Source organism: Micromonospora sp. NPDC047527 (assembly GCF_040643015.1).
Taxonomy (GTDB): Bacteria; Actinomycetota; Actinomycetes; order Mycobacteriales; family Micromonosporaceae; genus Micromonospora.
Window position 1 is genome coordinate 373,859 of sequence record NZ_JBEYTK010000001.1, and the last position, 57,671, is coordinate 431,529.

Here is a 57,671-nt window from a genome sequence, read left to right on the forward strand (position 1 = left end):
GGCGGGTGCCTGTTCGACGGTCAGCGACACGGTGTTCCGACCGGCTGGCCGCACATTTACCAATTTATGCACATCGATGCGTGGTCCGGGTGCGGAAACTGCCGCGGCCGTTGCGAGAGGCCAGTAAAGCTGAGCTCAATGTGTCGGTAACTCCTGTGGCGCATGATCTACGTCGAATAGACTTTCCGAGTGTGCCCCAGTCGGCGACAGTATTCCTTCTCTGTTCGTGCCGTCACTCGACCAGCCCTCGACCGGCGATTACGGTCGGTGTGTCGACGCCACCAATACGGGCCGTGATTTACAGTGATCAGGAGATCGCGCAGAGCAACCAGGAAGTAGGCGATCGCCCCCCGCTGCCCCTAGCCTCGGCTCATCCGGGTCCACCGGACAAGGACACGGACGCCCCCGGCGTCCGTCTTCCGTGGGGAGAGCCGATGGCAGGCATGTGGCGCACCCTCCGTGCAAGCCTCATGACGCCGGACACCGTCGAGACGACGATGAGCCGGCGGGGATTCCACGTCAAGGACGAGGCCACCCGGCGCCGGCTGGAGTCCGTCGGCGCCAGCTTCCTCACCGGCTTCCGGGCCGCGGTGGAGGCCCGGGAGGACGCCGACATCGACCGCCTGGAGCTGATCGAGCGGCAGTTCCGTGGATTCGCCTACGAGGGCGCCGCCATGGGATACGCCATCCTGGACGGTGTCGCCCCCGGTGGCGACCGCACCGGCCGCTTCCTGACCGGCTTCGGAGAGCCGCACGTCTACATGGCCTACGTCGGGATCGGCTGGGCGTACGCCAAACTGCCCCGGTGGCGCTGGCGCGCCGTCCAGGCGCCGGACCCGCTGCTGCGGTGGCTGGTGCTCGACGGCCTCGGCTTCCACCGCGCCTACTTCGAGACGGACCGCTTCGTGCGCCGCCAGGAGATCAAGCCGGTGGCCTGGCCCCCGGACGTGCCCGGCGACTACCCCGCGCACGCCATCGACCAGGGCATCGGGCGGGCCAGCTGGTTCGTCGCCGGCGCCGACCCCGACGTCGCGGCCGAGCTGATCAGCCGCTTCGACGAGTCCCGCCACGGTGACCTGTGGAGCGGCATGGGCCTGGCCGCGACCTACGCCGGCGGTGCCGACCCCGACGAGCTCAAGAAGCTGTACGTCCATGCCGGCCGCTACCGGCCGCAGTTGGCCCAGGGCGCGACCTTCGCCGCGCAGGCGCGACTGCACGCCGGCCTGGCCACCGAACACACGCACCTCGCCACGGGCGTCTTCTGCGGCTGCACCCCGCAGGAGGCGGCGACGATCACCGAGCGGGAGCGCGACGCCCTCCCCGCGGACGGAGTCGTGCCGGCGTACGAGATCTGGCGTCAGCGGATCCAGGCGCACTTCGCCTGACAGGTAGACCAGCGGGAAGGTGGCACGGTGGAGCGGATCACGACGGGGCCTCGTACGGCGCCCGGTGGGGCGGCGCCGGCCGCGCGCTTCACCACCTCGGTGCTCGTCCACGAGCCGGGTCGGCTGCTGGTGACCTCGGCGACCCTCGGGCCGGGGGAGGACCCGTACCTCGACGACCTGGGCGGCGGCGCGTCGCTGGTGCTCCCGGCCGCGTGCGCGCTGGAGGCGCTCGCGCAGGGGTGGACCGCGCTGACCGGTCACGTCGGGCCCCCGGTGATCGAGGCGGTCGAGTTCGGCGAGCCGCTCGTGGTGCCCCGCGACCGCGCCGTCGAGCTGCGGCTGACCGCGGTGGCCGGCCCGCAGGTCAGCACGGCCACGGTGACGCTGCACAGCGCGTACCGGGGAGGCCAGGTGGAGCACGTCCGCGCCCGGCTGCGGCACCGGGGCGCCGCCCGGGTGACCGACCCGGTGCCGGTCATGCGGCACCCGGTGGCCACCGTGCCCGTCCCGGCCGCCCTGCCGGTGCCCCCCGCGCGGCGCGTCGAGTCGACGCCGCAGTGGGCCGAACCCGTGGGTGAGCTGTACGACGCTCCACTCCGCTCCGACGGTCGGCTGCGTCGCCTGCTGCGTTACCGCGAGGTCACCGCCTCGGGCTGCGTGGCCGAACTCGCCGGAGCCGGCGCGACATGGTGGTTCGGGGCGGCCCCGCCCGAGCCACTGCTCCTCGGTGACCCCGGCCTGCGCGACGCGATCCTGCACGCCCTGCACGGGCTGGCCCCCGACGCGATCCTGCGACCGCTCGGTGTGGACCGGATCTGGCTGGCCGGCGCCGGCCCGTACGAGCAGGTGACGCTGTACGCGGTCCGCCGGGATCGGGACCGCGACGTGCACCGGTTCGACCTGGAGGTGCTGGCCGCCGGTCGGGTCGTCGAACGCTGGACCGGGCTGCGGCTGCGGCTGGCGTCGGGTGCCCGCCCGCCCGGCCCGTGGCCCGCGCACGTGCTCGGGCCGTACCTGGATCGCAGGCTCACCGAGTTGGTCGGCGTCGACGCCGCCACGGTGCTCGAACCGGGCCTGCACCGCGAGCGGCGCCGGCAGCACACCGCGCTGGCCGTGTCCCGGCTGCTCGGCGCGCGGGCCACCGTGCGGTACCGCCCCGACGGGCGGCCCGAGGTCGGCGGCGGACGCTGGGTGTCGGCGGCGCACGGCGCGGCGCACACCCTGGCGGTGGCCGCGCACACGCCGGTCGGCTGTGACCTCGAACCCGTCGCGCCGCGCTCGCGCGACGAGTGGCGCCAACTGCTCGGCGGACACCTCGCCCTGGCCGAGCTGATCGCCGCCGAGACCGGGGAGTCGCTGTCCACGGCGGCGACCCGTGTCTGGTCGGCGGTGGAGTCGCTGCACAAGGTCGGGATCACGGCGGTCACCCCGCTCACGTACGACAGGCACACCCCGGACCGGTGGGTGCTGCTCACCGCCGGCACCTGGCGGGTGGCCACCTGCGTGATGGGGCTGCGCGGCACGCCGGCGGAGCTGTCCGTCGCGGTGGCCGCGGCCGGCTGATCGACCGCCCGGATGGACGTCGCGCATCCAGTTGTGCGGTGGCCATCCCATGCGCCGCGAATGTCGTCGCACGTCCTCCCGGTTGCGTTCTTTGTGGATGTGCACAGCAAAACGCGAGATGCGGCCGCAGCGGCACGCCGACACCATTGGATTGCGTCATGACGGGGGAATGTCGCAGCGTTTCTCGCGGGCGACCGGACATTGCGCGGACGCATGCCTGCAACGCGTTTCCTGTCAATTCAATCGATCGTCGGAGGTGATGCCCGTGCCCAGGGAAACCGATACAGCGCAGGCACGGACGATGTCGCTGGAAGCGTATGCCGACACGATTCTGCCCGGTGAACGGCGATGGCCCGGGGACCGGGCCGTGGCCGGGGTCTCGCAGGGCGGCGGCGCAGTGGCCTCTGGTGCGCTGGAGGTGCTCCGCTCCGCCGAGGGGGGCATGGCGCCGGCGTTGGACATGCTGGCCGACGGTCTCAACGAGCACGCCCGGGAGTACGCCGCTGGGGCCGGGATCGCGCTGGATCCAGAGGTCCCGCCGTTCGTCTCGCTCGACTATCCGGACCGGGTGCTGCTCGTGCAGCGACTGACCGACCACGCGCACCCGGAGCGGGAGGCGTGGATCAGCCTCGCCATGTTCAGCACCATCGCCTTCGACGCCGGGGCGCACACCAACACCGTGGAGGCGCTCGACGCCGGACACGCGGGCTTGACGACGATGGGCTTCCGCCCGCCGGACTCCGACGGGCTGTGGCGGTTCCCCACGTACAGCTACGGCCGGCAGTTGGCCCAGCCCCACCCCGACACGACCCCCTCCGGGAGCCCCGCATGACGAGTTCCGAGAGCACCGACGTCCTGGTGATCGGTAGCGGCTTCGGCGGCGCCATCACGGCGTACCACCTCGCTGCCGGCGGCGCGCGGGTGGTCGTGTTGGAACGCGGCCCGTGGCTGTCCGGCGAGGACTTCCAGCACGACTTCAAGTTCGGCTCGTCGTCGACCCGGATCTTCGACTTCGTCATCGGCGACGGGATGAGCGTGCTCAGCGGCAACTGCGTGGGCGGCGGCAGCGTCGTCTACTTCGCCGCGATGCCCCGCGCCCCCCGGTTCGTCTTCGACCGCAAGGGGCGCTTCAACCACCGGATGTGGCCGGCCGCGATCTCCCGGGAGTCGCTTGAGCCGTGGTACGACCGGGTGGCCGAGGCGCTGCCCGTCACCCAGACGACCTGGGACACCGTGCCGTTCTCCGGCGGGCTGTTCGGTGCCGCCTGCCACCACGCCGGACGGACCGCGAACGCGGTGCCGGTGGCGCTCGACGCGGCCACGTGCACGAACTGCAACTGGATGATGTCCGGCTGCCGGTTCGACGCGAAGCGGTCGCTGCTGCTCAACTACCTGCCGGCCGCGGTGGCGCACGGCGCGCAGATCCGGCCGCTGCACGAGGTGCAGCACCTGTCCCGCACCGACGACGGCGGCTACCGGGTGCACTACAGCGTCCTCGACGACGTCGACTACCGGGTCGAGGTGGGCGCCGGCACGATCGACGCCAAGATCGTCGTGCTGGCCGCCGGCGCCGGGGCCACTCCGGTCATCCTCCAGCGGTCCGAGTCGACCCTCGGTGCGATGCCACACGCCGTCGGCCGGTACTTCTCCGGCAACGGCGAGCGGCTCAACACGGCGATCCTCAACGAGGACCGCGTCCGTGACGTGCTCGGCCTGACCCGGCCCGACGGCGTGCCCTACGAGGCGTACCAGATCGGCAAGGGCCCGGCCGTTGCCACCTGGGACCGGCTCGACGGGTCCCTTCCCGAATACGAGCGGTACTCCCTGGAACAGCTCTACTTCCCGCCGGGCTTCGGCACGATCCTCGCCCAGGTGCCCGACGCTGTCGGGCCCTCCTGGTTCGGCGCGGAGAAGAAGGAGCTGCTGCGCCGCTGGCAGTCCTGGTTGACCGTCTTCACGATGAGCGAGGACGACAACGAGGGGGTGTTCGGCCCACCGCCGTCCAGCGGCAACTCGATGCGGCTGTCCCAGCAGATGCTCGGACGCGGTTCGCTGCGCTACGACCCGACCGAGAACACCCTGCGTGGGTGGGCCCTCTCCGACGCCGAGGTGCGCGACATCCTCGAACGCGACGGGCTGGCCCGGGTGATGCCGTGGACCAACGACGTGGTGGGCGCGTACACGGTGCACCCGCTGGCGTCCTGCCGGATCGGCGACGACCCGGCGACCTCGGCGCTCGACGACCGGCACGAGCTGCGCGACCACCCCGGCATCTTCGTCACCGACGGCTCCGCGGTGCCGGCCGGACTGACCGTGAACCCGGCGATGACCATCGCCGCGCTGGCCGAGCGGGCAGTGCCGGGCATCGTCGAGGCGGCCCGCGCGCGTGGCGTGGACGTCCGCTACGGTGCCCCCGCGCCGGACGGGGCCACCAGCAGCCGCGACGCCATGCTGCCCCTGGTGAGCGGAGCGCGGCGGCGGTGAGCGGCCTGTACGCCCGAGTGGCCCGCCGCCCCTCCCGGGCGCACGTGCGTCGGGTCGCCCCGGTGCCGGTCGAACGGGCCGACGGCCTGGTGGCCGCGGTCTACCAGCAGGTGGAGCGCGACTTCGGCATGCTCGCCCCGCCGGTCAGCCTGCACTCGCCCGCGCCGCAGGTGCTGGCCGCGTGCTGGGTGACGCTGCGCGAGACGCTTGTCGCCGCCGGCCGGGTGGACCGGGCCACCCGCGAGACGGTGGCGGCTGCCGTGTCGGCGGCCAACTCCTGCCCGTACTGCGTGGAGGTGCACTCGGCGACGCTCGACGGCCTGCTCCGGCCGGCGAGCGACGCGCCGGACGACGCCCGCCTGGCCCGGGTGGCCGACTGGGCACGGGCCGGCACGGCACGGACGTCGGCCCGGCAGGCCGCGCCCCCGGTCGCCCACGACGAGGCCGTCGAACTCCTCGGCGTGGCACTGGCCTTCCAGTACCTCAACCGGATGGTGAACGTCTTCCTCGAACCCTCGCCGATCCCGGCCGGTGTGCCGGAGGCGTTCCGTGGCGGCGTCCGCAAGGTGTTCGGCCGGTTGATGGCCCGGGGCGCCCGGGGCGACCGACCGGCCGGCGCCGCGCTGGAGCTGCTGCCGTCCGCGCCGTCGGCGCCGGACCTCGGCTGGACCGCCGGCCACCCGATCCTGGCCGACGCGCTCGCCCGGGGTGGCGCGGCTGTCGACGCCGCCGGCCGCCGGTCGGTGCCGGAGTCGGTACGGGAGCTGGTCGTCGCCCGGCTCGACATCTGGGACGGCCTGCCGACCGGGCTCAGCCGGGCCTGGGTCGGCGACGCGGTCCGTGACCTGCCCGCCGCCGACCGGCCCGCGGGCCAGCTCGCGCTGCTCACCGCGTTCGCGGCCTACCAGGTCGACGACGAGGTGGTGGCAGGCGTGCGTGCCGGCGGGGCAGACGATCGTGCCCTGGTCGAGTTGACCGCCTGGGCCAGCATGACCGCAGCCCGCCGGGTGGTGGCCTGGGTCCCGCTCGACCCGGCCCTGCCGCCGCACCCGTCGTGACCCCCCGCCCGCCGCCGGCACCCCGCCGGCGGCGGGCGTCCGTCCTGTCCGACTCCGTCCGGGAGGAAAAATGTCCACCGTTCTGGGCTCGTTGCGCAGGCTCGCGCTGGCACCCGCGCTGAGCGAGGTCAGCTTCGCCCGCCGAGGCTTCCCCGGGCCGCCGACGCCCGCCACCGCGCGGCTGGAGGCCATTCCCCGGGCCGTCGTGTGTGGCTTCGAGTGGGGCATCGACGCTCGGGACCTCACCGAGGTGCGGCACCGCGTCGAGCTGGTCGACGAGGGCATGCGCGGCTTCGCGTACGAGGGCGTCACGATGGCCTTCACCGTGCTGGACGCGATGGGCGGTGGCCGCCGCCGACGTACCCGTGAGCTGTTGCTCGGCCCGGGGGCGCCGCACCTCTTCCTGGCCTACATCGGCATCGGCTTCGCGATGGCGCGGCTGCCCCGGCCGCTGTGGCGCAAGGTGGTGCCCGACCTGGAGCCGGGCCCGTTCCACCCGACGATGACCTGGTTGGCCGTGGACGGCTACGGCTTCGACCTGGCCTACTTCGACGCCGGCAAGTGGGTCGACGAACAGCGCGTGCCCGCGCCGTACGCCTGGCAGGGTCGGCCGGACTACTTCGGCCGGGCGGTGGACCAGGGGATCGGTCGGGCCCTGTGGTTCATCCACGGCGCCCGGGTGGACGACGTGGACGCCGCCGTGTGTCGCTTCGCCCCCGAGCGCCGGGCCGACCTCTACAGCGGCGTCGGGCTGGCCGCCACCTTCGCCGGCGGTTGCGGTGCGGCGGACCTCGCGACCCTGCGCCGCCGGGCCGGCCGGTACGCGCCGGAGTTGGCGCTGGGCAGCGTGTTCGCCATGCGGGCGCGGGTGCACGCGGGCTTCGTGCCACCGCACTCGGCGGTGGCCGCCGCGGCCCTGACCGACCTGTCCGTGCAGGCGGCCGTCGCCCTGGCCGACGACACCGCGCCGGGGGCCGACGACGGGGGGCCGAACCCACCGTACGAGATATGGCGGACCAACATCCGTCGGCATTTCGACGACAAGACTGTCCACGCTTCTGTGGAGTAATTCCAAACAGTTATTGACGGCGCCTGTGTAGGTCTTTATACAAAACCCTGTCCCGCCCTCTGGGACGCATTATCTAAATGTGTCATCAATTCGAGACGCGGCACGGCACAGCAATTTTCGAGTAGCCCGGGTTCTGGCGTCCTGTGAGGATCTGCTCACACGCCCCCCGCAGGGCGGACGACAGCACCGAGCCCGTCCGGGTCCCCCCGGTCGCCGGCCCGGTCGCACGTCGACCGCCTCCGGTCGGGCGGGTCGCCCGGCGAGACAGATCGAGCCGGGCGACCCGTGAACCGACCGGCCCGGGCCGGTACGCCACCGCGACGCGCGGTGGCGTCACTCCGACGAGTTCCGTCACCAAACGGGAGGTCTTGAGTTCATGTCAGCGACGTTTGGCCTGCTGCGCCGGCAGCTCGCCGGGATCATCGGCCTCACACTCGTGGTCGGAATGTTCTTCGCCGTCCGGTTGCCCAGCTCGTCCGCAGCGGAGCGGACGGACCTGTCGTCCCGGTACGCGTTCGAGCCCATGGGCATCGCGCTGCCCTCCGGAGCCGTACAACAGTCGATCCGCAAGGTGAACAAGTCCTACACCCACATCGACGCCTGGATCTCCTCCGTGGGTGCCGGCGTCGCCATGAACGACCTGGACGGCGACGGCCTGGCCAACGACCTCTGCCTGACCGATCCCCGCACCGACCAGACCGTCGTCACCCCGACGCCGGGCAAGGGCGAGGGCCGGTACCAGCCGTTCGCGCTGGACGCCGCGCCGCTGCCGATCAGTCGGATCACCGCGCCGATGGGCTGCGCGCCGGGTGACTTCAACGAGGACGGCCGGATGGACCTGCTGGTCTACTACTGGGGCCGTACGCCGATCCTCTTCCTGGCACAGGGCGGGGCGCTCGCCCTCGGCAACGCCGCCTACCGCCCCGTCGAGCTGGTGCCAGGTGTCGGCGCCGGTGAGTACAACGGCCCACTGTGGAACACCAACGCCGTGGCGATCGACGACTTCGACGGTGACGGTCACGTCGACATCTACATCGGCAACTACTTCCCGCACAGCCCCGTCCTCGACGACACCGTCGAAGGCGGAGTGGAGATGAACGACTCGATGTCCAACGGCCTCAACGGCGGCGAGGACTACGTCTTCCGGTGGACCGGTGGGTCGGCGGGTGCCGAGCCGAACGCCACCTTCCAGCTGGTGAGCAACGTGGTCCCCCGAGCCGTCTCGAAGGGCTGGGCCCTCGGGGCCTCCGCCGCCGACATCGACGGCGACCTGCTGCCGGAGCTGTACCTGGCCCACGACTTCGGCCCCGACCGGTTGCTCTACAACCGTTCCACGCCGGGCAACATCGAGTTCGCGCTGGTCGACGGGGTCCGCACCGCGAACGTTCCGAAGTCGAAGGTGCTGGGCAAGGACTCGTTCAAGGGGATGGGCGCCGACTTCGGTGACATCGACGGAGACGGCCTGTACGACCTGTTCGTCAGCAACATCACCACGCCGTTCGGCATCCACGAGAGCAACTACGCGTTCATGAACACCGCCAAGGACCACAGCGAGGTCAAGACCAGCTTCAGCAGTGGCAACGCCCCGTTCTACGACCGCAGCGCCGACCTCGGCCTGGCCTGGTCGGGCTGGGGCTGGGACGTCAAGATGGCCGACTTCGACAACGGCGGGCGGCTCGCCATCGCCCAGGCCACGGGCTTCGTCCGGGGTGAGGTCAACCGCTGGCCCCAGCTCCAGGAGCTGGCCACCACCAACGACACGCTGGTCCGCCACCCGGCCTGGTGGCCGAACGTGCGCGCCGGTGACGACGTCGGCGGCAACCAGCGGCTGCACTTCTTCGTCCGGGGCGAGGACGGTCGGTACGTCAACATCGCACCCGAGCTGGGTCTGGACATCCCCGTACCCACCCGAGGGCTGGCCACCGGCGACTCCGACGGGGACGGCCGGCTCGACCTGGCGGTCGCCCGACAGTGGGCGGAGCCCATCTTCTACCGCAACACCAGCCCGAACGCGGGTGCCTTCCTCGGCCTGCGGCTGACCCACGAGTCCGCCGACCCGGCCGGCCGCGGCTCGCCGGCTGTCGGCGCCCAGGTCGCCGTCACCATGCCCGACGGCCGCACGCTCGTCTCCAAGGTCGACGGCGGCGGTGGGCACTCCGGCAAGCGCAGCAACGAGGTGCACATCGGGCTCGGCGCCGACGTCACCGGGCCGGTGAAGGTCACCCTCTGCTGGCGCGACCGTACCGGACAGATCCGTAAGCAGGACCTTCAGCTGACCCCGGGTTGGCACGACGTGCAGCTCGGCTCGCAGGCCAACGAGAGGTAATGGACATGGCCGAGACCCAGACCATCCCCGTCCGCCACGACGCCAAGATCACGACTGCGCTGCGCCGCTTCGCCATGTCGATCACGATCTTCAACATCGTCGGCTACGTCTACCTGGGCTTCGAGCAGCCCTGGCTGTGGCCCTTCATCGCGCTCGCCACCGGGTACACCGTCGAGATCGTGCTCGAGGCCGTCGGCGCCCGGGCCGAGGGTCGCGCGCCGCGCTTCCTCGGCGGCGGCAAGCGCGGGTTCATGGAGTTCCTGCTGCCGGCGCACATCACCTCGCTGGCCGTCAACATGCTGACCTACGTCAACGACCGGGTCTGGGTGATGATGTTCGGGGTCACCGTCGCGATCGCCGCGAAGTGGATCCTGCGGGCTCCCGTCCGAGGCCGGCTGCGGCACTACATGAACCCGTCCAACTTCGGTATCGCGGTCATCCTGATCCTGTTCCCGTGGGCCAGCATCGCCCCGCCCTACCACTTCACCGAGCACACCCCCGCGCTCGGCGACTGGCTGATTCCAGCCATCATCATCACCGCCGGGACGATGCTCAACGCCAAGCTCACCAACCGGATGTGGCTGATCCTCGGCTGGCTGTCCGTGTTCGCGCTCCAGGCGGTGGTGCGCGGGCTCATCCTCGACACCGCCATCCTGGGTGCCCTCGGCATGATGACCAGCGTGGCGTTCGTGCTGTTCACGAACTACATGATCACCGACCCGGGCACCAGCCCATCCAGCCCCGCGTCGCAGTTCGCCTTCGGTGCCGGCGTGGCCACCGTCTACGGCGTGATCACCGGCGCGGGGATCGCCTACGGGCTGTTCTTCGCCACCGCGACGGTCTGCCTCATCCGCGGCATGTACCTGTGGGCGCTGCACATCTCCAACAAGGTCCGCGAGCAGCGGGAAGCCGCCGCCGGCGGGACGGAAACCCCCGGTGGCCAGCCCGCCCCGATCGCCGCCGCCACCGGCACCGAGGCAGGCGCCGACGCCGGCACTCTCGCCACGGAGCCCAACTCGCATAAAGAGGCGGTACCGGCATGAGTCGCATCGCCGTCGTCGGCCTGGCGTGCCGATATCCCGACGCCGCGTCGCCCGGGGAACTGTGGGAGAACGCGGTCGCCGGCCGGCGGGCCTTCCGCCGCCTGCCGGACGAGCGGATGCGGCTGGCCGACTACTGGGACGCCGACCGCAGCGCCCCGGACCGGTTCTACGCGCGCAACGCGGCCGTCATCGAGGGGTACGAGTTCGACCGGGTGAAGTTCCGCATCGCCGGCAGCACGTACCGCTCCACCGACCTGACCCACTGGCTGGCCCTGGACGTGGCCGCCTCGGCACTCGGCGACGCCGGCTTCCCGATGGGCGAGGACCTGCCCCGCGAGCGGACCGGCGTGGTGGTGGGCAACACCCTCACCGGGGAGTTCGCCCGCGCCAACGTGCTGCGGCTGCGCTGGCCGTACGTCCGTCGGACCGTCGGCGCGGCCCTGCGCGAGCAGGGCTGGGACGACGACCAGCTCGGTGACTTCCTCGGCACCCTCGAACAGCGCTACAAGGCGCCGTTCCCGGAGATCGACGAGGACACCCTGGCCGGCGGACTGTCCAACACCATCGCCGGGCGGATCTGCAACTACTTCGACCTCAAGGGCGGCGGCTACACCGTCGACGGCGCCTGCTCCTCGTCACTGCTGTCGGTGCTGACCGCCTGCCGCGGCCTGGTCGACGGCGAGCTGGACGTCGCCGTGGCCGGCGGCGTCGACCTGTCGATCGACCCGTTCGAGATCATCGGCTTCGCCAAGACCGGCGCGCTGGCCCGTGGCGACATGAAGGTCTACGACCAGGGCTCCAACGGGTTCTGGCCCGGTGAGGGCTGCGGCATGGTCGTCCTGATGCGACACGAGGACGCGGTGGCGCAGGGCCGGCGCATCTACGCGTCGATCGCCGGCTGGGGGGTGTCCTCCGACGGCAAGGGCGGCATCACCCGGCCGGAGGAGGACGGCTACCGGCTGGCGCTGCGCCGGGCGTACGAGCGCGCCGGCTTCGGCATCGAGACCGTCGCCATGTTCGAGGGGCACGGCACCGGCACCGAGGTGGGTGACGGCACGGAGCTGCGGGCGCTCACCGAGGCTCGGCGCCTCGCCGGCGCCTCCGGCACGCCGGCCGCGATCAGCTCCATCAAGGCGATGATCGGGCACACCAAGGCGGCTGCCGGTGTCGCCGGCCTGCTGAAGGCGGTCCTCGCGGTGCACCACCAGATGCTGCCGCCGACCGTCGGCTGCGAGGATCCGCACGACGTGCTCACCTCGACCGAGGCGAAGCTGCGGGTGCTGCCCGCCGCCGAGCCGTGGCCGGCCGACGCGCAGTTGCGCGCCGGGATCACCGCCATGGGGTTCGGTGGGATCAACACCCACCTGGTCGTGCAGGGCGAGGACGGCGCACGCCGCCGGCCGGACGCCCGGACCCGCACGATGGCGTCCCGGACGCAGAACGTCGAGCTGCTCGCCGTGGACGCCGACACGCCGGCCGAGCTGGCCGAGCGGATCGGCGCCCTCGCCACACAGGTGATCAAGCTGTCGTACGCGCAGCTCGGTGACCTGGCCGCCGGCCTCTACCGGGAGCTGGGCGACCGGCCGTACCGGGCCGCCGTGGTGGCCCGCTCGCCGGAGGACGCCGAGCGCCAGCTGCTGCGGGTGCACGCGGCCCTACAGGCCGGGGAGACCCGGTTGTACGCCGTGGACGGCCGGGCCTTCCTCGGGCACGCCCGAGGCTCCGCCCGGATCGGTTTCCTCTTTCCCGGGCAGGGCACGGGTCGTGGCCGGCCGGCGCAGGCGCTGCGTCGCCGGTTCACCCAGGCCGAGCGGATCGTCACCGAGGCGGCGCTGCCCACCGGCGACGTGGTGGCCACCGAGGTCGCCCAGCCCCGCATCGTCACCGGGTCGGTCGCCGGGCTGAGCGTGCTCTCCGCGCTCGGCATCGAGGCCGACGTCGCCGTGGGGCACAGCCTCGGCGAGCTGACCGCACTGCACTGGGCCGGGGCGATGGACCTGTCGTCGGTGCTGCGGATGGCCGCCACGCGGGGCCGGACCATGGCCGAGCACGGTCGCCCCGACGGGACGATGGCCGGTATACCGGCCGACCCGGAGACCGTACGTCGGCTCCTCGGCGAGGACCCCGTGGTCATCGGTGGCTACAACAGCCAGCGGCAGACCGTGGTCTCCGGCGCGGTCGAGGCGGTCGACCGGGTGCTGGCGCGAGCCGAGGCGGCCGGCGTGGCCGGCAAACGGCTGCGGGTCTCGCACGCCTTCCACTCGCCCCTGGTCGCCGAGGCGGCCGAGGCGTTCGGCGGGTACCTCGCCGGTGAGCGGTTCGACCCGCTGCACCGGCAGGTGATCTCCACCGTGACCGGCGCCGAGCTGCCGTCGGACACCGACCTCGCCGCCCTGCTGCGCAACCAGATCACCGATCCGGTGCTGTTCACGCAAGCCGTCGCGTTGGCCGCCAAGGAGGTGGACCTGTTCGTCGAGGTCGGCCCGGGACGCATCCTGTCCGACCTGGCCCGCACCGACGTGTCGGTGCCGGCGGTGGCACTCGACACCGATGACGAGACGATGGCCAGCGTGCTGCGGGTGGCCGCGGCGGCGTACGTCGTCGGTGCCGCCCGGGTGCACCCGCAGCTCTTCGACGGCCGGCTGGTCCGGCCGCTGAAGGACGTCGAGCAGTTCACCTTCTTCACCAGCCCCTGCGAGACGGTGCCCGAGGTGGCGCTGCCGGAGTCGCAGCAGCGGGCCGTCGAGGTCGCCGCGCCGCTGCCCGGTGGCGCGCCCACCGGCGAGTCGGCGTCCCTGACGCTGCGCCAACTCGTCGCCGAGCGGGCGGAGCTGCCACTGGACATGGTCGGCGAGGACAGCCGACTCCTCGACGACCTGCACCTCAGCTCGATCACGGTCAGCCAGGTGGTCAACCAGGCCGCCGAACGGCTGGGCGTACCCCCGTCACGGCTGCCCACCAACGTCGCCACGGCGACCGTACGGGAGGTCGCCGAGGCGCTGGAGACACTGATCGGCACCGGCCTGATCGAGGATGCGTCGCAGCCGACGTCGGTGGCCGGTGTGGCCACCTTCATCCGGGCGTTCGCGGTCGACCTGGCCGAGACACCCACGCCGGTGCCCGGCCCGGCCGAACCGGCCGGCAGGTGGCAGCTCTTCGGCGCGCTCACCGATCCACGCGCCGAGCAGGCCCGCCAGGCGTTGGCCAACGGCGGCGTGGGCGGCGGCGTGCTGGTCTGGCTGCCGGCGGACTGCCCGCCGGAACAGCTCGAACCGGCCCTGCAGGGGGCCCGGGCGGTGCTGGCCGGCGGCACGACCGACCGCTTCGTGGTGGTGCAGCACGGCCTCGGGGCCAGCGGGCTGGCCCGCACCCTGCGGCTGGAGGCGCCCCAGATCAGGACCACGGTGGTGCACCTGCCGCCCGGGTTCGACGCCGCCGAGCGGGTGCTGGCCGAGGTCGCCGCGACCGAGAGCTACCGCGAGGTCCACTACGACGCCTCGGGCACCCGCCGGGAGCAGGTCCTGCGGGCCCTGCCGATCGCGCCGGGCCGCACCGAGGCCCCGCTCACGACCGGGGACGTGCTGCTGGTCACCGGTGGGGGCAAGGGCATCACCGCCGAGTGCGCCCTCGCCCTGGCCGTCGACGCCGGGGCCCGACTGGTGGTGCTCGGCCGGTCCGACCTGGCCGGCGACGCGGAGCTGTCGGCCAACCTGGAGCGCTTCGCCGCCTCCGGGGTCGAGGCCCGGTACTTCCAGGCCGACGTCACCGATCCGGTGGCGGTCCGGGCCGCGGTCGACGAGGCCCAGCGCCTGCTCGGCCCGGTCACCGCCGTGCTGCACGGCGCCGGGCGCAACGAGCCGGCCGCGCTGACCTCCCTGAGCATGGACGACTTCCATGGCGCCCTCGCACCCAAGGTCGGTGGGCTCACCAATGTGCTGGACGCGGTCGACGCCGACCGGCTCAAGCTGCTGGTGACCTTCGGCAGCATCATCGGTCGGGCCGGGCTGCGGGGCGAGGCGCACTACGCCACCGCCAACGACCGGCTCGCCGAGCAGACCCGCCGATTCGGCGCCGCCCACCCGGACTGCCGTTCCATCTGTCTGGAGTGGTCGGTCTGGTCGGGCGTCGGCATGGGGGAGCGGCTGTCCGTCGTCGAGTCGTTGACCCGCGACGGCATCACCCCGATCACCCCCGACGAGGGCGTGGCGCTGCTGCGCCGGCTGGTCACCGACCCGGACACTCCGCCGGTGGTGGTGGCCAGCGGCCGGGCCGACAGCCTCGACACGCTCCGGTTCGAGGAGCCGGAGCTGCCGCTGCTGCGCTTCGTGGACCGGCCCCAGGTCCGCTACCACGGGGTCGAGCTGGTCACCGACGTCGAGCTCACCGCCGGCAGTGACCTGTACCTGCCCGACCACCTCCTCGACGGCAACCTGCTCTTCCCGGCGGTCTTCGGCATGGAGGCGATGGCGCAGGCGGCCATGGCCGTCACCGGCCGCGACGAGACACCTGTCATCGAGCAGGCCCGGTTCAGTCGACCGATCGTGGTGCCGCCGCACGGCAGCACCACCATCCGCATCGCGGTGCTCGTCACCGCCGACGACACCGTGCGCGCGGTGATCCGCGCCTCGGACACCGGGTTCGCCGCCGACCACTTCGAGGCGACGCTGCGCTTCGCCGAGACCCCGGTGCCGACCGGACCGCCGGAGCAGGTCACCGACGACCTGCCGCCGGTGCCGCTCGACCCGGCCCGCGACCTGTACGGCGGCACCCTCTTCCAGGGGGCACGCTTCCAGCGGCTGCGCGGGTTCCACCGGGCCGCCGCCCGGGACGTCGACGCCGACCTGGCGGCCGAGCCCGGTACGGACTGGTTCAGCGCGTACCTGCCGGGCACCCTGCTGCTCGGCGACCCAGGGGTCCGCGACGCGCTGATGCACGGCAACCAGGTCTGCGTCCCGGATGCCACCCTGCTGCCGGTGGCGATCGAGCGTCTGTACCCGGCCGGTCCGCGGCTGGGCACCGAAGGCTCGCTGCGCTACTGCGCCACCGAGCGGGAGCGCGACGGCGACACCTACGTCTACGACATCGCGCTGCGAACCGGCTCGGGCGAGGTCGTCGAGCGGTGGGAGGGCCTGCACCTGCGGGCCGTACGGAAGAAGGACGGCCGGGGTCCCTGGGTGGCGCCGCTGCTCGGCTCCTACCTGGAACGGACCCTGGGTGACCTGATCGGCGCCACGGTGGCCGTCGCCGTCGAACCGGACGCGGAGGCCGGCGACGGCGACCGGGACGCCCTGGCGGTCGGTCGCGCCCTCGGGCACGCCGTGTCGCTGCGCTACGACGGCAACGGACGTCCGGAGAAGGTCGGCGACCGCTCGGTGGCGGTCTGCCACGGCGCTGGCCTCAGCCTCGCCGTGGCGGCCACCGCCCAGATCGGCTGCGACGTGCGGCCGGTGCCGGCGCGTTCGGCCGACGAGTGGTCGGCGGTCCTGGGCCGGCGCGGGGCGCTGCTCGACCAGTTGGTGGACGGCTCCGGTGAGGACCGGGACGTCTCCGGGGCCCGCATCGAGGCGGTCCTGGCCTGCCTGCGTCAGATCGGTCTGCCGGAGCACGCGCCGGTGGCGTTGACCCCGGTCCGGCGCGACGGCTGGGTGGTCTTCGCCTCGGGTCCGGTGCGGGTGGCCACCCTCGCCACCACCGTGGGTGACACGGCCGCGCCGGTCCTCCTGGCCGTCCTCACCGATGGCTGGTCATGACATGGAGGACTACTTCGAGTACCGGCACACGGTGGGCTTCGAGGAGACCAACCTCGTCGGAAACGTCTACTACGTCAACTACCTGCGGTGGCAGGGACGGTGCCGGGAGATGTTCCTGTACCACAAGGCGACCGACGTCCTCGACGACCTGCGCGCCGACCTGAAGCTGTTCACGTTGAAGGTGGACTGCGAGTTCTTCGCGGAGATCACCGCCTTCGACCAACTGGCCATCCGGATGCGGCTGGTCGAGCTCACGCAGACCCAGATCGAGTTCAGCTTCGACTACGTCCGGCTGCACGCCGAGGGCGAGGTGCTGGTCGCCCGCGGCCGGCAACGGGTGGCCTGCATGCGCGGGCCGAACAGCCGCACCAGCCCTACCCGGGTTCCGGATTCGTTGGCCCGGGCACTGGGTCCCTACCGGGCACGGACGGCGTAGCGACACACGGGAGGTACACGTGAACGTCCAGTCAGAGTCCGTCGTCGAGCCGTCCGATCCCGTCCAGCTGCGCCGAGCGTTCGGCTCGTTCGCCACTGGCGTGACCGTGGTGACCGTCGGAGGCGACTGTCCACACGGGATGACGGCGAACTCGTTCACGTCGGTGTCCCTCGACCCGCCCATGGTGCTCGTCTGCGTCGACCAGCAGGCGATCATGCACGGCAGTCTGCTGGAGCGCGGCCAGTTCGGAATCTCCGTGCTGGCCGCGCACCAGGAGCCGGTGGCCCGGCACTTCGCGAACCGGCGTCGCCCGTTGGGCGCCGCCCAGTTCGACGCCGTCGACTGGTTCGCCGGCCAGGCCACCGGCGCACCACTGATCACCGGGGCGCTGGCGCACTTCGAGTGCGAGCTGTGGCGGTCCTACGAGGGCGGTGACCACACCATCTTCGTGGGCAACCTGCTGGCGGCGCGCCGCGAGCCGGAGGGGGACGGCGTGCTGTTCGTCCACGGCCGGTTCCGGCAGCTCACCCCGGACCGGGCCGACCCGGCCGACGGCGTGCCCGCGTGGCACGCCACGGCCCGAGGAGGGGTGACGGGATGACGACGACACCGATCCGCCGCGTACCGGCGGGTCCGACCGGCCCGGCGATGCTGCGCACGCTCTGGCAGCTCGCCCGGGACCGGCTGGGCCTCATGCGGACGGCGGCGAGCTACGGCGACGCCGTCCGGCTCGGACCGAGTTTCAAGACGATGAACTTCTTCAACCACCCCGACCACGCCAAGCACGTGCTGGCCGACAACAGCCAGAACTACCACAAGGGCGTCGGGCTCGCTCAGGCCCGGCGGGCCCTCGGCGACGGCCTGCTCACCAGCGAGGGTGAGCTGTGGCGCAAGCAGCGCCGGGTGATCCAGCCGGCGTTCCAGGCCAAGCGGATCGCCGCGCAGGCCGGCGTGGTGGTCGAGGAGGCCGACCGGCTGGTCGGACGGCTGCGCGCGCACCGCGACGGCGCCCCCGTCGACATCATCCAGGAGATGACCGGGCTGACCCTCGGAGTGCTGGGTCGCACCCTGCTCGACAGTGACCTCAGCGGGCACGGCTCGGTGGGGCACTCCTTCGAGGTCATGCAGGACCAGGCCATGTTCGAGATGGTCACGATGGGCTCGGTGCCGACCTGGCTGCCGCTGCCCCACCAGCTCCGGTTCCGGCGTGCCCGACGGGACCTGCAACGCATCGTCGACGCCCTGGTCGCCGAGCGGCGGGCACGTGGCGAGGCGGGTGACGACGCGTTGACCCGACTGATCGTCTCCACCGGGCAGGAGGCCGATCCCCAGGTCGGCCGGCTGCGGATGCGCGATGAACTGGTCACCCTGCTGCTGGCCGGGCACGAGACGACGGCCAGCACGCTGGGCTGGACCTTCCACCTGCTCGACAAGCACCCGGAGGTGCGCGAGCGGGTCCGCGCCGAGGCGGTGGAGGTGCTCGGCGACCGGCTGCCGGTGTTCGAGGACCTGGCCCGGCTGCGGTTCATCGGTCAGGTGATCAGCGAGGCGATGCGGCTCTACCCTCCGGTGTGGATGCTCTCCCGCATCGCCCAGGGGCCGGACGTGATCGGCGGGTACGACGTGCCGGCCGGCGCAGACGTGTTGATCTGCCCGTACACCCTGCACCGCCACCCGGACTTCTGGGAGGAGCCGGAGCGGTTCGACCCCGACCGGTTCGACCCGTCCCGATCCGGCGGCCGGCCACGGTACGCGTACGTGCCGTTCGGCGCTGGACCCCGGTTCTGCGTCGGCAACAACCTGGGGCTGATGGAGGCCACGTTCGTGATCGCCATGGTCGTGCGGGAACTGCGGCTCACCGGCGACCCGGCGTACCGGGTGATTCCCGAACCGATGCTGTCGCTCCGGATCCGGGGTGGCCTGCCGATGCGGGTCACGGCGGAGGACGCCGCGGGGACGCGCCGGTGAGCGGCGCGGGCTTCGCCGAGGTCAAGCACGTGCCGGTGAACCAGGCCGTCCGGGACTACCTGGTGCGGTCCAGCTCACCGCCGGAGGAGGCCCTGAGCGGGTTGGTCGACTCCACCCGCGGGGTGGGCGAGGCGGCCGGGATGATGGTGCCGGTCGAGCAGGCCGCGCTGCTGACCATCCTGACCCGGCTCGTCGGTGTGGGCACGGCGGTGGACATCGGGACGTTCACCGGGTTGTCGGCCCTGGCCATCGCTCGCGGGCTCGCCCCGGGCGGCCGGGTGGTGACCTGCGACGTCACGGATCAGTGGATCGACCTCGCCCGCTCCCACTGGGAGCGGGCCGGTGTGGCCGACCGGATCGAGTTCCGGCTCGGCTCGGCGGCCCGGACCCTGCGGTCGATGCCCACCGACACGGTCGTCGACCTGGTCTTCATCGACGCCGACAAGATGAACTACCCCACCTACTACGAGGCGGTGGTGCCGATGCTGCGGCCCGGCGGCCTGCTGCTGGCGGACAACGTCCTGCTCGACGGGTACGTGCTGGCCCCGGAGCTGGCCGAGCCCGGCCTGCCCCGGCGGGCCGCGCAGACGCTGCGCGCGTTCAACGCCACGCTGGCCGCCGACGAGCGGTTCGAGACCGTCATGTTGCCGATCGCGGACGGACTCACCATCGCCCGACGCCGTTGAGGCATCCGCAACCGACCCCGGCCCTGGTGGGCGCGGGGTCGGTTGCGTGCGCGGGCGCCGGCGTCCCGGAATCGGCGTGGGTCCTGCCCCGGAGTCGGCGTCGGCGTGGATCCCGACGCGGCCCGGACACGACGACGCGGATCCACCCCCGAGGGTGGATCCGCGATGTCCGACCGGTTCCGGTCAGGCGGGATTCGCCGCCTGCGCGTCCTGCCCGGGTCGGCTGGCGGCCACGACCGCCGCCGTGAAGGCGGTCAGGTCCGGATCCTCGAAGAGGAGCCCGACGTCCACCACCACACCGAGTTCGTCCTCGATGCGCGTGATGATGCGAACCGCCGAGATGGACTGTCCCTGCAATTCGAAAAATGTCGCCTCCGGTCGATCCGGTGGCATGCGTAGAACGTCGCTCCAGATCGCCGCGACACACTTTTCGACCGTCGACCGACGCAAATCGTCCTGATCGATATCCGTCATTCGCAGTGCTCCCCTCCTGGCCGGGTCCGGCACCCGTGGCCGGCCGGTCACGGGTACCGGACTGCGGCAGGCACGCCGTACCGCGCTCCCATGTTGCGGGTGGTCGATGGGCAGGCGCATCCTTGCGATTGCGCGACCGTCCGGCGGCGACTGGTGTGTTCGTCGACGGTGGAATTCCCGTCACCGACCCGGCGTGCTCTATTTCCGGGATCGCATTTGTTGAGAAGACCGGCTTCATTGTCACGTGCCACGATTCGACCGTGGCGATGAGCAGGGACACGACGCTGGCCGGTACGCCCGAGACGGGTGCCGACCCCGTCCGCACGTCCTGGGCACAGGACGGCATGTGGCTGCTAGACCACCTCGCCCCGTACCGGGGCGTGCACCGGATCGTCCGGACCTGGCGGGTCGACGGGACGGTCGACGCGGAGGCGCTGCGGGTGGCGTGGCGCACGGTGCTGGGCCGGCACGAGGTGCTGCGGACCCGGCTGGCCGAGGTGGACGACCGGCCGATGCCGGTCGTCACCGCCGACCCCGAGGGCGCCTTCGTCCACGTCGACCTGACCCACCTGGCCGGTGCCGAGATCGACCGCCGCGCCGACCGGGTCTGCGCCGCGGCCGCCGCCGCCCCGGAGCACGCCACCGACGGCCCGCTGGCGCGACTGACGCTGGTGCGGACCGGCCGCACCGCGTACCGGCTGGTGTTGGCGCTGCACCGCGCCGTGGCCGACGACCGGTCGGTCTCCGTGCTCGTCGACGAGCTGTCCACTTGCTACGCCGCCGGTGCGCGGCCGGCGCCGGCGCGTCCGGTGCCGCTGCCCCCGGCTCCCCGCTACGCCGACTACGCCCGCTGGCAGCGCGAGCTGGTCGCCGGGCCGGTCGGCCGGCGGCTGCTGGACTGGTGGACCGACACCCTCACCCCGGTGCCCCCACCGGTGACGCTGCCCGTCGACCCCGGCACCCGACCGTCGCTCCCCGCCGGCCTGGTCCCGTTCGACTGGGGCACCGAGCTGTCCGGCCGGCTCGCCACATTCTGTCGGGCCGGGGAGACCAGCCCGACGGTGGTGCTGCTGGCCGCGCTCCAGGCCGTCCTGCACCGGTACGGCGACGACGACCGGGTCAGCGTGGCGTTGCCCGTGCCGGTGCTCCCGGAGGAGTTCACCGGGCTCGTCGGCCCCTGTGACAACCTGCTGGTGCTCGTGGGCGACCTCGACGGCGCACCCACCTTCACCGAGACGGTGGGGCGCGCCGCAGCCGTGCTCCGGGCCGCCACCGCCCACGGCGAGTTGCCGTTCGCGCGGCTGGTCGGGGCGCTGCCCGTCCACCGCGACCCGGGCCGGGTCCCGTTCTGCGATGTGGTGCTGGCCGTCAACACGTCGGAGGCCGAGCTGCGGCTGGCCGGTGCCCGGACCCGAGCGGCGAAGGTGGCGGACGGCGGTCCCACCGTCGCGGACCTGGTGCTCACCGTTCGCCGGACCTGGCCCTCGGTCACCGGCACGCTCGGATTCCGGGGGGACCGTTTCGAGGCGGCCTCGGCGGCCGGGGTGCTCGGCCAGGTCCGAACGCTGCTGTCGGCCGCGCTCGACGCCCCGGACACGCCGCTGGACCGGCTGCCGCTGGACGAGCCGACGGCAGCCGACCCGGCGCCGCAGGCCACGACCACCGACCCCCCACCCGTGTACGAGAGCATCGCCGCGCACGCCGCACGGATCCCGCAGGCGATCGCGGTGGCCGGTGTGGACGAGCGCTGGACGTACGACGAGTTGGAGCGCCGCGCGGCGTCCCTGGCCGCCCACCTGAGCGCGCTGCCCGTCGTCGGCGCGCCGGTTGTCGTCCGGATGGCGCCCGGTCCGTGGCAGCTCGCCGCGTCGCTGGGCGTCCTGCGCGCCGGCGGCCACGTGGTGTGGTTCGGTGCCGGCGACGCGGGGGAGCGGGGTCGGGCGGTGCTGGCCGAGATTCTGCCGGCCTGCCTCCTGCGGATGGGTGAGGATCCGGGTGACGACCTGGCCCGCTGGTTCCGGGACGAACTCAACGGCCGGCTGATCGACGTGACAGCCCTCCCGGACCAGCCGAGCGTCGCGCGGGCCGTCGACCTCGGCCAGCCGAGCGCCGTGGCCGCCGTCGGCCCGGGCCAGCCGAGCGCCGTCACGGCAGCCGACCCGGGCTCGTGGACCGCCTACGTCGCCTACACCTCCGGCTCGACCGGCCGGCCCAAGGGCATCGCCCAGACCCACCGGGCGCTGGCCCAGTTCGTCGGGTGGATGGCCGACGCGTTGGAGCTGGGCCAGGGCGCCCGGGTGGCCCAGTGGGTCACACCGGAGCATGACCCGAGCATCTGCGAGGTGTTCGCCACGCTCGTCGGCGGCGGCACGTTGCACCCGGTGCCGGAGCGGATCCGCGTGCACCCCGAGAAGTTCGTCGACTGGCTGGTGCGGGAGCGGATCACCTTCCTGCAGACCGTGCCGAGCTTCGCCCGGGAGCTGCTGGCCGTCGTCGCGGCCCGGGAGCCGGCCGACCGGCCCACCGGCCTGGCCCGGCTGGTGCTCATGGGCGAGGCGTTGTCGGGCGAACTCGTCGACGGGTTCCGCCGTGCCCTGCCGGCCACCCGGCTGACGAACATGTACGGCCCGACCGAGACGATCGCGGCCACCTGGCACGACATCACCGGCCCGGTGCCGGCGACCGTGCCGATCGGCCGACCCATTCCGGGGCGGCAGGTGCTGGTCCTCGACGAGGCGGACCGGCCCTGCCCGACCGGCGTCACCGGTGAGATCGTGGTGCGCAGCCGGTACGTCTGCGACGGCTATGTCGGCGCCGACGGGCCTGGGCCAGCCTTCCGGCCACCCTCCGGCCACCTCGACGACGACACCGGCCCGCGGTGGTACCGCACCGGTGACCTCGCGCGGCGGCGGTGGGACGGCCTGCTGGAGTTCCGGGGGCGCGGCGACCAGCAGGTCAAACTCCTCGGCTCACGGGTGGAGCTGGCCGAGGTCGAGGCGGCGCTGGCCGCGCACGACGGGGTGACGGAGTGCGCGGTGGTTCCGGTGACCGACCGGGACGGGTTGGTGGTCCGGCTCGCGGCGTACGTCGTACCGCGTCGCGGGCCCGACGGCGGCCCGCTCGGCGGGGTCGGCGAGTGGCGGGCGCACCTGCGCCGGCGGTTCGGCACCGCGATGGTGCTCGTCTCGTTCGAGTCGGTGCCCGGCCGGTTGCCCCGCACGGTGGCGGGCAAGGTGGATCGCCGCCGGTTGTCCGCACCGAGGCCGTCGACGGACCGTAGGGCACCGACCGGCCCGGTGGAGCAGGCGCTGGCCGAGATCTGGTCGGACCTGCTCGGTGGAGGGCGGTTCGACGCCGAGTCGACGTTCTTCGCCGCCGGTGGGGACTCCCTGCTCGTCCCACCGCTCGTGGCGCGGATCCGGCGACGCCTCGGCGTCACGGTGGCGCTGCGGGACTGCTTCACCCACAACACGTTGGCCGGCATGGCCGCCCTGATCGAGGCGGCGCGCGTGGCCCACGACCGTTCGATACCAGCGGAATCGGCAGACCTGAGTGCTGTCACGGACGCGATGGAGTGAGTGCATTGACGTTGGCCAGAACCACGCAGGCGGTGGCAATCACGGGCGAGGACCTCGACATCCCGGGGGTGCGACGGGTCGCAGAGGAGGGCGCACCCATCGAGGTGGCGGCGTCGTCGCTGGCCCGAGCGGGCAAGAGCCGGATGCTGTTCGAGGACATCGTGCGCCAGGACGTGCCGGTGTACGGGGTCACCACCGGCTACGGCGAGATGATCTACATGCTGGTGGACACGGCCAAGGAGGTGGAGCTGCAGACCAACCTGGTTCGCAGCCACGCCGCCGGGGTGGGTCCGTTGTTCGCCCAGGACGAGGCGCGGGCCGTGGTGACCGCCCGGCTCAACGCGTTGTCCAAGGGGCACTCCGCGGTCCGCCCGGAGCTGTTGGAGCGGCTGGCGCTCTACCTCAACCTCGGCCTGACCCCGGCCATCCCGGAGATCGGCTCCCTCGGTGCCAGTGGTGACCTGGCGCCGTTGGCGCACATCGCCTGCACCGTGATCGGTGAGGGCTACCTGCTGCGCGACGGCCGGCGGGTGCCCACCGGCGAGGTGCTGCGCGAGCACGGCATCGAGCCGATGCAACTGCGCTTCAAGGAGGGCCTGGCACTGATCAACGGCACCTCCGCCATGACGGGCCTCGGCGCGCTGGTCGTGGGCAGGTCGATGGACCAGGTCCGGCAGGCCGAGATCGTCACCGCCCTGGTGATCGAGACGCTGCAGGGATCCACCAGCCCGTTCCTGGCCGAGGGGCACGACGTGGCCCGGCCGCACCAGGGCCAGATCGACAGCGCGGCGAACATGCGGACCCTGATGCGCGGCAGCGCGCTCACCGTCGAGCACCGCCAGCTGCGCAGCCAGCTCCAGGAGGGCAAGCAGGACGGCGTCGACGTCCAGCGCACCGACGTGTACATGCAGAAGGCGTACTCGCTGCGGGCCATCCCGCAGGTCCTCGGCGCGGTACGGGACACCCTGTACCACGCCACCAACAAGCTGAACATCGAGTTGAACTCGGCGAACGACAACCCGCTCTTCTTCGAGGGGCACGAGGTCTTCCACGGGGCCAACTTCCACGGTCAGCCGATCGCGTTCGCGATGGACTTCGTGACGATCGCCCTCACCCAGCTCGGCGTCCTGTCCGAGCGCCGCACCAACCGGCTGCTCAACCGGCACCTCAGCTACGGTCTGCCCGAGTTCCTGGTCACCGGCGACCCGGGTCTGAACAGTGGCTTCGCCGGTGCGCAGTACCCGGCCACGGCCCTGGTCGCCGAGAACCGCACGATCGGCGCGGCGAGCACCCAGAGTGTGCCGTCCAACGGCGACAACCAGGACGTGGTGAGCATGGGCCTGATCGCCGCCCGCAACGCCCGTCGGGTGCTCGCCAACAACCAGTACATCCTGGCGGTGGAGCTGCTCGCCGCCGCCCAGGCGGTGGACATCTCGAAGCGACGCGCCGGCCTCAGCCCCGCCTCCGCCGCGGCGTACGAGTTCGTCCGGGGCATCGCGCCGACCCTCGACCGGGACCGCTTCATGGCCGACGAGATCGAGCAGGTCGGCGCCGCGCTGAGCCGGGGCGAGTTGGTCGCCGCCATCGGGCAGAGCGATGTCGAACTGCGCTGAGCGCGGACGTACGCCGAGTAGGGAGATCCGATGACGGACAACGAGTACGACTACGACGTGGTGGTGGTCGGCGGTGGACCCTGCGGCTCCACTATCTCCACCCTGGTGGCCATGCAGGGCCACCGGGTGCTGCTGCTGGAGAAGGAGCGGTTCCCGCGCTACCAGATCGGGGAGTCGCTGCTGCCGTCGACCGTGCACGGCATCTGCCGCATCCTTGGCGTCGAGGAGGACCTGCGTCAGGCCAACTTCATGCCCAAGCGGGGCGGCACGTTCCGGTGGGGCGCCAACCCCGAGCCGTGGACCTTCTCCTTCGGCCTCTCCGCCAAGTTCGCCGGTGACTCCGCCACCGCCTACCAGGTGGAACGGATGCGCTTCGACCAGATCCTGCTGGACAACGCCCGACGCAAGGGTGTCGAGGTCCAGGAGGAGACGTCGGTGGTCGACGTGCTCACCGACGCGGACACCGACCGGGTCAACGGGGTGCTCTACGCCGGCCCGGACGGGGTACGACGTGAGGTGCGCAGCCGGTACGTCGTCGACGCCTCCGGCAACAAGAGCCGGATCCACACCCGGGTGGGCGGCCAGCGGCGATATTCCGAGTTCTTCCGCAACCTGGCCCTGTTCGGCTATTTCGAGGGGGGCAAGCGGATGCCCGCCCCGAACCGGGGCAACATCCTCGCCGTCGCGTTCGACGCCGGCTGGTTCTGGTACATCCCCCTCACCGAGGAGCTGACCAGCGTCGGCGTGGTGCTCATGCCCGAGGCGTTGGACCGTGCGCGGGGCGACCGGGAGCAGGCTCTGCTCGACCTGATCCAGCAGTGCCCGATGATCGCCGACTACCTCTCCGACGCCCGCCGGGTCACCGAGGGCCCGTACGGCGAGGTCCGGATCCGCAAGGACTATTCGTACATCCAGGAGAAGTTCTGGCGGCCCGGCCTGGTCCTGGTCGGCGACGCGGCGTGCTTCATCGACCCGGTCTTCTCCTCGGGCGTGCACCTGGCCACCTACAGCGCTCTGCTGGCCGCCCGGTCGATCAACACGGCGCTGCGGGGAGGGCTCGACGAGACGACCTGCTTCGAGGAGTTCGAGGTGCGGTACCGGCGCGAGTACGCCCGGTTCCACGACTTCCTGGTCGCCTTCTACGACATGCACCAGGACGAGACCTCCTATTTCTGGAAGGCGAAGAAGGTCACCAACAACACGGTCTCCGAGATGGAGTCCTTCGTGGAACTCGTCGGCGGCGGCTCCTCCAACGAGGCCGCCCTCGTCTCCTCCGGCGCGTACGCCCGGGGCCGCGACGAGGCGTACCACGAGCTCGCCGATCTGGTGGCGCAGCCGGTGCAGGAGGCCGGGGAGGACCGCGACCTGCTGAATTCCGCCCTGGCCCGGTCGGTGTCCAAGGAGGGCACCCGGATCCAGATCCAGGCCGAGCTCGGCGAGAGCACCGACGAGAACGTTCCGGTACGAGCCGGAGGGCTGGTGCCCTCCACCGACGGCCTGCACTGGTCGTCGCCGCAGCAGCCGGCCGGCTGATGGAAGGGAGCCCGATGACCGACACCCTGCTGCCACCGCCGACGCCGGCTGGTGACCCGACGGCCCAGACCCCGACCCGTGTCCCGCTCTCCCTGCAACAGGAGTTCCTGCACCACATCGACCACGGCGACCACACCGGGCCGTTCGGGCCGCGCTACACCATCGTCGGCGGCTGGCGGGTCACCGGCGAGCTGGATGTCGACACGCTGCGTCGGGCCCTCGACGACGTGGTGGTGCGGCACGAGACGCTGCGCACGTCGATCGTGCGCGACGGGTCGGAGGCGTACCAGCTGGTGCGCCCGCCGGCCGCGGTCCCGCTGGAGGTACGCGACCTGCGCGCCGGGCCGCAACGCGACCGCGACCTGGTCGCCGAGGACCTGGCCAACGAGATCGAGGCCGACGTGTTCGGCATCGACGAGATGCCGCTGCTGCGCGCCGTGCTCGGGCGCTTCGACGCCCACGACGGTGTGCTGGTCCTCGCCGCCCACCACACCGCCGTGGACGGTTGGTCGGTGCACCTGGTGCTGCGCGACGTGGCCGAGTTCTACGCGGCGCGGCGGGAGGGCCGCCCGCCGGAGCTGCCGGCGATGCGGCAGTACCGGGAGTACGTGCGGTGGCAGCAGGAGAGCCAGGCCGGCGACAAGGTGCGCCGGGCGCGGGAGTTCTGGCGGGAGAACCTGCGGGGCGCGCAGGTGGTCGCCGTCCCGACGGACCGCACCCGGTCCGAGGAACCCTTCGTCACCTCCTGGTACCGCTTCCTGCTCGACGAGGAGTTCCGGCGGGCCACGGCGGACCTGGCGGCGGCCACCCGCAGCACCCCGTTCATGGTGCTGCTGGCCGCGTACCTGACCCAGCTGCGGGAGCAGACCGGCAGGACGGACCTGGTGGTGCCGACCTTCACCCCCGGACGTCACCCGGCCTGGGTGCAGAACACGGTCGGTTCGTTCTACAACTTCCTGCCCATCCGGGTCGACCTGACCGGCGTCGGCGACTTCCGGGACGTGATCGCCCGCGCCCGGGCGGCCTGTCTCGCGGCGTACGCGCACGAGCTGCCGTTCATCCAGATCCTGGAGGAGGCGCCGGACGTCATGAACGACGCCATCGGCCCGAACGCCGCGGCGTGCGTGCTCCAGGTGACCCAGTCGCCGGACATGATGTTCGGCCAGCAGCACGGCGACCTGCACTTCGCCGCGATGCGCCGGCGGATGGTGTCGGCCTCGGTCGGTTCGCAGATCCCCGACGGGGTGCTGTTCGGGCTGGAGGCGTCCCCCGAGGGCGGCCTGGTCGGCAGCGTGGGCTTCACCACCAACCTGTTCGTCGAGAGCACCGTCCGGTCGATGGTCACCACCTTCCGGCAGACTCTCGTCGACGTGCTGGGCGGGCGGGGCGGCGCCTGACCCGGCACCACGACGCCGGCGGTGACCCGCGAGGGTCACCGCCGGCGTCGTCTGGTGTGGCCGGTCAGGCCGGCTGTGCCGCCCGCCCGGCCTGCCGTCTGGTGATCAGACCGCTGCGGTGCAGCCACCGCGTGGCGTCCCGGATCGTCTCCGCGACCGCGCGGGTCGGTGCCGGCGTGTCGGGGTCGGTCCGGACGTCGCAGTGGCAGGTGTAGACCGCGCCGTACTCCACCGGGATGTGCCAGGGCCAGAGGCGTTGCAGCGACGACGTGGCGGCGCCCACCGGCAGCACCGCGGCCGAGGGCAGGTAGGCCACCGGCAGCCGGCGCCCGGTGACCTCGCGTACCGTCGCGACGAACTCCCTGGTGGACAGGTACCGGCCGGCCGCCAGCAGGCGGCGCGGCCCCTGCCCGGGGCGCAGCGCCGCGACGTGCAGGTCGGCGACGTCGCGGACGTCGCCGACCGGGAACCCACCGCCCGGCCAGATGGGTAGCTGCCCGCGCAGCAACGCGCGCAGCCGGGCGAGCTGGTCGCCCACGTGCGGGTCGTGGGGCCCGAGGGTGGCCATCGGGTACGTGATGACGACCGGCGCTCCGGCGTCCTGGTGCCGGCGGGCGACCTCCTCGGCGGCGGCCTTGGTGGCCATGTACCGCTCTCGTGGCCGGCCCACCGGCAGGTGGGTGCTGAGCGGACGCCCGCCGGTCGGCGCCAGGGCGACGAACGACGACACGTGCACGACCGGGTCGGCGCCGGCCTCGATGGCCGCGTCGAGCACCACCTCCGTGCCGCCGACGTTCACCGCCCGCATCCGGGCGTGCCGGCGGGTGTCGAAGGAGTAGACCGAGGCGGCGTGCAGCACCGCGGCGCAGCCGTCGACCGCCCGGCGCACCGACGTCGCGTCGGTCACGTCCCCGACGACGGTCTGTACGTCCCGCCCGGACAACCCGAGCGGCCCCAGCGCGCCGTCCACGGCGCCGGGGTCACGGACCAGCAGCCGCACCGTGTGCCCGGCGCGGTACAGGGCCGCGACCGTGTGCGACCCGATGTAGCCGGTGCCTCCGGTGACCAGAATCTGCACGTTCGCTCTCCTCGCTGCGCTGGTGGATGGGGGGACACGGCGACGGCGCCGGTCGGAGGGGGACTCCGACCGGCGCCGTCGACGGGCCGGGTCAGCCGGCGTCGCGCGGGCTGTTCTGGTACGCGGCCAGTCGCCACCCGTCGTCGGTGCGGACCAGCAGCCACGAGGCGCGGATGGCGCGCTCGGTGGGAACCTCCGTCTCGCCCGGGCCGAGGACGCCGCCGTCGGTGAGCAGGAGGGCCACGTCGGTGCTGAGGACGCGGATGTCGAAGGGTTGACCGGTCACCTGGGTGCCCTTGTACGGCCCGGCGAAGCCCTTGGCCATGAAGTCACGGATGTCGTCGCGGCCCCTCTGGAACAGGCCGGGCAGGATCATCGTGCCGTCGGCGGTGAACACGTCGGCGAAGGCGTCGGCGTCGTGCGCCGCCCACGCCTGCACGATGCGTCCAGGCACCGCGGCGATGGCGGCCTGGTCGTCTGCGGACACGTCCGGTGCGAGGCTGTTCGTGGTCACGGGATGGGATCCTTCCGTCGTAGCGGGGGACGTCAGAGGTAGAGGGTGTTCGGGGCGAGGCCGCAGAGGATCCGGCCGTACAGCTCCGCGTTGGTGGTGGGGTTCATCAGCGCGTGCAGGTTGATCGCCTGCACGTCCCGGGCGATTCGCTGGATCGGCACGTCGTTGTAGACCGATGAGCCGCCGCTGGCGAGGGCGAAGACGTCCACGGCCTCCTTGCCGCGCCGGCACACCGCGCCCAGCTCGGCCCGGGCGCGAGCCCGCTCCTCAAGGGTCCACTGTGTGCCGCCGGTGGCCCGGTCGTCGACCAGGGTCGCCAGCCGCTGCGCGTGGAACTCCGCTTCGTCGCCCTTCAGCACCGCGTCGGCCACCTGGTGGTGGGTGATCGGCGCGTCCTTCTGGCTGTCGTAGTCGGTGTAGGTGATCTTGCGCTCGGGCAGCCGCTCGAAGAACACCTCGCGGGCCGCCCGGGTCAGGCCGACGACGCTGCCGACCGAGGACGCCGCCGCGACCGGCAGCAGGGGAGAGCGGTAGATGGGCGAGCCCGCGTTGGCCGCCGACACGCCCTGCCCCTGCACGATGGCGCCCAACGGCAGCACCCGGTCGGCGGGGACGAACAGGTCCTGGGCGACGGTGCTGACGCTGCCGGTGCCGCGCAGGCCACTGGTGTGCCAGTCGTCGATGACCTGCAGGTCCGACATCGGCACGAGCGCCACGATCGGCATCGGCTCGCCCTGCGGGCTGAACTGCACCGCGACGATCTCCTGCCAGTGGGCGTGCGGCGCGCCGCTGATGAAACCCCACTTGCCGTTGACCACGATGCCGCCGTCGACCGTGGTGGCCGTGGCGCTGGGGCTCAGCGTGCCGCAGACCCGCACGTCGGGGGTCGAGAAGACCTCGTCCTGCACGTGGTCCGGGAAGAGGCCCACCATCCAGGTGGGGATCCAGTAGACCGAGGCGACCCAGGCCGCGGAGCCGTCACCCCGGCCCAGTTCCGAGGCGACCTCGACCAGCGTCCGGGTGTCCACCTCGTAGCCGCCGTACCGGACGGGCCGGCGCAGCTTGAAGACGCCGGCGTCGGCCAGCGCGGCGATCGTCTCGTCGTGGACGCGGCGGTTCTCCTCGGACCAGGCCGCGTGCCCGCGCAACAGGGGTACGAGGTCGGAGGCGCGTCGGACGAGGTCCTCGGACGTCGGGACATCGGTGGTGAGCAAAGCACCCTCCTTGGAATGGTTGCTGGGTGGTGCGGACGGTCCCGGTTGGCCTCGCGGGGGTACGGCGCGGGGCTGCTCCACCGAGGACGGGCGGCGGTCTGCGCGGCCGGTCAACCCGAGGATCACAGAGCCTGGACATGCCCCGCATCTCCCCGAATGCGTAGCGGGCGGCGGTGCGGCGGGGAGGTCACCCGGATCGAGGCACGGGTGGTCGTCGCCCCACGCGGGGGCGGCCGGGTCAGAGAGCTGCCGGGAGGCCGAACGCCGGGAACAGGTCCGGCTCGAAGGCGGTGATCTCGACGATCTTGCCGTCGGCGATCCGGAGCACCTCCAGCACCTGCGGCCGGAAGGCGGTGTCGCCCGGACGGCGTACGTAGTGGGCCGCCGCCGGCTGCCGGTTGGCCCGGGTCGGCACGCTGCGCCACTGGCCGAGGTAGGCGGGCGAGCCCGGGTCGAGGACGTCGCGCAGGCTGGACAGGAACGACGACCGGCCCCACCAGGCCGGGTCGGGCATGCCGGGCACGCACGGCACCGACATCGGCATGGTGATCCGGATGTCCTCCCGCAGCAGCTCGGCCATCGCGCCGGTGTCGGCGCGCTCCAACACCCCCATGTAGCGCTGGAGCAGCGCACGCTCCTCGCTTGTCGCGTCCTCCGCCGCCGCCCACTCGATGCGGTGCGGCGGCAGGTGGTCCTTGAGGTTGCCCCGGGCCCGTTGCAGGGCGCTGTTGGCCGAGGCGACGCTGACCTCCAGCAGCTCGGCCGTCTCGGCGGCGGGCCAGCCGAGGACGTCACGCAGGATGAGCACGGCCCGCTGCCGGGCCGGCAGGTGCTGGATCGCGACCAGGAACGCCAGCTCGATGGTCTCCTTGGCGACCACCGCGGCGTCGGGCTCCGCGTCGGCCGGCGCGGCCGGCTCCAGCAGCCGGTCCGGATAGGGCTGTAGCCAGTACACCTCGTCCGGTGTGGTGGGACGGGCGGCGCCCTCGGTCAGCAGTGGGCCACGGCCGGCGCGGGGCTGTCGGGGGTGGCGGCTGAGGAAGTCCAGGCAGGCGTTCGTCGCGATGCGGTAGAGCCAGGCGCGGAAGGTGGACCGGGCCTCGAACGTGTCCCGTTTGCGCCAGGCGCGCAGGAAGGTCTCCTGGACCTGGTCCTCGGCGTCCTCGAAGGACCCGAGCATCCGGTAGCAGTGGACCTGCAACTCACGGCGGTGACCCTCGACCAGACGAGCGAAGGTCGCCTCGTCGACGGGCATCGACGGGCGCGCCTCGAACTGGGTGGAGTTGACCCTGACACGGCTCACAGATCGTGCCCCGCTCCCGACAGCAACTGTTCGATGACGGTCGGCCAGAACCGTAGCACGGCGGCGGTACACGGCAGCCCTCTTCGGGCACGCCGGCACCGGGCGTCAGCCGTAGCGCACGGCAAAGGATGCGACCGGCACCGGGTGACGGTGACGCTGACCGCAGTGGCCGGCGCGGCGACCGCTGGGGCCGCACGGGCCACGTCGTCGCCGACCGAGGAAACGGTCGTCGTCGTCAGGAGGTTGCCGCAGTGAGTGAGATCGGTAGACGCGCCGTCGTGCTGGGCGGCAGCATGGCCGGCGTCCTCGCCGCCCGGGTGTTGGCCGAGTCCTACGGCGAGGTCCTGGTCGTCGACCGGGACACGCTGTTGGGCGTACGTGGGCCCCGGCGCGGCGCACCGCACACGGTGCACGCGCACGGCCTGCACGCGCGCGGTCACCTCAACATGGAGGAACTCTTCCCCGGCATCACCGACGAGTTGACCGCGGAGGGTGTGCCGACCGGGGACCTCGGCGAGATGCGCTGGTTCTTCAACGCCCGCAAGATCCGCCCCGCCCACACCGGCCTGGTCTCGGTGACCGCGCCCCGACCGGTGCTGGAACACCACGTCCGCAGCCGGGTGGCGGCCCTGCCCAACGTCCGGTTCCTGGAACAGCACGATGTCCTCGGCCTGGTCACCACCGACGATCGGGAGCGCGTCGTCGGTGTCCGGGTCCGCTCCCGCGCCGTGGACGCCTCGCCCCAGGAGTGGGAGGCGGACCTGGTGGTCGACGCCACCGGGCGCGGCTCGCGTACCCCGGCGTGGCTGGCGGAGCTCGGTTACCGGCGGCCGGACGAGGACCGGGTCAAGGTCGGGCTGGCCTACACAACGCGGCACTACCGGCTGCGTCCGGAGATGTTCGAGGGCGTGCAGTCGATCAACCCGGTCGCCTCGCCCGCGCACCCTCGTGGCGCTTTCTTCGGGCAGGTCGGCCGCGACGTCTGCATCCTCTCGCTGACCGGGGTGCTGGGCGACCATCCGCCGACCGACCACGAGGGGTTCCTCGCCTTCGCCCGCTCGCTACCGGTGCCGGACGTCTATGACGGGGTACGGGACGCCGAGGCGCTCGACGACCCGGTGTCGTTCACCTTCCCGGCGAGTGTCCGGCGTCGCTACGAGCGGCTGACCCGGATGCCCGACCGGCTCCTCGTCATGGGTGACGCGGTGTGCAGCTTCAACCCGGTCTACGGGCAGGGGATGAGCGTCGCGTCCATCGAGGCGCTGACGTTGCGGGAGCATCTGCGGCGGGGCCGACCGCCACGGACGGGAGAGTTCATGGCCGACATGTCCCGGGTGATCGACACCCCGTGGGACATCTCCGCCGGTGGTGACCTGGACTTCCCGGGCGTCCAGGGGCGGCGCACCCTGCAGGTGCGGGTCGTCAACTCCTACATGGCGCGGCTGCAGTACGCGGCCACCAGGGACGCCCGGGTGACCGAGGGCTTCATGCGGGTGGCCGGGCTGATGGACCCGCCCCAGGCGCTGATGCGGCCCTCGATGGTGCTGCGGGTGCTGCGGCACGCGCCACTGCGACCGGCCGCGCCGCCCGGCAACCCGTCGCCCGCCACGCCCACGGCCGGTACGGCGGTACCGCCGGCCGGCTGACCGCATCGCCGGACACCGCCCCGGGTCGCGCGTCGGCCCGGGGCGCCCGCGTGTCCCGCCGACGGCGGTGGTCGGACAGTCCGCGTTGGGACGGGCGCTGCCGAACGGGCGGCGGGCGTGTGCCCGGGAGCCACACCGGCCGCCCCGGCCCCCGCGAGGGGTGACCGGAGCGGCCGCGGTGTGACGGCGACGTGTGCGGCTCAGTGCACCGGCTGCGCCGGGACGGCCGCGTCCGAGGTCGGCTCCGTCTCCTTCGGGGGCATGCCGGGCATCGGCATGTCACCGAGCGACGGCACGTGCCGCAGCCCGAAGAACGCCACCAGGGCCAGGGCGACGAAGAGGAAGACGCAGACCAGCGCGACGGTGTTCAGGCCGGTGGTGAAGGCCTCCCGGGCCGAGTCGAGCAGCGCGCCGGCGGGCGAGCCACCGACCTGCTCGGCCACCACGTTGGCACCCGCGATGCTCTCCTTGGCGGTGGCCGCCGCCTCGGCCGGCAGATCGCCCGGGACGCTTACCTGACCCCGGTAGGTCGCGGTGCCGATGAGGCCGAGGATGGCCACACCCAGGGCGACGCCCAGCTCGCCGACGGCCGAGGAGAGCGAACCGGCGGCGCCGGCCTTCTCCGGTGGCGTGGACGACATCACGAGGAACGGGGTCATCGGGCCGATGGAGGCGCCACCGACGTAGACGATCCCGAGACCGACCAGCAGGGTGGTCAAACCGGCGGTGCTGCCCACCTGGGTCAGCACCACCATGCCGACCGCCGCGATCAGGGAGCCGCCGGCGAGCACGTAGGCGGGTCGGACCTTGCGGGCGATCGCCGGCGCCAGGTTGCCCACGACGATCATCACGACGGACGGGATCAGCAGCAGCGTGCCGACTCGCACCGGGGTGAGGCCCTCGACCATCTGCATGTAGAGGCTGCCCATCAGACCGGCGCCGCCCATGACGAAGGCGATCATCAGGGCCATCGTCAGGGCCGTCGAGAGCGCGCGGATCTTGAACAGGCTCAGGTCGAGCAGCGGGTGGGTCAGGTGGGCCTGCCGACGCAGGAAGACGACCAGGAAGACCAGCCCCGCCACCAGGGCGATCAGCGGCACCGGCGCCCAGCCCTCACGCGCCAGCTCCTTGAGGCCGTAGACGAACGGCAGGATGGCCAGCAGCGACAGCGCCACGCTGAACAGGTCCAGACGGCCCGCGCTCGGGTCCTTCGACTCGGGGATCAGCGCCGGGCCGGCGAGCAGCAGCAGGCCCATGATCGGGACGGCGAGCAGGAACACCGAGCCCCACCAGAAGGCGCCCAGCATCAGACCCCCGACCACCGGGCCGAGCACCACACCGGCCATCAGGGACGTGCCCCAGAGGCCCATCGCGGCGCCCATCTGCTTCGGGTCCTTGAACATGGTCCGCAGCAGGGCGAGGATCGACGGGATCAGCGTCGCGCCGGCCACGCCGAGCAGCGCACGGGCGATGATCAGGACGATCGTCGAGGTCGCGAACGCGGCCAGCAGCGACGCCGCGAGGAACGCCGCGCCGCCGAACAGCAGGACCTTCTTACGCCCGACCCGGTCGCCCAGCGTGCCCATGGTGACCAGGAAACCGGCGATCAGGAAGGCGTAGATGTCCGAGATCCACAGCTGCTCGGTGCTGCTCGCCCCCAGGTCCGCGGTGACGTGTGGCAACGCCAGGAACATGACGTTGAGGTCCACCGTCGTCAACATGGTGGGCAGGCACATCACGGCCAGAGCGAACCACTCCCGCCGGGTGGCCCGAGGAGCCACGGCCGGGGTGGCGGCTGCGCCCCCCTGCCCGTCGACTGTTGTCATGCTCTTGGTCCTCTCGATTACGGCCGCGCTGTCCTGCGGCTCACTGTTGAGACGGCAGCGCCCCGAAAAAGTCATCGCTCTATGGAGTGCCCGTGTCACGGGCGTCCGGCTGGAGGTGACCACGGCCCGCCGTCTTCCCGGTTGCGCTCTGCCGCGTACCGCCTTGTCCCAACCTCCGGCGCTGACCATGCTGAATGCGGGCCAGGCCGGCGCGACGGCTGCCCGGTCCGATCGGACCCGATGGCCTGCCCGGCCCGGCGAAAGGCGACCCATGACCGAGTTGGCAGACCGACCGACGGCCGAGGTCCGCCGGACCCGCCCGATGACCGGCGACGAGTACGTCGAGTCGCTGCGTGACGGCCGGGAGATCTACCTCTACGGCGACCGGGTACGGGACGTCACCCGGCACCCCGCCTTCCACAATCCGGTACGGATGACCGCCCGGCTCTACGACGCCCTGCACGACCCGCGGTCCCGTCCGGTGCTGACCGCGCCGACCGACACCGGCAGCGAGGGCTGGACGCACCGGTTCTTCACCACGCCGCACAGCGCGGAGGACCTCGTGGCCGACCAGAAGGCCATCGCCGCGTGGGCCCGCCTGAGCTACGGCTGGATGGGGCGCAGCCCGGACTACAAGGCCTCGTTCCTCGGCACGCTCGGCGCCAACGCCGACTTCTACGAGCCGTTCGCCGACAACGCCCGCCGCTGGTACCGGGAGACGCAGGAGAAGGTTCTCTACTGGAACCACGCCATCGTGCACCCGCCGGTGGACCGTTCCCGGCCGCCGGACGAGGTCGCCGACGTCTTCATCCACGTGGAACGGGAGACCGACGCCGGGGTGATCGTCAGCGGCGCGAAGGTGGTCGCCACCGCGTCGGCGTTGACCCACCACAACTTCCTGGCCCACTACGGCCTGCCGGTCCGCAAGCGGGAGTTCGCCCTGGTCGCGACCGTGCCGATGGACGCCCCCGGGATGAAACTGATCTGCCGACCGTCCTACTCGGCCAGCGCCGCGGTCATGGGCAGCCCGTTCGACTATCCGCTCTCGTCCCGGCTGGACGAGAACGACACGATCCTGGTGCTGGACAAGGTCCTGATCCCCTGGGAGAACGTGTTCATCTACGGCGACCTCGGCAAGGTGCAGATGTTCGCCGGCAAGTCCGGCTTCACCGAGCGCTTCACCTTCCACGGCTGCACGCGCCTCGCCGTCAAGCTCGAGTTCATCGCCGGCCTGCTGGCCAAGGCCCTGGACACGACGGGGACGTCCGACTTCCGGGGCGTGCAGAGCCGACTGGGCGAGGTGCTGGCCTGGCGCAACCTGTTCTGGGGGCTCTCCGACGCGGCCGCCCGCAACCCGGTGCCGTGGCACAACGGCGCGGTCCTGCCCAACCCGGCGTACGGAATGGCGTACCGCTGGTTCATGCAGGTCGGCTACGCCCGGGTACGGGAGATCATCCTGCAGGACGTGGCCAGCGGCCTCATCTACGTCAACTCCAGCGCCGAGGACTTCGCCAACCCCGACCTGCGCCCCTATCTCGACAAGTACGTCCGTGGCTCGGGCGGCGTCGAGGCGGTCGAGCGCGTCAAGATCATGAAGCTGCTCTGGGACGCGGTCGGCTCCGAGTTCGGTGGCCGGCACGAGCTGTACGAGCGCAACTACGCCGGCAACCACGAGAACACCCGGGTCGAGCTGCTCAACGCCCAGATCCTCGGTGGCGAGCTGGACAGCTACAAGGCGTTCGTCGACCAGTGCCTGGGGGAGTACGACCTCAACGGGTGGCTGGTCGACGACCTCGACTCCTTCGAGGACCTGCGCGGGCTGCGCGACGTGCTGCGCGACAGGTGAGGGCTCACTTCAGCACGTGGCGCAGCGCACCGACGGCCTCGCGTTCGGTGTCGTAGACCGCCTGGATCTGCTCGGACAGCCGGGCCAGGTCGGGCTCGGCGGGGAGCTTGCGGTCGTACTCGCCGATCAGGTCCCACAGGGTGTCGGCGGCCTCGGCGCGTTCGGCGACGGCGGAGTCGCCGGCCGCGACACCGGCGGAGATGGTGGCGACCAGCTCCCGGAGCCGGGCGTATTCGGGGACGTCCCAGGGCAGCGCCGTCTCGGCCACCTCGTGCCACAGCTGCGCGGAGTCGCGGAACAGCTGCGCCGCGTCGGCCGCCGCGTCGGCGGAGTCGCCGAGCAGGGGCGCCGCCTCGTCCAGGAAGTCGGCGTAGAGGTCGCGCAGGTTGCCGCCGGTGAGCCCGGCCGGTTCGACGTGCTCCCAGACCGACAGCAGCGTGGTGACCATCCCCGCCTTGCCGTACAGCTTGGGCCAGCCCTTGGCGTTGCGGGGATCGGTGACCAGGCGGCTCCACTTGCTCCACGCGGGCAACGCGACGGTGGCGGCCTTGGCGTCCAGGTGCGCGACGCAGTCGGCGATGCCGGCGCGTACCGCGTCGGCCAGCGGGAGGGTCTCCGGCACCGAGTCCACGACGATCATGCGGTTCTTGGTGGAGCTGACCCGGGCCCGCGCGTCGGCGAGGGTGTCCGCGTCGACGGTGAGCGGGGCGAGGTTGCGGTCGTCGAGCCGGATGCCGTCGTCGGTGACCGCGTACGCCACCACGGGGCTGCGCCGGGCGCCGGAGAAGACCGGACGGCCGCGGCCGGCCAGCGCGGGCTCCGGGGGCAGGTGCCAGTAGCCGACGAGCTGCCGGTCCGGCGCGATCATGACCGGGGTGCCGTCGGCGAGCTGCTCGTGCAGCGCGGCGGACGCGGCCTTGCTGCTGCCGGTCGTCTTCACCTGGTAGCCCACGCCGAGCCGGTCCATGGTGCGCTCGGCCCAGTCGTGGAAGGTCCACCGGTACCGGAATCCCAGGAACAGGTTCGGCGTCTGCCCCTTGATCTCCCAGAGCATGTAGCCGGCCCCGAGGCCACCCCCGACGCCGAGCAGCATCGCCTCGGTCAGCTCCGCGCCGCTGGTGTCGCCCAGGTGGGTCAGCAGGTTGGTCACGTTGGAGGTCTCGGCGTGCAGCCCACCGCGTAACGCCCAGCCGGCGTCGGTCACCGGCCGCGGCGCTGTCCGGGCTCCGGACAGCTCGGCACGCGCGGTCGGGTAGCTCTCGCCGGTGCGGGCCATCCGGGTCCGGATGCGGGCTTCGCTGGGCTTGCGGGTGGTCATGGTCCCCCCTCGGGCGAGCTGTCGCTGGTGGCCGACGGGGCGGCCGGGTACGGCGCGGGACGCCCCGGTCGACGCCTCGTCGGAGGATACGTGCTCGCGGCGACCGTCGGGGTTGGTTCGACACGCGAGCCGCGATGACGACGGAAGGACCTCGCCCCCGGTGGGGACGAGGTCCATCGTGCCGTCGCCGGTCGGCCGGAGGGCGACCAGGTGCCGGGTGACCGGCGGGTCAGATCCGTCCGCCGAACAGCGGCATCTCGGCACGCGAGTGACGCATCACCCGCCACACCACGGCCGGGCGCAGCAGGGCCTCCAGCGGGTCGACCAGACCGGCGGAGCGCATGAACGCCTCGGTGAGGCTGGCGTCCTTGGTGGCCGCCATGTGCAGTCGCTTCATGTAGGCGAGCAGCATCAGCACCTTGCGGGTGCGCTTGCCCTCGACAGCGGGGAAGCTGAGGTTGATCGACTCGGTCATCTCCCAGGCCGGGTCGATGATCCGCCCGACCGTTCGCATGAAGTCCTTGGCCTGTGGGGCCTGGCCCGAGCGCAGCAGGTCCCGCAGCGCCAGCGCCTGCAGCGCGGCCAGGGTCTGCGCCTGGGCGAACACCGGGTTCGGGGTGCAGACCGCGTCGCCGAGCACCAACAGGCCGTCGGGGAAGCGGGACATCAGCTCGTAGCGCCGCCGCAGCGTGGTGGGGAACTTGAACAGCACCGGGTCGTCGAGCGGCTCGGCGTCCGAGATGCCCTCGTAGATCTCCGGGGCGGACAGCGACTTGACGAACTGGTTGAAGCCCTCCGGGTCGGTGGGCGGGTGGTCGCCCATGATGCCGTACGTGGTCAGCTCGACCCTGCCGCCGTCGGACTTGGTGAAGATGGCGCCCCGGGGGTTGTCCGCCGACGCCACCGAGATGATCGAGTGGCTGGTGCCGAACGGGTCGTGCCGCAGCTTGTAGTGCCGGGTGACGTAGCCGAGCCCGATCTTTGTGCCCTCCTCGGGCACGCGCTGGTAGCCCTGTGCCTCCAGCCAGACCGGGGTGCGCGATCCCCGGCCGGTGGCGTCGACGACGAGGTCGGCGGTGAGGATCTCCTCGCTGTTGCCCTCGCCCTGGCGCTGCACCCGCGCCCCGATGACCCGGGACTTGTCCGAGCTGAACACCAGGCCGGTGATGTCGGTGCGCTCCATGAAGGTCACGTTCTTCAGCGCGGCGACGCGCCGCCGCACGTGTCCCTCCATGATCGGCCGTCGGGCCGCGACGCAGGTCAGGCCGGCCCGGGTCTGGGCCAGTGGCCTGCCGTTCATGTACCACTTGACAGTGCCGGCCAGGTCGGTCAGCGGGCATCCGGCGGTGACCATCTGGGCGGTGATCTCGGGGAACAGGTCTTCCATGGCCCGGGAGCCGCGGGCGATGAGGCCGTTGATGTGCCGGCCCTGCGGTGCGCCTCGGCGCGCGTCCCAGACGTCGACCATGTCGTCGCGATCGACAATGACGACCTCTCGATAGCCTTCGCTGAGCGCGCTGGCGGCGAACAGCGCCGTGATGCTCCCGCCGAGCACCACCACGCGATTTCCAATTTCGGAACCCACGGCTAACCTCTCCTGCCTGTCGAGCGAAACCGGGGAAACTGTCAGCGGTTGGGGAAATCGTGATTGGTGCTTCGCACACTCCGCCAATGCCGCTTCATAGCCGCCGACAAATGATGTCGGACCAGCTGGCGAAAAATGTTCTGCCGACTGGTCTTCTTCTAATCGGCCACAACGTAATGGTGGCATTAGGCGGCGGGGGAGGGCATCTTCTGTGTTGCCCCGGTCTTTCGTTCATGGCGGAGGAATCCTCGCGCCGCAAACGCGACCGTGCCCACGCCCGGAACGGGCGTGGGCACGGAAGTGCGTAGCTCAGACGATGCCGCGCGCGGTGGCCAACCGGTGGAAGTTCGCCGCCATCTTGTTCGCCGTTTCGATGTCGGTGACGATGCCGTAGTAGAGCACGTTGCCCATCACCACCATCACGATGTGCTTGAAGCGGTCGATCCCACCGTTGGGCTCGACGCCGCCGTAGTACGTCTCAAGGATCTTGGTGCCCGCCGCGTCCTTCTGCGGCGGGAACGTGATCCGCTGGACCAGGCCCTTGGCCTCGGCGCCGGCCAGCGATGGCGTCTCGAAGTTGACGTTGCTGAGCTTGCCCGGGACCTTGCCGTCCAGCGTGATGTCGCCGTTGTTGCAGGCGGTCGCCGCCTTGTGCATTGCGTCCAGCTTCGGCCCCTCCGGCAACTCGACCACGAAGTGCGCGAAGAAGTTGTCGTGGCCCAGGTTGTGGTCCTTGCCCACCGGGCTGGCGGTGTTGAACTGCATGAACCCGTTCAGGCCGGCGATGGTGGCCGGCGCCGCGGTCTGTAGCGGGGTGCCGGCCGCGTCGCCGATGGTCACGTAGTTGACGCAGGAGTCCGGAGTGAAGGCCATCCCCTTCGGGGGCGCCAGCAGTGACTTCTCCGCCACCTGCTTGAAGTCGAAGGTCAGCACCTCGTCCTTGCTGGCGTCCTCGTGCGGGTTGGTCAGCAGGTCCTTGAGGTCGGCGGGCGCCTTCGGCGTCGCCGGGGCCGGCGTCTCGGCCTTGGCGTCGTTGCCGGCCGAGTTGCCGTCCCCACACCCGGCCACCAACACCAGCATCACCGCGGCCACCGCCGCGGAAATCTTTCCGCCCCGTACGGGCATGTTCTCTCCCATCCTGGTAAATGCGGCGTCAATTTAGTGCCGCTGGTTCCTGAGCGAAATGGATGGCCGACCGCTGTTTCTGCGGGCCACCACCGATATACACCTCGAACGCGTACGGTAAGCAGCGGTCCGGCTTGTCGGCATCTTCCAGAGTGCTTATTTCGCGACCCGGCACCACGACGTGACCCATGTGGGGCGTTGCGCACGGCCGAAGATGTTCCGGCCGCCCGTGGCTGCCATTGTTTCGGGGAGTCCACCGGTAGGGCGCAGGTACGCCCGGCCGTCCACGCGCCGACCGACCGGTGCGGTGGTGGACACAGTGGACCGCCGCCACGTCGGCCGTCCCCACCACGTACCGCGAAGCCCGCATCGACTGCAACGAGGGAGTAGTCACGTGACGATTTCTACGACCAGAGCCGGGCGCGCCGTGTCCGGTGCCGACCTGGGGGAGCTGGACAAGCGCTACGTCCTGCACTCGCACCAGCGTGACCAGCGACCGTTCCGCCGGATGATCGTGCGGGGCGTCGGCTCCACCGTGTGGGACGCTGAGGGCCGGGAGCTCCTCGACATGCTTGGTGGCGGCATCTGGGTCGCCCAGGTCGGCCACGGTCGCCGGGAGCTGGCCGAGGCGGCCGCCGCGCAGATCACCGAGCTGGCCCACTTCACCAGCTTCTTCGAGTTCGGCAACGACAAGTCCGCGCTGCTCGCCCAGCGGCTGGCCGACCTGGCCCCGGGCGACATCAACCGGGTCTTCTACACCTCCGGCGGCTCCGAGGGCGTGGACACCGCCATCAAGCTGGCGCGGCTGTACCACCACCGTCGCGGGCAGACCGAGCGCAACTGGATCATCGCCCGGCACTTCGGCTACCACGGCGCCACCCTCGGCGGCGGCACCGCGACCGGCATCCCGGACATGCAGATCGGCGTCGGTCCGAATCTGCCGCACGTGGAGAAGGTCACCCCGCCGTACCCGTACCACAGCGAGATGTACGGCGGCGAGGACCCGACCGCCTTCCTGCTGCGGGAGCTGGAGGCGACGATCGAGCGGCTGGGGCCGGAGAACGTCGCCGCGATGATCGGCGAGCCGATCCTCGGCGGTGGCGGCGTCATCGCCCCGCCCGCCGACTACTGGCCGCGCGTGCGCGAGCTGCTCAGCGGGTACGGCATCCTGTTGATCGCCGACGAGGTGATCACGGCGTTCGGGCGTACCGGCACCTGGTTCGATTCCGCCGATCGCGGCATGGACGCGGACATCATCGTCACCGCCAAGGGCCTCACCAGCGGCTACCTGCCGCTGGGCGCGGTGCTGATGCGCGACGGGGTGGCCGACGTCATGGCGGCCGGGGAGGCCAGCTTCTTCCACGGCCACACCTACTCCGGTCACCCCACGGCCTGCGCGGTGGCGCTGGCCAACCTGGACCTGCTGGAGAACGAGGGGCTGCTGAAGCGGTCGTTGGAGATCGGTGACTGGATGCGGGCGGGGCTGGCCCCGGCCGCGGCCCTGCCCGCCGTCGGCGAGGTGCGCGTCGAGGGCGCGACAGTCGGCATCGAGCTGGTCAGCAACCCCGAGACGCGGGAGCCGGTCGCGCCGGACCTCGCGCTGGCCGTCGCCGACGAGCTGTACGAGAACCACCGCGTCATCACCCGCAACTACGGCCCGACGCTGGTGCTGTCCCCGCCGCTGGTCCTCGACGACCAGCAGGCCAAGCGGGCGTCCGCCGCGATCGTGGACGTGCTGTCCCGGTTGGACGTCAAGGCCGGCACGGTCAACCCCAGCTGACCTGCCCCGATCCCCGGTGCCCGGCAGTGGCTGTCCCCGCCGCTGTCGGGCACCGGCGTGTGCGGGGCCGTCCCGTCGCCGGCACGTCCTATAGTGCCGCGATGGACGAGGTCGTGGATCGGTACCTGCGCCGCTCGGACGCGTTCGCCCGGACCGCCGCGACGGTGCCGGGCACCGGTTGGGACGGCCCGACACCCTGCGGCGACTGGACGGTGGGCGATCTGGTGACCCACGTGGCCGAGATGAACACCATCCACCTCGGACGCGCCGGGGCGCCGCCGCCGGCCGTGCCGCGCGTGACGGAGGATCCGCTCGGCGGGTGGGGCGCCATCCAGCAGCAGGTCCGCGCCGCGCTCACCGACCCCGAGGTCGCCGGCGCGCGGATCGGCGGACGGTTGGGCGACTGGACGTACGCCGAGGTCGTCGACCGGGCGATCGGCATGGAGCTGGTGGTGCACCACTGGGACCTGGCTCGCGCCCTCGGATGGCGGGCGCGCATCGACCCGGCCGACATCGCCCATCTCTGGCACACCATCGAGCTGGTCGGTGAGGACGAGGTCCGGTTCGGCTTCGGCCCAGCGGTGCCACCTCCGGCCGCCGCCGACGAGCAGGCCCGGCTCCTGGCCCACCTGGGCCGGCACGACGACGGCCGCTGACCCGGGTCACCGGCCGGCCGTGGACGCCGCCACGCGCCCACTCAGGGCTGCGAGGTACGACCCCGCCCGCCACCACCGCGATCTTGCACTTTCGGCCCCTGATTCGTCCCGTTTCGGGGCTTTGGTCCAGGCAGAAAGTGCAAGATCGCGGTGGTGTTGAGGGGGCGCTCAGGGTCGGGGCGTGAAGGTCACCGGCAGCCGCTCCAGGCGGTGCAGCACGAAGCTGGCCTTCCACGTCAGGTCGTCCGCCGGCACGGCGAGCGCGAGGCCCTCCAGCCGCCGCAGCACCGTCTCGAACGCCACCTCGCCCTCCAGCTTGGCCAGCGGCGCCCCGAGACAGAAGTGGATGCCGTGGCTGAAGCTGAGGATCTGCCCCTTGTTCTCCCGACGCACGTCGAGCCGGCCCGGGTCGGCGAAGACCGACGGGTCGTGGTTGGCCACCGCCGCGGCGATGACCACGTGCTCGCCGGGGTGGATCTCGAAGCCGCCGATCTCAAGCCGCTCCCGGGCGAAGTGGTACGTCACGCAGGAGACCGGGCTGTCATAGCGCAGCAGCTCGTCGACGGCGTTCGGCATCAGCGCCGGCGTGGCCCGCAGCAGCTCGGCCGCCTCGGGGTGCCGCAGCAGCGCGAGCAGTCCGTTGGCCACCAGGTTGACAGTCGTCTCGAAGCCCGCGCTGAGCAGCAGCAGCGCGTTGGAGCGCAGTTCCAGGTCGCTGAGCCGGTCACCCTGCTCCTGCGCGGCGATCATGGCCGAGATCAGGTCGTCGCGGGGATCCGCGCGACGCAGCTCGACCAGATCGCTGAGGTACCGGTCGAACCAGGTGCCCGCCGCGATGATCGAGTCGAAGCTGGCCGAGGCGTTGATGCCGGTCAGGGTCTCCGCATGGTGTTCGAACTCGGCGCGGTCGTCGTACGGCACGCCGAGCATCTCGCTGATCACCGCGATCGGCAGCGGCAGCGCGAGGTCCCGGACGAGGTCTGCCTCCCCACGCGCGACCACCTCGTCGATCAGCCGGTCGGTGATCTCCTGGATCCGTGGCTTCATCTGCTCCACCCGGCGCCGGGTGAACGCCTTGGACACCAGCCGCCGCAGCCGGGCGTGGTCCGGCGGGTCCGCGAAGAGCATGTGCCGGGAGAGCGGATAGTCGTCACTGGCCAGCGGGTGGTACTTGTGCAGCTCCGGATCGGCGGCCTCGATGCTGCGCACCAGCCTGGGGTCGGACAACGCCTCCCGAGCCTCGCGGTTTCCGGTGACCAGGACGGAGGGCATCCCGTCCGGCAGGGTCACCCGGTGCACGGGACGCCGCTCGCCCAACTCGGTGAGCAGCGCCAACGGGTTGGCGAACACCTCTGCGCTCAGCGCGACTGCGCCGTCTGGGTTGTGCATCGGACTCCTCGGGGACTGCGGCGGGATGGGCAGGGCGCCGGAGGGTCCTCCGGCGCCCGGGCGGCGCGGTTCACCAGACGACGGGCAGGCAGGCCAGGCGCTCGACGTCCCCGCTCTGGAAGGTGGGGATCTGCGCGGCCGGCACCGCGAGTCGCAGGTTGGGCAGCCGCCGTACCAGCGCGCGGAACGCGATGTCCAGCTCCAACCGGGCCAGGTTGTGCCCCAGGCAGTGGTGGATGCCGAAACTGAAGGCGAGGTGGTTCGACGGCGGCCGGGTGACGTCCAGGGTTCCGGGGTGGCTGGTGACGCTCGGGTCGAGGTTCGCCCCGGCGAAGCTGACCAGGATGCCGTCCCCGGCCCGGATGACGTGGCCGCCGATCTCGATGTCCTCGGTGGCCACCCGGGCGAGCTGCTCCACCAGCGAGATGTGGCGCAGCATCTCCTCGACCGCTCCGGGCACCAGGTCGGGATCGGCCACCAGACGCTGGTACTGGCCCGGGTTCTCCAGCAGGGCGAGGGTGCCCAGCCCGATGATGCTCGACGTGGTGATGGTGCCGGCGACCAGGATCGCCATCGCGAAGGAGACCAGCTCCTTGGGGGTCAGGGTGCCCTTGGAGACCTGACTGGCGATCAGGTCGTCGATCAGGCCGGTGGCCGGTTGCGACCGCCGCGTCTCGACCAGGCCGGTCAGGTACGTGGTCAGCCACTCCATCGCCTCGTCGGCACGCTCCGGCTCGAACAGGTCGCGGGTCAGCGGCTCGAAGATGGCGCGGTCGGCGTACGGCACTCCGAGGTAGGCGCAGACCACCCGGGTCGGCACCGGGGTGGAGAAGGTGGACACCAGGTCGCCCGGAGGTCCCTCGTCGAGCAGGGCGTCCAGGCACTCCTCGACGATGCGTTCGATCTCCGGGCGCAGCACCGCCACCCGCCGTACGGTGAAGCGCGGCACGAGCATCTGCCGCTGCCGGGTGTGCTCCGGCGGGTCCACCCCGAACAGGGCGCCGGCGAAGCCGCCCTCCTCCTCCTTGGCCATCTCCCGGGTCGCCCGCATCCGGGTGTGGCGCTCGTCCATCACCGGATAGTTGGGGAAGTCCGAGCGGTTGGAGACCCGGCGGTCGGCGAGCAGGGCGCGGGCCTCCGCCGGCCCGGTGATGAACCAGGCGACCTTGCCGTCGTAGAGCCGCACCTTCGAGACCGGTCCGGGCTCACGAAGGCGGGCGGTCTCCGGCGACGGGTGGTACGGGCACTCCCGGGGGATCGGGTAGCTGGGCAGTTCCGACGAGCCCGGCTCCGATGTGGTCTTCGTAGGCACGGCCATGGCCACCTCTCGAACGGAAAGTGGAACCGTCGTCCTGTGGACGGCACGGTCTGCTGCTGACAGGACACTGTCAACCGTCTCTTTCCGTGGCTGGCCTGCGCATCCTCCCGATTGCGATGGGCGCTGCGGCGGCCCGGTCCGGTCGGGTGCCACGCGTCCGCAGATCCGCATTTCCGGAGAACTGGCGGGGGATCCACGTTGCTAGATTGCCGGCAACGCAAATGGCAGTCGTGTCTGCCGTGTACATAGATCTGGCGCCCGGAGAGGACGGCCGCGAAAATGACAGCGATAGACGAGGCGTCGACACAGGCTAAGGAGTCCGTTCCGACGAGACTTCCGTCCCTGACCGCACTGCGCATCATCGCCGCGAGTCTGGTGTTCATCGGGCACGGGCTGATCTTCCCGTTGTTCCGCAACGAAGACGTCAACGAGGTGTACGGCATCATCGCCCACAACACCGGGTCGGTCGGCGTCGCCTTCTTCTTCGTACTCAGCGGATTTGTCCTCACCTGGTCGGCCCGGTCGAGCGACTCCACCGGGGCGTTCTACCGCCGACGTTTCTTCAAGATTTTTCCGAATCACGTGGTGGTCTATCTCGGCGTGCTGGCATTGATGCTGATCGCCGGACTGCCGGTCATGCTCGGGCCGACCCTGGCCAGCCTCCCGCTCATCCAGGGCTTCCTGCCGGATCCGAACTACCACCTGTTCGCGGTCAACGGCGTCACCTGGTCGCTCTCGGTCGAGCTGCTCTTCTACGCGCTCTTCCCGCTGCTGCTGCCGCTGGTGAACCGGATCCGGCCGCAGCGGCTCTGGCTCACCGCCGGGCTGTTCACCGCCGGAGCCATGCTGCTGCCGGTGATTGCCCGCGCGGCGCTGCCGGACGGGCCGCTGAGCCCGATGTCGACCACGCTGAGCTGGACGGAGCAGTGGTTCGTCTACTTCTTCCCGCCGGCGCGGCTGTTCGAGTTCCTGGTCGGCATGGTGATGGCCCGGATCCTGATCTCGGGTCGCTGGATCGGCCTGCGCACCGTGCTGCCGACGCTGCTCCTGGTCGTGGTCTACGTGGCGACCATCCCGCTGAGCCTCATGGACGGCTACCAGTCGGTGCTGCTCGTGCCCATGGCACTGCTGATCACCGCCGCCGCGGCGGGTGACGTGGCGGGGCGCCGCTCGCTGTTGAACAACGGGCCGATGGTCTGGCTCGGCGAGATCTCCTACGCGTTCTTCCTGGTCCACGTGCACGTCCTGTTCCTGCTGCACGCGGCGGTCAACGGCCAGCTCGGCGTGCGGGCGGCGTACCAGCCGTACCAGTTCGACACGTTCACCGGCATCGCCTTCCTGATCGGCGTCTACCTGGTCTGCATCCTCGTCTCCTGGGTGCTCTACACCCTCGTGGAACGGCCCGCGATGCGGCTCTTCGCGTACCCCCGGCGTGACGCGCGGGCGCCGTCCGTGCCCCGCTGACCCCGCCGCCGGCCCCGGCCGGCCGGTGGAGGATCCCCGGTGGGTGGCAGCGTCGCCACCCCGCCGGGGATCCGGCCGTCGACGGCGCCCCCCGCCCGGATCGGGCGGGGGGCGCCGTGTCGTGCTGGTCAGTCCGCGGGAGCCGGCGCGGGCGCGACAGTCACCGGAACGCCGCTGAACACCGCGTTACCGGAGAGCACGTCCACGACCCTCTCGTCGGTCAGGGCGTTCGCGTTGACGCCCGGGTCGCGGGCTGCCAGCCGCTGGCCGGTACGGCGATGCCCCCAGCCGTGCGGCAGGCTCACCACGCCGGCCATGACCGTGTCGTTCGGCTCCACCGGCACGACGACCTCGCCGGTGGCGGACCGGACGACGGCGTGCCCGCCAAGGCCGAGCCGGGTGACATCGGCCGGGTTGACGTGCAGCGTGCACCGGTTGCTGCCGCCCGTCAGCGAGGCCGTGTTGTGCAGCCAGCTGTTGTTCGAGCGCAGCTGACGCCGGCCGACGAGGAGGAACTCCGGCTGCGGCCCGGCGAAGCGGGTCCGCAGTCGCTCCACGTCCGCCGCCAACGGCGGCGGGGCCAGCTCGACCCGCCCCGACGCGGTGCGCAGCAACTCCGGCAGGCGCGGCTCCAACGGCCCCAGGTCGATGCCGTGCGGATTGGCCCTTAGCTTCTCCAGCGACAGGTCGTACGGGCCGAGCCGCAGCATCGCGTCGAGCATCAGCTCCGGACCGCTGTCGCCGGTCAGCTCGGCGCGCAGCTGCGCCACGTCCGCGCCGGCCAGCGGCGAGCCCGGCGCGGACGTACCGCCGCGCAGCACCGCGTCGAGGATCGCCTCGTCGGCCAGCGCCGGGTCGGCGTCGGCACCCTGACCGGTGATGATCAGCAGCAGCCGGGCCATGATCTCGGCCTCCGACGGCTGGCCCGGTGCCAGCGGCAGGATCTGCGGCGAGAACCGGGTGTAGTTGCGCACCGTCACGATCAACAGCAGGAAGTCGTAGTGCGGCATCTGCAGGATCCGGGGCGGTGGCAGGATGACGTCCGCGTGCCGGGTGGTCTCGTTGAGGTACGGGTCGATCGCGACCATGAAGTCCAGGTCGGGCAGCGACTGGTCCAGTCGTGGCCCGTTCGGCGCCGAGAGCACCAGGTTGCCGGCGATGCAGACGAACGCGCGGATCTGACCCTCGCCCGGGGTGTCGATCTCGTCGGCGAGGGTCGCCACCGGGATCTCCCCGAGCACCTCCGGCAGCTTGCGGACCCGGCTGTGCCACCGTCCCGTCGTGAACGGCTGCCCGGTGCGGAAGATCTCCAGCGCGGCCGTCCGGGTGAACATCACCCCGCCGGGGCGATCGAAGTTGCCGGTGAGGATGTTCACCACGTCGACCAGCCACTGGGCCAGGGTGCCGAACTCCACCGTGGACGTACCCACCCTGGTGTAGACCGCGGCGGTGGGCGCGGCGGCCAGGTCGCGGGCGATCCGCCGGATGTCGGCGGCGGCGACCCCGCAGACTGGCGCCACCGCCTCCGGGCTGAACTCGTCGGCCAGGGCGCGCATCTCGTCGAGCCCTTCCACCTCCACGTCGACGCGGGTCAGCCCCTCGGTGAAGAGGGTGTGGACGATCCCGAGGAGCAGGAACGCGTCGGTGCCGGGACGGACCGGCAGGTGCTCGTCGGCGAACGCCGCGGTTCGGGTCCGTCGCGGGTCGACCACGACAATCCGGCCGCCCCGGGCCCGCAGCGCCCGCAGCCGGCTGGCGAAGTCCGGCGCGGCGCAGAGCGACCCGTGTGACTCCAACGGGTTCGCCCCGATGATCAGCAGGTGGTCGGTCCGGTCCACGTCGGGCACCGCGATGGCGAACGGGTCGCCGAACATGTAGCCGGTCGAGACGTGCTTCGGGATCTGGTCGATCGTGCTGGCGGAGAAGACGTTGCGGCTGCCGAGGGCCTGGGTCATCGGCTCGCGGTACATGAAGCCCGCCATGGTGTGGTACGTCGGGTTGCCGAAGTACACGGCGAGCGCCTCGCGGCCGTGCTTCGCGATCACCCCGCTGAGGCCCTCGTCGACCCGGCGGAAGGCCTCTTCCCAGCTCACCTCCCGCCACTGGTCTCCATCGCGGACCATCGGCGTGCGCAGCCGGTCCGGGTCCTCGTCGAGTCGGCCGAGGCTGGCCCCCTTCGGGCAGACGTACCCGCCGCTGAACGGGTCGTCGGGGTCACCCCGGACGGAGGTGACGTGGTCCTGGTCGTCGAGGGTGAGCCGCAGGCCGCAGACGGCGTCGCAGATCGGGCAGGTCCGGTGGACGGTTCGCATGGTGCTCCTGGGGATCGGGCCCAGCGCCGACGTTGGCACGCGGGACGGGACCTGACCCCTCCCGCCGGCTGGCCGGGGGACCTCGGAGGGTCCCCCGGCCGGGTGCCGACGCGGGCGCGGCGGGCTGCGGTGACGGTGGGTGTCGGGCCGGACGGCGATGGCCCGGCCGGAGGTTCAGCGGCGGGCCGCCTGGAAGCCGAGGTGCGCGTAGTGGTCGGCGATGGCGTGGAAGGACTCCTTCGGTTCGATCCGGTAGGTCGACGCCGAGTCGGCGAAGTCGTTCCGGATCGTCTTGACGATCGCCATGCTGGCGGTGTCCAGGTCGAGGCGGGGATCGTCGGCGTGCGGGTGGGTCGGGTGGATGAACTCCGAGATCCAGACACCGTTGACACCGGCCTGCTCGAACAGCTCGAACATCCGCAGGTGGTACGCCGCCTGACGACCCTCGTCACGGATCACGCCGTCGAACACGAGCGGCGTGGCGCCGGACCGGTCCACCACGTCCCAGAAGAAGAAGGCCTTCTCCTCCGCGCCCTGGTAGGTGGCGGTGCCGAACTCGGCGACCTGGATGGGCAGCCCCCAACGTCGGTAGCCGTCGAGCACCGCCCGGTGCTGCTCCGGCGTGTGGTGGGTGGGCAGGTACTGCCACATCAGCCCGATCCGGTCGAACAGCGACCAGTCGACCTGCTCGAAGGGCGCGGCCGAATAGCTGACCGGCCCGGCGAACGACTGCTGGGCCACCTTGCTGGCCCGGGCCAGGAACTCGTTGAGCCGCGGCGACGCCTCCGCGAAGTCGATCTGACCGGTCGGGTGCAGCAGGTGATGGTCGGCGTCCGCGTACGCGTTGGCCATTCGCTGGTGGTACTGCTCGCCGTCGGTGATGCCGGGGGTGAACAGCAGGTGCACCGCGCCGACGGTCAGGTCGATCCGGGCGTCCTGCTGACGCAGCGACTCGGCCAGCCGGGCGGCCTCGGCGAGGTGGTCCAGCACCTCGTTCTGCGGCCGGTCCACCAGCCGGGGCTGCAACCGTACGTGCAGGTCCCGCTCGACGGCGGCCTCCGCGGTCTCCCGCAGCCGCTCCAGGTCGGTGCCGTAGATCGTGATGGAGTTGCAGTTGAGCTGATCGCTGATCAGGCTCAACTCCTCCAGCATCTGGCGTCTGCTCCACGCCATCCGGGACAGGTCGCCCTGACCGGTGGCGAAGTTCGTGCCGGTGTCGTAGGCGACGCCGCGATACTCCAGGGCCTCGCCGGTCGCGTCACCGGCATGGTCGGTGCGGGGCTGTGCCATGCTGCTCCTTCGCCTCGTAGCCGTCGGGGCTGGTCACCACTGCACGGGCAACTCGTACAGCCGCTGCAGGGTGCCGTCGTTGTTGTTGCTGGGCAGGTTGTCGAGCGGGACCGCCGCGCGCAGGTTGGGCATCCGCTCGACGAGCGTCTTGAAGGCGATCTCCAGCTCCAACCGGGCGAGGTTGTCGCCGGGGCAGCGGTGGATGCCGTGGCTGAACGAGAAGCTGGGCTTGGCGGACCGGCGGATGTCGAACGTGTCCGGCTCCTGGACGTGCGCCGGGTCGAAGTTGACCCCGGCGCAGCTGATCAGGATCCCCTCGCCGCTGCGGATCACGTTGCCGTCGCCCAGGTCGATGTCCTCCACCGCGACCCGGGCAAAGGCCTCGACGAGGGAGACGTAGCGCAGGATCTCCTCGACGGCGGCGGGCACGATCTCCGGGTCGGCCCGCAGCGCCTCCCACTGCTCGGGGTTGTCCAGCAGCGCCATCGTGCCCAGTGAGATCACGTTGGTGGTGGTGTCGGTGCCGGCCACCAACATCGCCATGGCGATGTGCACCAACTCCGAGCGGGTCAGCTCACCGGTGTGCAGGTGGTTGGCGATCAGGTCGTCGAGCAGACCGACGGCCCCGGCGCCCGGGTCGTTCTCCTTCTTCTGGATCAGCCGGTCGAGGTACTCGCCCAGTTCGGTGGTGGCCTCATCGGCCAACTCCGGCACGAAGAGCTTGTGCGCGGGTGTCTCGAAGTCCTCGTGCTCGTCGTACGGCACGCCGAGCACGGTGCTCATCACCATCGAGGGCACCGGCTGGGCGAACATGCTCACCAGGTCCGCCGGAGCGCCGTGGCGCATCATGTCGTCCAGCTTCTCGTCGACGATGCGCTGGATGTCCTCGCGCAGCAGCGCGGTACGCCGCAGCGTGAAACTCGGCATGATCATCGAGCGTTGCTTGGTGTGCTCCGGCGGGTCCACCCCGAACAGCACGTCCGCGTAGCCGCTGTCGACGACCTTCTCGAACTCCTCGTTCAGCAGCGGATAGTTGCCGTGGTACGGGCGGATCGACACCCGCCGGTAGTCGGAGAGCACCGCCCTGGCCTGCGCCGCTCCGGTGACCAACCAGGCAATACGTCCGTTGTAGAGCTTGACCTTGGTCATCGGGCTGTCCGCTCGCAGGCCGACGTGTCGGGCTGACGGCCGGTACGGGCATTCCCGGGGGATCGGGAAGGCCGGCGTGTCGACGGCTTCGGTCATCGCCATGGGTCACCCCTCACTGCCCACGGGTCGCCGCACGCGTGTTGGCACACATGTCGCCCGCAGGATCCGATGTCGTCCGGCGCTCATCGTCCAACCGTCCGCGAACGGGCAGCAACCTCCCGATTGCCCACCGTGAACAGGGCGGGCCGCCGGCCGGACGAACCGGTGCGGGCCTGCGCACTACAGGAGAAGCCGGGCCGGCCCGGTGTCGGCATCCTGATCACCAGGCCGGCGACCGCCGTGCCGGTGCCGGCACGGCGTCCACGCCTGCCCGAGCGGGTGCGCCGTGCCCGGGACGCCGAGGACCGACAGCCACCCCGCGTGCCCAAGGAGGACCCCGTGCGTGTCTTGATAACCGTCTATCCCGCCGTGGCGCATCTGTACCCCGTGGTGCCGTACGCCTGGGCGTTGCAGAGCGCCGGGCACGAGGTCCGGGTCGCGTCCCACGCCGGCTTCGCCGACACCATCGCCAGCACCGGCCTGGTCCCGGTCGCGCTGGGCGACGCCGGGTCGCCCGAGCCACGGCTGCGCGACGACGCCCGCCAGCCCCCGACGCCGGAGGACGTCAACGCGTACGCGCGGGCCCTGGGCCTGAGCCCGGAGGAGCGCGAGCACTGGATCGCCTTCTACCAGTGGAACCTCAACCCGGCCTCGGACTACGTCCGCGCCGACCTGCCCGACGCGCCGGATCTGGTCGAGTTCGCTCGCGCCTGGCGTCCGGACCTGGTGCTGTGGGATCTGGTCTTCCCGGCGGGCGCGGTGGCGGCGCGGGCCGCCGGCGCGGCACACGGCCGGCTGCTCGGCAGCAACCTGGACTACTTCGCGTTCAGCCAGGAGCGGCTGGCCACGCACCGGGACGCCGTGCGCGACGCCGGGCTCGCCACCGACCCGCTGGGCGACCTGGTCCGCCCGCTCGCCGAGCGGTACGGGATGACCGTCGACGACGAACTCCTTCTCGGACAGTTCACCGTCGACCCGCTGCCCAAGGGGCTCAGCCTCTCCACCGCCACGACGAAGGTGGCGGTTCGCAAGGTCCCCTACACCGGCGCGTCGGTCTTCCCGCGCTGGCTGTACGCCCGGCCGCAGGGGCGGCCCCGGGTCGCGTTGTCGCTCGGCGAGTCCACCCGCCGCTACGTCGCTGGCGACTGGGGTCGTACGCCCAAGTTGCTGGCCGCCCTGGCCGAACTCGACGTCGAGGTGGTCGCCACGCTCAGCCCGCTGCAACTGGAGGCCGTGGGCACGTTGCCGGACAACGTGCGGGCGATCGAGTGGGTGCCGCTGACCCAGTTGCTGCCCACCTGCGATGTTCTCGTGCACCACGGTGGCATGGGGACGCTCAGCTCCGCCGTCGCCGCGGGCATCCCGCAACTGGTCTGCGACACCGACGACTCGCTGTTGTTCCGCCCCGCGTCGGCCGCCCCGGCCGAGGTCGACAGCGGCACCTACCGGGTCGGCCGGGAGTTCGGAACCGAGACCGGGCAGGCGGCCGAGGAGGCGGCCGGTTGGCTGCACCCGGAGAAGAACCTGCTGGCCACGCCCTGCGCCAGCTACGTCACCGACCAGGGCGCCGGGGTCCGGCTCGACCACCAGAAGCAGTCGGTCGAGGAGATTCGGGCGGAGATCCACCGGGTGCTCTCCGAGCCGGCCTTCCGGGAGGCCGCGACCAGGCTGCGCGACACCTGGCAGGCGATTCCCAGCCCCGCCGAGATCGTTCCGGCGCTGGTGGCGTTGGCCGAGCGTCGGCCCTGACCGGCCGTCGCCGCGATGCGGCAATCGCGAGGATGTAGCGCCGGTCGGGGCGGGGCGAGCATGCAGGGACGGCGCGGGCGGACGATCGTCCGCCCGCGCTGCCGGTCTGACGCCGTGGCGTCCGGACGGAACCGATTTCGAGTCGTGCACAGGACGGGTGGTGGTTGGTGATGAGAGCGGCGGTTGTGCCGGGAGTCGACGTTGCCTGGGAGTTGCGTGAGGTGGCGAACCCCGAGCCGGGTCCCGGTGAGGTTCTCGTTCGCGTACGGGCCTGCGGGGTGTGCGTCAACGACGTACTGGCCACCCGGGGGATGCTGCCCTTCCCGGCGATCGAGCCGGCCGTCACCGGGCACGAGCCGGTCGGCGAGGTGGTCGACGTGGGTGCGGGGGTGACGAGCCGGCGTCCCGGTGACCGGGTCGGTGTGACCTGGGTACGGTCCGGCTGCGGCCGGTGTGACTACTGCCTGCGGGGCCTGCCGGTGACCGGGCAGACCGCACTGAACTGCCCCGCGCCGACGACCACCGGGTTCACCGCACCCGGCGGGCACGCCGAGTACCTGGTGGCTGCCGCCGAGTCGACCGTGCTCCTGCCCGACGGGCTCGCCTGGGAGCTGGCCGCGCCGGTGATGTGCGCCGGTTACACCGCCTGGTCGGCGCTGCGCGCGGCGGAGCCCCGCCCGCACGACCGGGTGGCCGTGATCGGCATCGGCGGCCTCGGCCACCTGGCCCTGCAGTACGCGAAGGCGTGCGGGCACGAGACGATCGCGGTCACCGGCTCGGCGGACAAGCACGAGGCGGCCCGCCGGCTCGGCGCCGACCTGGTGGTCGCCGACGGGGACCAGTTGCGCGCCGCGGGCGGTGCCGACGTGGTCCTCCTCACCGCCCCGTCGCACCGGGCGGCCGCCGCCTGCCTCGCCGGGCTGCGGGTGCAGGGACGGATGGTGCTGGCCGGCATCGACGGCGTCGAGCCGTTCACCATCCCGCCGGCCATGGCCTACCCGTTCTTCGCGCAGGGGCAGCGGATCACCGGCGCCACCCATGGTGGACCCCACCTGCTGCGGGAGGCACTGGACCTGGTCGCGGCGGGCAAGGTCACCCCGTGGGTGGAGACGTTCGAGGCGCACCGGGTGGCCGAGGCCGTCGACCGCGTCGCCAAGGGTGAGGTGCGGTTCCGCGCCGTCGTCGAGTACTGACCGCCGCAGGATCGCAGGGGAGAGCCGCCGGGCAAATCGGTGGACGACACGCCGAACCGGGCTTTCTGCCGATGATTTTCCCGCCTGCCGAGCGTCGTACAGGTAGTGCCCCGGTGCCGCCAGGACTGGCGTCCGCCGGGGCCACCTGACGTCGAGTGGCAGGAGAGCGGTTATGTCAACGGTCAAGCCTGGACGGACAGCTGATCCGTCGGTGCGTGGTGCGGGGCTCACGGCGGAGGAGCAAGCCGTGGCCGACCGGTTCGCCCGGCTCGGCGCGCAGTTCGCCGACCGGGTCGCCGCGGTCGGAGCGGACGCGTGGTCGGGGCCGACGCCCTGCACCGAGTGGACCGTGCGTGACCTCGTCGCGCACGTCGTCGAGATGAGCGAGATCCACCTCAGCATGGTCGACCTGCCGGTGCCGGAGGGCCCCGGCGTGGACGTCGACCCGTACAAGGCGTTCGTGCGGGTGCGGGACCAGATCGAAACCAGCCTGAACGACCCCGAGCAGGCCCGCGCGGAGTTCGACGGGCGGTTCGGCCTGCGCACCTTCTCCCAGGCGATCGACAGCGCGGTCTCCACCGAGCTGGTCGTGCACGGCTGGGACCTGGCCCGCGCCACAGGCCAGGACGAGCGGATCGACCAGGCTGACATCGACAAGGCGTGGGAGTCGCTGCGGATGGTCGGCGAGGAGGTGGTGCGCAGCCGCATGGTCAGCGGACCCGCCCTCGAGCCCCCGCCCGGTGCGGATGAGCAGACCAAGCTGTTGGCGTACCTGGGGCGCCGCGCCTGACGGGCCGCACCGCCGGCCGGGACGGTCCGGCCGGCGGTGCCTCCACCGTTCCTCGACGGATCCTCGACCGGTGCCGCTGACCATGGGCGTACCGATCGTGGAGCGGAGAGGGTGCGAACATGACGTCGCTGAAGGATCTGGTGCTCGAACAGACCCGCAAATACCACCGCGAACAGGAGTCGACAGACTTCGTGCCCGGGGTGACCCCGATCCTGTCGTCGGGGGCGGTGCTCGACGAGGACGACCGCGCCGCCTTCGTGGAGGCCGCACTGGACATGCGGATCGCCGCCGGGATCAGCGCGCGGCGCTTCGAGAGCGCGTTCGCCGCCTACTACAAGCTGCGCAAGGCGCACCTGGTCAACTCGGGCTCGTCGGCGAACCTGCTCGCGCTGACCGCGCTGACCTCCCCGAAGCTCGGTGAGGCACGGCTGGGGCCCGGCGACGAGGTGATCACGGTGGCCGCCGGCTTCCCGACCACGGTCAACCCGATCCTGCAGAACGGCCTGGTGCCGGTCTTCGTCGACGTGGAGCTGGGCACCTACAACACCACCGCCGAGCGGGTCGCCGAGGCGATCTCGCCGCGCACCCGGGCGATCATGATCGCGCACACCCTGGGCAACCCGTTCCCCGTCGCGGAGATCGCCGACCTGGCCACCGAGCACGA

Annotated in this window: 40 protein-coding genes (1 of these 40 cut by a window edge); 26 read left to right on the forward strand and 14 right to left on the reverse strand. The window is 71.8% G+C overall.

All coding sequences use genetic code 11. The features are described from left to right. Nucleotides 1-434: 434 nt before the first annotated feature. From ABZ808_RS01585 to ABZ808_RS01645, 13 genes are all read left to right on the forward strand, one after another. On the forward strand, nucleotides 435-1,385 hold the full coding sequence (locus ABZ808_RS01585; protein ID WP_356999375.1) for a DUF1702 family protein: 951 nt from the start codon (nucleotides 435-437) through the stop codon (nucleotides 1,383-1,385). Nucleotides 1,386-1,412: 27 nt separating this feature from the next. Beyond that, nucleotides 1,413-2,948: a polyketide synthase dehydratase domain-containing protein gene (locus ABZ808_RS01590; protein WP_356999378.1), complete on the forward strand. Its 1,536-nt coding sequence runs from the start codon at nucleotides 1,413-1,415 to the stop codon at nucleotides 2,946-2,948. Between the two features lie 301 nt (nucleotides 2,949-3,249). Then, nucleotides 3,250-3,780: a DUF5987 family protein gene (locus ABZ808_RS01595; protein ID WP_356999381.1), complete on the forward strand. Its 531-nt coding sequence runs from the start codon at nucleotides 3,250-3,252 to the stop codon at nucleotides 3,778-3,780. Continuing rightward, on the forward strand, nucleotides 3,777-5,432 hold the full coding sequence (locus tag ABZ808_RS01600; protein ID WP_356999383.1) for a GMC family oxidoreductase: 1,656 nt from the start codon (nucleotides 3,777-3,779) through the stop codon (nucleotides 5,430-5,432). The genes ABZ808_RS01595 and ABZ808_RS01600 overlap by 4 nt, the downstream gene beginning before the upstream one ends. After that, a complete protein-coding gene (locus tag ABZ808_RS01605; protein WP_356999386.1) occupies nucleotides 5,429-6,490 on the forward strand; it encodes a carboxymuconolactone decarboxylase family protein in 1,062 nt (353 codons plus the stop codon). Before ABZ808_RS01600 ends, ABZ808_RS01605 begins: the two co-directional genes overlap by 4 nt. Nucleotides 6,491-6,560: 70 nt before the next feature. After that, nucleotides 6,561-7,559 (forward strand): DUF1702 family protein, encoded by a 999-nt coding sequence (locus ABZ808_RS01610; protein WP_356999389.1) that lies wholly within the window; start codon nucleotides 6,561-6,563, stop codon nucleotides 7,557-7,559. Nucleotides 7,560-7,935: 376 nt separating this feature from the next. Continuing rightward, nucleotides 7,936-9,885, forward strand: coding sequence for a CRTAC1 family protein (locus tag ABZ808_RS01615; protein ID WP_356999393.1), 1,950 nt, complete (start codon nucleotides 7,936-7,938; stop codon nucleotides 9,883-9,885). Nucleotides 9,886-9,890: 5 nt separating this feature from the next. Next, a complete protein-coding gene (locus ABZ808_RS01620) occupies nucleotides 9,891-10,928 on the forward strand; it encodes an enediyne biosynthesis protein (RefSeq protein WP_356999396.1) in 1,038 nt (345 codons plus the stop codon). Next, nucleotides 10,925-16,678 carry a type I polyketide synthase gene (locus ABZ808_RS01625; protein ID WP_356999399.1) on the forward strand — a complete coding sequence of 1,918 codons (5,754 nt, stop codon included), beginning with the start codon at nucleotides 10,925-10,927 and terminating at the stop codon, nucleotides 16,676-16,678. Before ABZ808_RS01620 ends, ABZ808_RS01625 begins: the two co-directional genes overlap by 4 nt. 1 nt (nucleotide 16,679) lies before the next feature. Further along, nucleotides 16,680-17,114, forward strand: a complete 435-nt coding sequence (locus tag ABZ808_RS01630) for an acyl-CoA thioesterase (RefSeq protein ID WP_356999401.1) — start codon at nucleotides 16,680-16,682, stop codon at nucleotides 17,112-17,114. Between the two features lie 19 nt (nucleotides 17,115-17,133). Continuing rightward, the gene (locus ABZ808_RS01635; protein WP_356999404.1) at nucleotides 17,134-17,715 is read left to right on the forward strand and encodes a flavin reductase family protein; all 582 of its coding nucleotides are present in this window, start codon (nucleotides 17,134-17,136) and stop codon (nucleotides 17,713-17,715) included. Next, entirely contained in the window at nucleotides 17,712-19,082 is a 1,371-nt protein-coding gene (locus ABZ808_RS01640; RefSeq protein ID WP_356999406.1) for a cytochrome P450, read from the forward strand. Before ABZ808_RS01635 ends, ABZ808_RS01640 begins: the two co-directional genes overlap by 4 nt. Beyond that, a complete protein-coding gene (locus tag ABZ808_RS01645; protein ID WP_356999409.1) occupies nucleotides 19,079-19,768 on the forward strand; it encodes an O-methyltransferase in 690 nt (229 codons plus the stop codon). The genes ABZ808_RS01640 and ABZ808_RS01645 overlap by 4 nt, the downstream gene beginning before the upstream one ends. A gap of 183 nt (nucleotides 19,769-19,951) precedes the next feature. Here the strand turns inward: ABZ808_RS01645 and ABZ808_RS01650 are convergent, their stop codons facing one another. Then, nucleotides 19,952-20,242 carry a phosphopantetheine-binding protein gene (locus ABZ808_RS01650; protein WP_356999411.1) on the reverse strand — a complete coding sequence of 97 codons (291 nt, stop codon included), beginning with the start codon at nucleotides 20,240-20,242 and terminating at the stop codon, nucleotides 19,952-19,954. A gap of 266 nt (nucleotides 20,243-20,508) precedes the next feature. On the opposite strand from ABZ808_RS01650, the gene ABZ808_RS01655 reads away from it, so the two are divergent. From ABZ808_RS01655 to ABZ808_RS01670, 4 genes are read left to right on the forward strand one after another with little or no spacing between them, the layout of a single operon-like run. Next, complete coding sequence (locus ABZ808_RS01655) at nucleotides 20,509-23,820, forward strand: AMP-binding protein (RefSeq protein WP_357002692.1); 3,312 nt, start codon at nucleotides 20,509-20,511, stop codon at nucleotides 23,818-23,820. Between the two features lie 5 nt (nucleotides 23,821-23,825). Further along, a complete protein-coding gene (gene cmdF, locus ABZ808_RS01660) occupies nucleotides 23,826-25,433 on the forward strand; it encodes a tyrosine 2,3-aminomutase (protein WP_356999414.1) in 1,608 nt (535 codons plus the stop codon). 30 nt (nucleotides 25,434-25,463) lie between these two features. Further along, nucleotides 25,464-26,966, forward strand: coding sequence for a tryptophan 7-halogenase (locus tag ABZ808_RS01665; RefSeq protein WP_356999416.1), 1,503 nt, complete (start codon nucleotides 25,464-25,466; stop codon nucleotides 26,964-26,966). 14 nt (nucleotides 26,967-26,980) lie between these two features. Continuing rightward, nucleotides 26,981-28,363 carry a condensation domain-containing protein gene (locus ABZ808_RS01670; RefSeq protein ID WP_356999418.1) on the forward strand — a complete coding sequence of 461 codons (1,383 nt, stop codon included), beginning with the start codon at nucleotides 26,981-26,983 and terminating at the stop codon, nucleotides 28,361-28,363. Nucleotides 28,364-28,427: 64 nt separating this feature from the next. Here ABZ808_RS01670 and ABZ808_RS01675 read toward each other — a convergent pair whose 3' ends face one another. The 4 genes from ABZ808_RS01675 to ABZ808_RS01690 all read right to left on the reverse strand — a co-directional run bounded on the left by ABZ808_RS01675 (nucleotide 28,428) and on the right by ABZ808_RS01690 (nucleotide 32,472). Beyond that, nucleotides 28,428-29,441, reverse strand: coding sequence for an NAD-dependent epimerase/dehydratase family protein (locus ABZ808_RS01675; RefSeq protein WP_356999421.1), 1,014 nt, complete (start codon nucleotides 29,439-29,441; stop codon nucleotides 28,428-28,430). Nucleotides 29,442-29,532: 91 nt separating this feature from the next. Beyond that, nucleotides 29,533-29,955, reverse strand: a complete 423-nt coding sequence (locus tag ABZ808_RS01680; protein WP_356999423.1) for an SgcJ/EcaC family oxidoreductase — start codon at nucleotides 29,953-29,955, stop codon at nucleotides 29,533-29,535. Between the two features lie 32 nt (nucleotides 29,956-29,987). Continuing rightward, nucleotides 29,988-31,169, reverse strand: a complete 1,182-nt coding sequence (locus tag ABZ808_RS01685; RefSeq protein WP_356999426.1) for an acyl-CoA dehydrogenase family protein — start codon at nucleotides 31,167-31,169, stop codon at nucleotides 29,988-29,990. Nucleotides 31,170-31,407: 238 nt separating this feature from the next. Beyond that, nucleotides 31,408-32,472 carry an RNA polymerase subunit sigma-70 gene (locus ABZ808_RS01690; RefSeq protein WP_356999429.1) on the reverse strand — a complete coding sequence of 355 codons (1,065 nt, stop codon included), beginning with the start codon at nucleotides 32,470-32,472 and terminating at the stop codon, nucleotides 31,408-31,410. A gap of 251 nt (nucleotides 32,473-32,723) precedes the next feature. Between ABZ808_RS01690 and ABZ808_RS01695 the strand changes: the two genes are divergently transcribed. Continuing rightward, nucleotides 32,724-34,118 carry an FAD-dependent oxidoreductase gene (locus ABZ808_RS01695; RefSeq protein ID WP_356999433.1) on the forward strand — a complete coding sequence of 465 codons (1,395 nt, stop codon included), beginning with the start codon at nucleotides 32,724-32,726 and terminating at the stop codon, nucleotides 34,116-34,118. Nucleotides 34,119-34,318: 200 nt separating this feature from the next. Here ABZ808_RS01695 and ABZ808_RS01700 read toward each other — a convergent pair whose 3' ends face one another. Next, nucleotides 34,319-35,944: an MFS transporter gene (locus ABZ808_RS01700; protein WP_356999436.1), complete on the reverse strand. Its 1,626-nt coding sequence runs from the start codon at nucleotides 35,942-35,944 to the stop codon at nucleotides 34,319-34,321. A gap of 271 nt (nucleotides 35,945-36,215) precedes the next feature. Between ABZ808_RS01700 and ABZ808_RS01705 the strand changes: the two genes are divergently transcribed. Further along, on the forward strand, nucleotides 36,216-37,790 hold the full coding sequence (locus ABZ808_RS01705) for a 4-hydroxyphenylacetate 3-hydroxylase N-terminal domain-containing protein (protein WP_356999438.1): 1,575 nt from the start codon (nucleotides 36,216-36,218) through the stop codon (nucleotides 37,788-37,790). Between the two features lie 4 nt (nucleotides 37,791-37,794). Here ABZ808_RS01705 and ABZ808_RS01710 read toward each other — a convergent pair whose 3' ends face one another. The 3 genes from ABZ808_RS01710 to ABZ808_RS01720 form a co-directional block, all read right to left on the reverse strand. Continuing rightward, nucleotides 37,795-39,108, reverse strand: coding sequence for a DUF4872 domain-containing protein (locus ABZ808_RS01710; protein WP_356999441.1), 1,314 nt, complete (start codon nucleotides 39,106-39,108; stop codon nucleotides 37,795-37,797). Nucleotides 39,109-39,337: 229 nt separating this feature from the next. Continuing rightward, the gene (locus ABZ808_RS01715; RefSeq protein ID WP_356999443.1) at nucleotides 39,338-40,693 is read right to left on the reverse strand and encodes an FAD-binding monooxygenase; all 1,356 of its coding nucleotides are present in this window, start codon (nucleotides 40,691-40,693) and stop codon (nucleotides 39,338-39,340) included. A gap of 309 nt (nucleotides 40,694-41,002) precedes the next feature. Continuing rightward, nucleotides 41,003-41,818 carry a hypothetical protein gene (locus ABZ808_RS01720; RefSeq protein ID WP_356999446.1) on the reverse strand — a complete coding sequence of 272 codons (816 nt, stop codon included), beginning with the start codon at nucleotides 41,816-41,818 and terminating at the stop codon, nucleotides 41,003-41,005. 394 nt (nucleotides 41,819-42,212) lie between these two features. Here ABZ808_RS01720 and ABZ808_RS01725 point away from each other — a divergent pair, with 394 nt between their 5' ends. Both ABZ808_RS01725 and ABZ808_RS01730 read left to right on the forward strand, forming a co-directional pair. Next, entirely contained in the window at nucleotides 42,213-43,598 is a 1,386-nt protein-coding gene (locus ABZ808_RS01725; RefSeq protein WP_356999449.1) for an aspartate aminotransferase family protein, read from the forward strand. 101 nt (nucleotides 43,599-43,699) lie between these two features. After that, a complete protein-coding gene (locus tag ABZ808_RS01730; RefSeq protein ID WP_356999451.1) occupies nucleotides 43,700-44,254 on the forward strand; it encodes a TIGR03086 family metal-binding protein in 555 nt (184 codons plus the stop codon). A 168-nt stretch (nucleotides 44,255-44,422) separates the two neighbouring features. Here the strand turns inward: ABZ808_RS01730 and ABZ808_RS01735 are convergent, their stop codons facing one another. Both ABZ808_RS01735 and ABZ808_RS01740 read right to left on the reverse strand, forming a co-directional pair. Then, complete coding sequence (locus tag ABZ808_RS01735; RefSeq protein WP_356999452.1) at nucleotides 44,423-45,643, reverse strand: cytochrome P450; 1,221 nt, start codon at nucleotides 45,641-45,643, stop codon at nucleotides 44,423-44,425. A 70-nt stretch (nucleotides 45,644-45,713) separates the two neighbouring features. Then, nucleotides 45,714-46,955, reverse strand: coding sequence for a cytochrome P450 (locus ABZ808_RS01740; protein ID WP_356999455.1), 1,242 nt, complete (start codon nucleotides 46,953-46,955; stop codon nucleotides 45,714-45,716). 285 nt (nucleotides 46,956-47,240) lie between these two features. Here ABZ808_RS01740 and ABZ808_RS01745 point away from each other — a divergent pair, with 285 nt between their 5' ends. Further along, nucleotides 47,241-48,425: an acyltransferase gene (locus tag ABZ808_RS01745; protein ID WP_356999458.1), complete on the forward strand. Its 1,185-nt coding sequence runs from the start codon at nucleotides 47,241-47,243 to the stop codon at nucleotides 48,423-48,425. Nucleotides 48,426-48,553: 128 nt separating this feature from the next. On the opposite strand, the gene ABZ808_RS01750 is transcribed toward ABZ808_RS01745, so the two are convergent. The 3 genes from ABZ808_RS01750 to ABZ808_RS01760 form a co-directional block, all read right to left on the reverse strand. Then, nucleotides 48,554-50,737 (reverse strand): molybdopterin-dependent oxidoreductase, encoded by a 2,184-nt coding sequence (locus ABZ808_RS01750; RefSeq protein WP_356999461.1) that lies wholly within the window; start codon nucleotides 50,735-50,737, stop codon nucleotides 48,554-48,556. Nucleotides 50,738-50,911: 174 nt separating this feature from the next. Continuing rightward, nucleotides 50,912-52,027, reverse strand: a complete 1,116-nt coding sequence (locus tag ABZ808_RS01755) for an abortive infection protein (RefSeq protein ID WP_356999463.1) — start codon at nucleotides 52,025-52,027, stop codon at nucleotides 50,912-50,914. Between the two features lie 33 nt (nucleotides 52,028-52,060). Beyond that, complete coding sequence (locus tag ABZ808_RS01760; RefSeq protein ID WP_357002694.1) at nucleotides 52,061-53,272, reverse strand: cytochrome P450; 1,212 nt, start codon at nucleotides 53,270-53,272, stop codon at nucleotides 52,061-52,063. A 342-nt stretch (nucleotides 53,273-53,614) separates the two neighbouring features. On the opposite strand from ABZ808_RS01760, the gene ABZ808_RS01765 reads away from it, so the two are divergent. The 4 genes from ABZ808_RS01765 to rfbH form a co-directional block, all read left to right on the forward strand. Continuing rightward, nucleotides 53,615-55,024, forward strand: a complete 1,410-nt coding sequence (locus ABZ808_RS01765) for a nucleotide disphospho-sugar-binding domain-containing protein (RefSeq protein ID WP_356999466.1) — start codon at nucleotides 53,615-53,617, stop codon at nucleotides 55,022-55,024. Nucleotides 55,025-55,194: 170 nt separating this feature from the next. Further along, entirely contained in the window at nucleotides 55,195-56,217 is a 1,023-nt protein-coding gene (locus tag ABZ808_RS01770; RefSeq protein WP_356999468.1) for an alcohol dehydrogenase catalytic domain-containing protein, read from the forward strand. Nucleotides 56,218-56,464: 247 nt separating this feature from the next. Then, a complete protein-coding gene (locus ABZ808_RS01775; RefSeq protein ID WP_356999475.1) occupies nucleotides 56,465-57,007 on the forward strand; it encodes a TIGR03086 family metal-binding protein in 543 nt (180 codons plus the stop codon). 119 nt (nucleotides 57,008-57,126) lie between these two features. Next, a protein-coding gene (gene rfbH / locus ABZ808_RS01780; RefSeq protein ID WP_356999478.1) for a lipopolysaccharide biosynthesis protein RfbH crosses the window boundary here: on the forward strand, nucleotides 57,127-57,671 show its 5' end (the start). Its footprint extends 757 nt past the window's final position; 545 of the gene's 1,302 nt are visible here — the first part of the coding sequence; its start codon is at nucleotides 57,127-57,129; the stop codon falls past the right edge of the window.

Coding starts and splice junctions, on each gene's coding strand:
- ABZ808_RS01585 (WP_356999375.1), top strand. CDS start 435: ATGGCAGGCATGTGGCGCACCCTCCGTGCAAGCCTCATGACGCCGGAC.
- ABZ808_RS01595 (WP_356999381.1), top strand. CDS start 3,250: ATGTCGCTGGAAGCGTATGCCGACACGATTCTGCCCGGTGAACGGCGA.
- ABZ808_RS01600 (WP_356999383.1), top strand. CDS start 3,777: ATGACGAGTTCCGAGAGCACCGACGTCCTGGTGATCGGTAGCGGCTTC.
- ABZ808_RS01610 (WP_356999389.1), top strand. CDS start 6,561: ATGTCCACCGTTCTGGGCTCGTTGCGCAGGCTCGCGCTGGCACCCGCG.
- ABZ808_RS01615 (WP_356999393.1), top strand. CDS start 7,936: ATGTCAGCGACGTTTGGCCTGCTGCGCCGGCAGCTCGCCGGGATCATC.
- ABZ808_RS01620 (WP_356999396.1), top strand. CDS start 9,891: ATGGCCGAGACCCAGACCATCCCCGTCCGCCACGACGCCAAGATCACG.
- ABZ808_RS01625 (WP_356999399.1), top strand. CDS start 10,925: ATGAGTCGCATCGCCGTCGTCGGCCTGGCGTGCCGATATCCCGACGCC.
- ABZ808_RS01630 (WP_356999401.1), top strand. CDS start 16,680: ATGGAGGACTACTTCGAGTACCGGCACACGGTGGGCTTCGAGGAGACC.
- ABZ808_RS01640 (WP_356999406.1), top strand. CDS start 17,712: ATGACGACGACACCGATCCGCCGCGTACCGGCGGGTCCGACCGGCCCG.
- ABZ808_RS01650 (WP_356999411.1), bottom strand. CDS start 20,242: ATGACGGATATCGATCAGGACGATTTGCGTCGGTCGACGGTCGAAAAG.
- ABZ808_RS01655 (WP_357002692.1), top strand. CDS start 20,509: ATGAGCAGGGACACGACGCTGGCCGGTACGCCCGAGACGGGTGCCGAC.
- ABZ808_RS01665 (WP_356999416.1), top strand. CDS start 25,464: ATGACGGACAACGAGTACGACTACGACGTGGTGGTGGTCGGCGGTGGA.
- ABZ808_RS01670 (WP_356999418.1), top strand. CDS start 26,981: ATGACCGACACCCTGCTGCCACCGCCGACGCCGGCTGGTGACCCGACG.
- ABZ808_RS01700 (WP_356999436.1), bottom strand. CDS start 35,944: ATGACAACAGTCGACGGGCAGGGGGGCGCAGCCGCCACCCCGGCCGTG.
- ABZ808_RS01705 (WP_356999438.1), top strand. CDS start 36,216: ATGACCGAGTTGGCAGACCGACCGACGGCCGAGGTCCGCCGGACCCGC.
- ABZ808_RS01710 (WP_356999441.1), bottom strand. CDS start 39,108: ATGACCACCCGCAAGCCCAGCGAAGCCCGCATCCGGACCCGGATGGCC.
- ABZ808_RS01720 (WP_356999446.1), bottom strand. CDS start 41,818: ATGCCCGTACGGGGCGGAAAGATTTCCGCGGCGGTGGCCGCGGTGATG.
- ABZ808_RS01730 (WP_356999451.1), top strand. CDS start 43,700: ATGGACGAGGTCGTGGATCGGTACCTGCGCCGCTCGGACGCGTTCGCC.
- ABZ808_RS01735 (WP_356999452.1), bottom strand. CDS start 45,643: ATGCACAACCCAGACGGCGCAGTCGCGCTGAGCGCAGAGGTGTTCGCC.
- ABZ808_RS01745 (WP_356999458.1), top strand. CDS start 47,241: ATGACAGCGATAGACGAGGCGTCGACACAGGCTAAGGAGTCCGTTCCG.
- ABZ808_RS01750 (WP_356999461.1), bottom strand. CDS start 50,737: ATGCGAACCGTCCACCGGACCTGCCCGATCTGCGACGCCGTCTGCGGC.
- ABZ808_RS01755 (WP_356999463.1), bottom strand. CDS start 52,027: ATGGCACAGCCCCGCACCGACCATGCCGGTGACGCGACCGGCGAGGCC.
- ABZ808_RS01760 (WP_357002694.1), bottom strand. CDS start 53,272: ATGACCGAAGCCGTCGACACGCCGGCCTTCCCGATCCCCCGGGAATGC.
- ABZ808_RS01770 (WP_356999468.1), top strand. CDS start 55,195: ATGAGAGCGGCGGTTGTGCCGGGAGTCGACGTTGCCTGGGAGTTGCGT.